This window comes from Nocardia sp. NPDC003726 (assembly GCF_053586955.1).
On the sequence record NZ_JBSFNF010000003.1, the window covers coordinates 283,225 to 339,683 of the forward strand.

At 70.3% G+C, this 56,459-nt stretch carries 56 protein-coding genes (2 of these 56 only partly in view); 31 read left to right on the plus strand and 25 right to left on the minus strand.

Features of this window, described 5'->3' with window-relative positions:
* Positions 1-535, plus strand: the 3' end of a protein-coding gene (locus tag ACWDMM_RS06095; protein ID WP_449936243.1) for a pyridoxal-phosphate dependent enzyme. 791 nt of this gene lie to the left of the window's left edge; the window shows 535 of its 1,326 coding nt (coding positions 792-1,326); the start codon falls outside the window, past its left edge; it ends in the stop codon at positions 533-535.
* A 115-nt stretch (positions 536-650) separates the two neighbouring features.
* Complete coding sequence (locus tag ACWDMM_RS06100) at positions 651-1,280, plus strand: TetR/AcrR family transcriptional regulator (protein ID WP_195079056.1); 630 nt, start codon at positions 651-653, stop codon at positions 1,278-1,280.
* On the opposite strand, the gene ACWDMM_RS06105 is transcribed toward ACWDMM_RS06100, so the two are convergent.
* Positions 1,268-4,330: a tetratricopeptide repeat protein gene (locus ACWDMM_RS06105; protein WP_449936246.1), complete on the minus strand. Its 3,063-nt coding sequence runs from the start codon at positions 4,328-4,330 to the stop codon at positions 1,268-1,270. The two genes, ACWDMM_RS06100 and ACWDMM_RS06105, sit on opposite strands and share 13 nt — an antisense overlap.
* Before the next feature lie 121 nt (positions 4,331-4,451).
* Here ACWDMM_RS06105 and ACWDMM_RS06110 point away from each other — a divergent pair, with 121 nt between their 5' ends.
* The 5 genes from ACWDMM_RS06110 to ligD all read left to right on the plus strand — a co-directional run bounded on the left by ACWDMM_RS06110 (position 4,452) and on the right by ligD (position 8,443).
* Positions 4,452-4,685, plus strand: coding sequence for a hypothetical protein (locus ACWDMM_RS06110; RefSeq protein ID WP_357208769.1), 234 nt, complete (start codon positions 4,452-4,454; stop codon positions 4,683-4,685).
* 19 nt (positions 4,686-4,704) lie between these two features.
* Positions 4,705-5,805, plus strand: coding sequence for an SPFH domain-containing protein (locus tag ACWDMM_RS06115; protein WP_357208771.1), 1,101 nt, complete (start codon positions 4,705-4,707; stop codon positions 5,803-5,805).
* A 32-nt stretch (positions 5,806-5,837) separates the two neighbouring features.
* Positions 5,838-6,239, plus strand: coding sequence for a cold-shock protein (locus tag ACWDMM_RS06120; protein WP_357208823.1), 402 nt, complete (start codon positions 5,838-5,840; stop codon positions 6,237-6,239).
* A gap of 120 nt (positions 6,240-6,359) precedes the next feature.
* On the plus strand, positions 6,360-7,445 hold the full coding sequence (locus tag ACWDMM_RS06125; RefSeq protein WP_195079053.1) for an ATP-dependent DNA ligase: 1,086 nt from the start codon (positions 6,360-6,362) through the stop codon (positions 7,443-7,445).
* A complete protein-coding gene (ligD, locus tag ACWDMM_RS06130) occupies positions 7,442-8,443 on the plus strand; it encodes a non-homologous end-joining DNA ligase (RefSeq protein ID WP_195079052.1) in 1,002 nt (333 codons plus the stop codon). The genes ACWDMM_RS06125 and ligD overlap by 4 nt, the downstream gene beginning before the upstream one ends.
* A 6-nt stretch (positions 8,444-8,449) precedes the next feature.
* On the opposite strand, the gene ACWDMM_RS06135 is transcribed toward ligD, so the two are convergent.
* The 3 genes from ACWDMM_RS06135 to ACWDMM_RS06145 form a co-directional block, all read right to left on the minus strand.
* Positions 8,450-9,202, minus strand: coding sequence for a DUF4190 domain-containing protein (locus tag ACWDMM_RS06135; protein ID WP_449936250.1), 753 nt, complete (start codon positions 9,200-9,202; stop codon positions 8,450-8,452).
* 463 nt (positions 9,203-9,665) lie between these two features.
* Positions 9,666-10,328 carry a TetR/AcrR family transcriptional regulator gene (locus tag ACWDMM_RS06140; RefSeq protein ID WP_195079050.1) on the minus strand — a complete coding sequence of 221 codons (663 nt, stop codon included), beginning with the start codon at positions 10,326-10,328 and terminating at the stop codon, positions 9,666-9,668.
* Entirely contained in the window at positions 10,312-11,457 is a 1,146-nt protein-coding gene (locus tag ACWDMM_RS06145) for an acyl-CoA dehydrogenase family protein (RefSeq protein WP_195079049.1), read from the minus strand. The genes ACWDMM_RS06140 and ACWDMM_RS06145 overlap by 17 nt, the downstream gene beginning before the upstream one ends.
* Before the next feature lie 338 nt (positions 11,458-11,795).
* Between ACWDMM_RS06145 and ACWDMM_RS06150 the strand changes: the two genes are divergently transcribed.
* The 3 genes from ACWDMM_RS06150 (at position 11,796) to ACWDMM_RS06160 (ending at position 14,690) form a co-directional block, all read left to right on the plus strand.
* Positions 11,796-12,728, plus strand: a complete 933-nt coding sequence (locus ACWDMM_RS06150) for an alpha/beta fold hydrolase (protein WP_449936252.1) — start codon at positions 11,796-11,798, stop codon at positions 12,726-12,728.
* A gap of 98 nt (positions 12,729-12,826) precedes the next feature.
* Positions 12,827-14,257: an SDR family NAD(P)-dependent oxidoreductase gene (locus tag ACWDMM_RS06155; RefSeq protein WP_357208773.1), complete on the plus strand. Its 1,431-nt coding sequence runs from the start codon at positions 12,827-12,829 to the stop codon at positions 14,255-14,257.
* A 46-nt stretch (positions 14,258-14,303) separates the two neighbouring features.
* Positions 14,304-14,690 carry a DUF2784 domain-containing protein gene (locus tag ACWDMM_RS06160; protein ID WP_195079046.1) on the plus strand — a complete coding sequence of 129 codons (387 nt, stop codon included), beginning with the start codon at positions 14,304-14,306 and terminating at the stop codon, positions 14,688-14,690.
* A gap of 10 nt (positions 14,691-14,700) precedes the next feature.
* On the opposite strand, the gene ACWDMM_RS06165 is transcribed toward ACWDMM_RS06160, so the two are convergent.
* Complete coding sequence (locus tag ACWDMM_RS06165) at positions 14,701-15,459, minus strand: thioesterase II family protein (protein ID WP_195079045.1); 759 nt, start codon at positions 15,457-15,459, stop codon at positions 14,701-14,703.
* 448 nt (positions 15,460-15,907) lie between these two features.
* Positions 15,908-16,450 carry a hypothetical protein gene (locus tag ACWDMM_RS06170; protein WP_195079044.1) on the minus strand — a complete coding sequence of 181 codons (543 nt, stop codon included), beginning with the start codon at positions 16,448-16,450 and terminating at the stop codon, positions 15,908-15,910.
* A gap of 566 nt (positions 16,451-17,016) precedes the next feature.
* Between ACWDMM_RS06170 and ACWDMM_RS06175 the strand changes: the two genes are divergently transcribed.
* Positions 17,017-18,357: a CoA transferase gene (locus ACWDMM_RS06175; protein WP_195079043.1), complete on the plus strand. Its 1,341-nt coding sequence runs from the start codon at positions 17,017-17,019 to the stop codon at positions 18,355-18,357.
* 46 nt (positions 18,358-18,403) lie between these two features.
* Here the strand turns inward: ACWDMM_RS06175 and ACWDMM_RS06180 are convergent, their stop codons facing one another.
* Positions 18,404-18,979 (minus strand): TetR/AcrR family transcriptional regulator, encoded by a 576-nt coding sequence (locus tag ACWDMM_RS06180; protein ID WP_195079042.1) that lies wholly within the window; start codon positions 18,977-18,979, stop codon positions 18,404-18,406.
* A gap of 117 nt (positions 18,980-19,096) precedes the next feature.
* Between ACWDMM_RS06180 and ACWDMM_RS06185 the strand changes: the two genes are divergently transcribed.
* From ACWDMM_RS06185 to ACWDMM_RS06195, 3 genes are all read left to right on the plus strand, one after another.
* Positions 19,097-20,149 (plus strand): nucleoside hydrolase, encoded by a 1,053-nt coding sequence (locus ACWDMM_RS06185; protein ID WP_449936257.1) that lies wholly within the window; start codon positions 19,097-19,099, stop codon positions 20,147-20,149.
* Positions 20,146-21,030 (plus strand): amidohydrolase family protein, encoded by an 885-nt coding sequence (locus ACWDMM_RS06190; protein WP_449936259.1) that lies wholly within the window; start codon positions 20,146-20,148, stop codon positions 21,028-21,030. Before ACWDMM_RS06185 ends, ACWDMM_RS06190 begins: the two co-directional genes overlap by 4 nt.
* A 153-nt stretch (positions 21,031-21,183) precedes the next feature.
* On the plus strand, positions 21,184-21,651 hold the full coding sequence (locus ACWDMM_RS06195) for a tetratricopeptide repeat protein (RefSeq protein WP_195079039.1): 468 nt from the start codon (positions 21,184-21,186) through the stop codon (positions 21,649-21,651).
* 140 nt (positions 21,652-21,791) lie between these two features.
* Here ACWDMM_RS06195 and meaB read toward each other — a convergent pair whose 3' ends face one another.
* From meaB to ACWDMM_RS06210, 3 genes are read right to left on the minus strand one after another with little or no spacing between them, the layout of a single operon-like run.
* Positions 21,792-22,835 (minus strand): methylmalonyl Co-A mutase-associated GTPase MeaB, encoded by a 1,044-nt coding sequence (gene meaB, locus ACWDMM_RS06200; protein WP_449936263.1) that lies wholly within the window; start codon positions 22,833-22,835, stop codon positions 21,792-21,794.
* Complete coding sequence (gene scpA, locus ACWDMM_RS06205; RefSeq protein ID WP_195079037.1) at positions 22,832-25,111, minus strand: methylmalonyl-CoA mutase; 2,280 nt, start codon at positions 25,109-25,111, stop codon at positions 22,832-22,834. The genes meaB and scpA overlap by 4 nt, the downstream gene beginning before the upstream one ends.
* Positions 25,111-26,967, minus strand: a complete 1,857-nt coding sequence (locus ACWDMM_RS06210) for a methylmalonyl-CoA mutase family protein (RefSeq protein WP_449936267.1) — start codon at positions 26,965-26,967, stop codon at positions 25,111-25,113. The genes scpA and ACWDMM_RS06210 overlap by 1 nt, the downstream gene beginning before the upstream one ends.
* Before the next feature lie 180 nt (positions 26,968-27,147).
* Here ACWDMM_RS06210 and ACWDMM_RS06215 point away from each other — a divergent pair, with 180 nt between their 5' ends.
* Positions 27,148-27,834, plus strand: coding sequence for a TVP38/TMEM64 family protein (locus ACWDMM_RS06215; RefSeq protein ID WP_195079035.1), 687 nt, complete (start codon positions 27,148-27,150; stop codon positions 27,832-27,834).
* 6 nt (positions 27,835-27,840) lie between these two features.
* Here the strand turns inward: ACWDMM_RS06215 and ACWDMM_RS06220 are convergent, their stop codons facing one another.
* The 4 genes from ACWDMM_RS06220 to ACWDMM_RS06235 form a co-directional block, all read right to left on the minus strand.
* Positions 27,841-28,743: a S1C family serine protease gene (locus ACWDMM_RS06220; RefSeq protein WP_195079419.1), complete on the minus strand. Its 903-nt coding sequence runs from the start codon at positions 28,741-28,743 to the stop codon at positions 27,841-27,843.
* Between the two features lie 342 nt (positions 28,744-29,085).
* The gene (locus ACWDMM_RS06225; protein ID WP_195079034.1) at positions 29,086-29,454 is read right to left on the minus strand and encodes a nuclear transport factor 2 family protein; all 369 of its coding nucleotides are present in this window, start codon (positions 29,452-29,454) and stop codon (positions 29,086-29,088) included.
* 141 nt (positions 29,455-29,595) lie between these two features.
* On the minus strand, positions 29,596-30,525 hold the full coding sequence (locus tag ACWDMM_RS06230; RefSeq protein WP_195079033.1) for a CorA family divalent cation transporter: 930 nt from the start codon (positions 30,523-30,525) through the stop codon (positions 29,596-29,598).
* A 702-nt stretch (positions 30,526-31,227) separates the two neighbouring features.
* Positions 31,228-32,253, minus strand: a complete 1,026-nt coding sequence (locus ACWDMM_RS06235) for a hypothetical protein (RefSeq protein WP_357103425.1) — start codon at positions 32,251-32,253, stop codon at positions 31,228-31,230.
* Between the two features lie 114 nt (positions 32,254-32,367).
* On the opposite strand from ACWDMM_RS06235, the gene ACWDMM_RS06240 reads away from it, so the two are divergent.
* The 5 genes from ACWDMM_RS06240 to ACWDMM_RS06260 all read left to right on the plus strand — a co-directional run bounded on the left by ACWDMM_RS06240 (position 32,368) and on the right by ACWDMM_RS06260 (position 38,041).
* Positions 32,368-32,985, plus strand: a complete 618-nt coding sequence (locus ACWDMM_RS06240; RefSeq protein ID WP_195079032.1) for a TetR/AcrR family transcriptional regulator — start codon at positions 32,368-32,370, stop codon at positions 32,983-32,985.
* Between the two features lie 359 nt (positions 32,986-33,344).
* On the plus strand, positions 33,345-34,646 hold the full coding sequence (locus ACWDMM_RS06245; RefSeq protein ID WP_195079031.1) for a condensation domain-containing protein: 1,302 nt from the start codon (positions 33,345-33,347) through the stop codon (positions 34,644-34,646).
* 48 nt (positions 34,647-34,694) lie between these two features.
* The gene (locus ACWDMM_RS06250) at positions 34,695-35,144 is read left to right on the plus strand and encodes a helix-turn-helix transcriptional regulator (RefSeq protein ID WP_195079030.1); all 450 of its coding nucleotides are present in this window, start codon (positions 34,695-34,697) and stop codon (positions 35,142-35,144) included.
* A gap of 5 nt (positions 35,145-35,149) precedes the next feature.
* Positions 35,150-35,560, plus strand: coding sequence for a VOC family protein (locus ACWDMM_RS06255; protein WP_195079029.1), 411 nt, complete (start codon positions 35,150-35,152; stop codon positions 35,558-35,560).
* Positions 35,561-35,647: 87 nt separating this feature from the next.
* Entirely contained in the window at positions 35,648-38,041 is a 2,394-nt protein-coding gene (locus ACWDMM_RS06260; protein WP_195079028.1) for an ATP-binding cassette domain-containing protein, read from the plus strand.
* 91 nt (positions 38,042-38,132) lie between these two features.
* On the opposite strand, the gene ACWDMM_RS06265 is transcribed toward ACWDMM_RS06260, so the two are convergent.
* The 3 genes from ACWDMM_RS06265 to ACWDMM_RS06275 are packed head-to-tail and all read right to left on the minus strand — an operon-like array spanning position 38,133 to position 39,379.
* Positions 38,133-38,576, minus strand: coding sequence for an SRPBCC family protein (locus ACWDMM_RS06265; protein ID WP_195079027.1), 444 nt, complete (start codon positions 38,574-38,576; stop codon positions 38,133-38,135).
* Positions 38,577-38,588: 12 nt separating this feature from the next.
* Positions 38,589-38,930, minus strand: coding sequence for an ArsR/SmtB family transcription factor (locus tag ACWDMM_RS06270; protein WP_067810800.1), 342 nt, complete (start codon positions 38,928-38,930; stop codon positions 38,589-38,591).
* On the minus strand, positions 38,927-39,379 hold the full coding sequence (locus ACWDMM_RS06275; protein WP_195079026.1) for an SRPBCC family protein: 453 nt from the start codon (positions 39,377-39,379) through the stop codon (positions 38,927-38,929). The genes ACWDMM_RS06270 and ACWDMM_RS06275 overlap by 4 nt, the downstream gene beginning before the upstream one ends.
* 169 nt (positions 39,380-39,548) lie before the next feature.
* On the opposite strand from ACWDMM_RS06275, the gene ACWDMM_RS06280 reads away from it, so the two are divergent.
* The 3 genes from ACWDMM_RS06280 (at position 39,549) to ACWDMM_RS06290 (ending at position 42,844) form a co-directional block, all read left to right on the plus strand.
* Positions 39,549-40,418, plus strand: coding sequence for an oxygenase MpaB family protein (locus ACWDMM_RS06280; RefSeq protein ID WP_195079025.1), 870 nt, complete (start codon positions 39,549-39,551; stop codon positions 40,416-40,418).
* Between the two features lie 4 nt (positions 40,419-40,422).
* Positions 40,423-41,043 carry a TetR/AcrR family transcriptional regulator gene (locus ACWDMM_RS06285; protein ID WP_195079024.1) on the plus strand — a complete coding sequence of 207 codons (621 nt, stop codon included), beginning with the start codon at positions 40,423-40,425 and terminating at the stop codon, positions 41,041-41,043.
* Positions 41,044-41,251: 208 nt separating this feature from the next.
* Positions 41,252-42,844, plus strand: a complete 1,593-nt coding sequence (locus tag ACWDMM_RS06290) for a bifunctional phosphatase PAP2/diacylglycerol kinase family protein (RefSeq protein WP_357208784.1) — start codon at positions 41,252-41,254, stop codon at positions 42,842-42,844.
* 11 nt (positions 42,845-42,855) lie between these two features.
* Here the strand turns inward: ACWDMM_RS06290 and ACWDMM_RS06295 are convergent, their stop codons facing one another.
* Positions 42,856-43,422 carry a hypothetical protein gene (locus tag ACWDMM_RS06295; protein WP_357208786.1) on the minus strand — a complete coding sequence of 189 codons (567 nt, stop codon included), beginning with the start codon at positions 43,420-43,422 and terminating at the stop codon, positions 42,856-42,858.
* Between the two features lie 133 nt (positions 43,423-43,555).
* Here ACWDMM_RS06295 and ACWDMM_RS06300 point away from each other — a divergent pair, with 133 nt between their 5' ends.
* Positions 43,556-44,098, plus strand: a complete 543-nt coding sequence (locus tag ACWDMM_RS06300; protein ID WP_449936281.1) for a YaeQ family protein — start codon at positions 43,556-43,558, stop codon at positions 44,096-44,098.
* A 39-nt stretch (positions 44,099-44,137) separates the two neighbouring features.
* On the opposite strand, the gene ACWDMM_RS06305 is transcribed toward ACWDMM_RS06300, so the two are convergent.
* The 7 genes from ACWDMM_RS06305 to ACWDMM_RS06335 all read right to left on the minus strand — a co-directional run bounded on the left by ACWDMM_RS06305 (position 44,138) and on the right by ACWDMM_RS06335 (position 49,576).
* Positions 44,138-44,521 (minus strand): hypothetical protein, encoded by a 384-nt coding sequence (locus ACWDMM_RS06305; RefSeq protein WP_357103444.1) that lies wholly within the window; start codon positions 44,519-44,521, stop codon positions 44,138-44,140.
* A gap of 197 nt (positions 44,522-44,718) precedes the next feature.
* Entirely contained in the window at positions 44,719-46,440 is a 1,722-nt protein-coding gene (locus ACWDMM_RS06310) for an urease subunit alpha (RefSeq protein WP_195079020.1), read from the minus strand.
* Positions 46,433-46,783, minus strand: coding sequence for an urease subunit beta (locus ACWDMM_RS06315; protein WP_195079019.1), 351 nt, complete (start codon positions 46,781-46,783; stop codon positions 46,433-46,435). The genes ACWDMM_RS06310 and ACWDMM_RS06315 overlap by 8 nt, the downstream gene beginning before the upstream one ends.
* 50 nt (positions 46,784-46,833) lie before the next feature.
* Positions 46,834-47,136 (minus strand): urease subunit gamma, encoded by a 303-nt coding sequence (locus ACWDMM_RS06320; RefSeq protein ID WP_195079018.1) that lies wholly within the window; start codon positions 47,134-47,136, stop codon positions 46,834-46,836.
* A 76-nt stretch (positions 47,137-47,212) separates the two neighbouring features.
* Positions 47,213-47,602 carry a PaaI family thioesterase gene (locus tag ACWDMM_RS06325; protein ID WP_323124109.1) on the minus strand — a complete coding sequence of 130 codons (390 nt, stop codon included), beginning with the start codon at positions 47,600-47,602 and terminating at the stop codon, positions 47,213-47,215.
* Positions 47,603-47,701: 99 nt separating this feature from the next.
* The gene (locus tag ACWDMM_RS06330; RefSeq protein ID WP_323124097.1) at positions 47,702-48,460 is read right to left on the minus strand and encodes a carbonic anhydrase; all 759 of its coding nucleotides are present in this window, start codon (positions 48,458-48,460) and stop codon (positions 47,702-47,704) included.
* Between the two features lie 408 nt (positions 48,461-48,868).
* Complete coding sequence (locus tag ACWDMM_RS06335; protein ID WP_195079016.1) at positions 48,869-49,576, minus strand: hypothetical protein; 708 nt, start codon at positions 49,574-49,576, stop codon at positions 48,869-48,871.
* A gap of 151 nt (positions 49,577-49,727) precedes the next feature.
* Between ACWDMM_RS06335 and ACWDMM_RS06340 the strand changes: the two genes are divergently transcribed.
* From ACWDMM_RS06340 to ACWDMM_RS06370, 7 genes are all read left to right on the plus strand, one after another.
* Complete coding sequence (locus ACWDMM_RS06340) at positions 49,728-50,756, plus strand: FecCD family ABC transporter permease (RefSeq protein WP_449936286.1); 1,029 nt, start codon at positions 49,728-49,730, stop codon at positions 50,754-50,756.
* Positions 50,753-51,844, plus strand: a complete 1,092-nt coding sequence (locus ACWDMM_RS06345; RefSeq protein ID WP_323124099.1) for a FecCD family ABC transporter permease — start codon at positions 50,753-50,755, stop codon at positions 51,842-51,844. Before ACWDMM_RS06340 ends, ACWDMM_RS06345 begins: the two co-directional genes overlap by 4 nt.
* A complete protein-coding gene (locus ACWDMM_RS06350; protein ID WP_357208791.1) occupies positions 51,841-52,737 on the plus strand; it encodes an ABC transporter ATP-binding protein in 897 nt (298 codons plus the stop codon). The genes ACWDMM_RS06345 and ACWDMM_RS06350 overlap by 4 nt, the downstream gene beginning before the upstream one ends.
* A 71-nt stretch (positions 52,738-52,808) precedes the next feature.
* A complete protein-coding gene (locus ACWDMM_RS06355) occupies positions 52,809-53,201 on the plus strand; it encodes a BlaI/MecI/CopY family transcriptional regulator (protein WP_039797864.1) in 393 nt (130 codons plus the stop codon).
* Between the two features lie 43 nt (positions 53,202-53,244).
* The gene (locus tag ACWDMM_RS06360; protein WP_039797863.1) at positions 53,245-54,183 is read left to right on the plus strand and encodes a M56 family metallopeptidase; all 939 of its coding nucleotides are present in this window, start codon (positions 53,245-53,247) and stop codon (positions 54,181-54,183) included.
* Between the two features lie 180 nt (positions 54,184-54,363).
* Complete coding sequence (locus ACWDMM_RS06365; protein ID WP_357103459.1) at positions 54,364-55,962, plus strand: DEAD/DEAH box helicase; 1,599 nt, start codon at positions 54,364-54,366, stop codon at positions 55,960-55,962.
* A 3-nt stretch (positions 55,963-55,965) separates the two neighbouring features.
* Positions 55,966-56,459, plus strand: the 5' portion of a protein-coding gene (locus tag ACWDMM_RS06370; RefSeq protein WP_195079012.1) for a DMT family transporter. 352 nt of this gene lie beyond the right edge of the window; 494 of the gene's 846 nt are visible here — the first part of the coding sequence; the start codon lies at positions 55,966-55,968; the stop codon falls past the right edge of the window.

Consider the following 56,459-nt stretch of genomic DNA (forward strand, 5'->3'; position numbering starts at 1 on the left):
CCTGGCCGGGCCGACCAGCGGCGCGAGCTACGCGGCCGCGCTGCGGACGCTCGGCGCGCTCGATCTGTCGGCGACCGATCCGGCGGATCCGGTCGTGGCGGTGTTCATCGTCTGCGATCGGCTCGAGCCGTACCTGTCGTACTTCAAGAAGCGCAGGCCGGAATGGTTCGGCCGCGCCGAACGGGAAGCGGAGCCCACCGCCGATGAGCTGGCGGCGGTGCCGCGCCTTTCGCCCGAGCAGCTGGCGGAGCTGGACCGGACCGAGCGCCCCACCATCGTGGACAGCCGCGGCGCCATGGCTTACCGGATCGGGCACGTGCCCGGCGCGTTGAACATCCGCGACGACCAGCTCGACGACATGTTCGGCCAGGGCATCCCGTTCCCGCGCTCACGCCCCGTCGTCTTCGTCTGCCCCGTCGGTGAGCTGTCGGTGCGGTTCGCCGCGCGCGCCCGGCGCGCGGGCTACGACGCCGCCAGCTTGGCCGGTGGCGTGGTCGGCTGGCGCGACGCGGGGTTGCCGCTGGAACGCGGCTGATCACCCACGGGCGCGCGGGCCCGCCGCGCGGCCGGAATCCGGTTCGGCGAGCCACGGGAGGGCGGGGCGGGTGAGCGCGGCGCCGGGGCACGCCGGCAGGCACTATCGTTGGGCCGTGCAGACAGGTCAGGACGCAGACGACGACGGGGGCCCACGGATCTGGGGTGGGACGACGCTCACCGAGCGCAGGGAGACGCGGCGGGCTGCGCTGTTGGAGGCGGCGCTCGATCTGATCGGCGAGTCCGGCGCCAGCGGGGTCACCATGCGGGCGGTGTGCCGCAAGGCCAATCTCACCGACCGCTATTTCTACGAGAGCTTCGCCAGCCGCGACGAGTTGCTGGACGTGCTCTACCGTCAGGTCGCCGAGGAATTCCTGGAACCGATGACGGCCTTCGCCGCCACCGACGACCCGTCCCGCGACCGCGCGCTGTCGGAGATCCTGGTGGACAAGGTGCTCGCCGACCCGCGCAAATCGCGGCTGTTCCTGGTCGAGCCGTATTCCAGCACCGGGCTCGGGCAGACCACCTTCGCGGTGATGCCGGTGTTCACCCGGATCATGCAGGACCATCTGTTCGCCCACATCGACGACCCGGTCAAGCGCAGGCTGGCGGCCGTGACCATGGCCAGCGGGAACGCGGGCATGTTCTCGGCGTGGCTGAACGGTTCGCTGCGCGCCACCAGGGAGCAGATCATCGAGCACTGCCTCGCGATGCTCACCGTCTACCGTTCGCTCTACCGTTGCTGACCGCACCGCATGGCGTCCGGACGGTCGGTCCCGGATCGGTTTCGCCAGTACGCCAGGGTGCTCTGCGTCCGGATGGTGGCGGCGTGATTGGGGCCGAGGGCACGCAGCTCCGCGACCAGCAGCACCTCCAGTTCCGCGACCGCGCGGGTCAGGTCGCCGTGCCGGGCGCGGCAGCCCGCGAGTTCGTTGCGGGTGTCGAAGGTGTCCGGATGATCCGGGCCGAGCACCCGCAGCCGGTCGCCGAGCAGTTTCTCCAGATCGGTGATCGCGCCGGCGAGGTCACCGCTGTCCGCGCGGTATGCGGCCAGTTTGCCGCGGGTGAGCAAGGTGTCGGGATGCTCGGGGCCGAGCACCCGTAGCCGATCGTCGAGCAGGCGGGTGAACTCGGCGCCCGCCCCGGCCAGATCACCGCTGCGCGCGCGGAACGCCGCGAGGTTGTTGCGCGCGCCGAGCGTGTTGGGATGGTCGGCGCCGAACACGCGCAGGTAGTCCGCCACCAGCTGCTCGAACTCCGCCCGCGCGCCCGCGAGATCGCCGCTGCCTGCCCGCCAGTACGCCAGGCTGTTGCGGGTGCGCAAGGTGTCCGGATGGTCGGCGCCGAGCACGCGGGCACGGTCGGCGCGCAACTGCTGGAACCGGGCGATCGCCCCGGCGAAATCGCCGACATCGCCGCGATTGGACGCAAGATTGTTCCTGGTGCGCAAGGTTTCGGGATGGTCGGGCCCCAGCAGGCGCAGCTGGTCGGTGAGCAGCTGCTCGAACTCCTCGCCCGCGCCGGCGTAGTCACCGCAGCGCGCGCGGTAGCTGGCCAGCCTGTCGCGGGTGTCCAGGGTGGCCGGGTCGTCGGGGCCGCACACACGCAGCCGGTCGGCGAGCAGCTGCTCGAAATCGGCGACGGCGCCGACCAGGTCGCCGCTCTCGGCGCGGTGATAGGCCCACCGTTCCCGCGTGGTGAAGGTGTCGGGATGGTCGGGCCCCAGCGACTCGGCGAAGTCGGGCGCCCAGGCGGCCCACAGATCGCGGTCGTCGGCCGATCTGCCGGTCTCCAGTTTCTCCAGGAAGTCGACGGCCAAGGCGGAATCGCCGTAGGCCAGGCAGTGCCGTACGGCCGCGCCGCGCGCGTAGTCGGCGGCCGGGTCGCTGTCGTCGGCCTGGATCGCCGCGACCAGGGCGCGGTGCGCGTCCGCGATGCGCACGCCGAGGCGACGGCATTCCGCCTGCAGCGCGGGCAGGAACGCACCGTGGGTCACGCCGAGCGACTCGCGAACGGTGCCGGGATGACTGCGGGTGACCAAGGTGCCGAGGTTCACGGCGATGTCGCGGACCCTGGCGGCGCTGAGGTCGACCCCGAGCGAGGACAGCGCCGCGTCCAGCAGTTCCAGCGGCAGCACCGGACCCACCCCCGCCGCGACGAGCACACCGAGCAAAGTCGCTGTGTCACTGGTGGTTTCCGGATCGAGCCCGCGTAACGCCGTCTCCACCCGCAGCGCGATGACCCGGTCGAGGCCGATCCCGGAGGCGACCGCGCCGTCGGTCAGCCCCGAAGCGACCTCCAGCAGCATGCGCGCGACCAGCCAGCCCCCTGCCACCACCCGCGAACCGCTCGCGTCCGTGGGAGTCTCCGCCAGCAAGCGCTGAATCCAGCCGATCCAGTCCACCGGGCCCAGCGGCGCCGTGCCGCGCGCGGAGTCCACCACGGCCGCGATGTCGTCGGCCGCCGGTTCGGCGACGTCGATCCGGTACATGTGCGCCAGCCCCGGATCGTCCTCGACGCCGGTGCCGGGCCGGATGCCGACGATCACGCGCACGTGCCGGAGATCTTCGCGGCGGGTCAGATCGGCGATCGCGGCCACCAGCAACCGCCTGGTTCCCTCCTGCGGCTGATTCAGCCCGTCGAACACCAGGGTGACCCGGCGCCCCGCCGTGGACAGGCGGGCCAACGGGCGGCGGACCAGGATGTCGAAGATGTCGAACTCGTCCCTGGGCCGGTGCGCCCTGGCCGCGCGCGCCGCCTCCCGGAAGCCGGGCAGGCGCGCGTCGAGTTGCGCGGCCAGCTCCGCCGCCACGGATTCCACCGAACTGTTCACCGTCAGGAACACCGCGGCGGTGATGTAGTCGGGGGTGACGGCGAGCCCGTCGACGAGGCTGGGCCGGATCAGCATCGCCAGCAGCGTGGACTTGCCCACGCCCGCCGGGCCGAGCACCGCGCGCAGGCGGTGGCTGCCCGCGTCGACGATCGCGTCGAGACGCTCGCGCACATCGAGCGTCAGCAGCAGGCGCCGGGTGAGCTGATCGACGAACCCGGCGGCGGAGCGCCCGCTCACCGCGTCGCGGTGGCGCGCGGTGTTGGGCACCAGCCACAGTCCGGGGTCGACGCCCTGCGTCGTGGACACCGCACCGGAGCTGAACGACAGATGCTGCGGCTGTTGGTGGATGCACTGCACGGCGATCGGATCGACCAGGTCCGAGGGCAGCAGGTTCTCCCCGCGCAGCGGCAGGCCCAGGTCGAAGGTGGCGAGCATGGTCCTGGTGAAGCAGCCGGAGTACGCGGGCCCGTCGCCGGAGGCGACCAGCAGTTCCATCCGGCCGCCCGACTGCGCCAGCAGATCGGTCCACCGGCGCGCGGCGCCTTGCACACCCTGACCCGCCTCGCAGGCGTCCACGAGCAGCACCAGCCCGTCCAGCGCGGCCCGGTCCAGCCGCTCACGGATCTCCTGGGTCAGGTGGAAGGCGTTGTGCGAGTTGGGATCACCGGGCGAATCGTGACCGAGCAGGTAGAAGTCCTCCGCGCTCGTCGCCACACCGTGCCCGATGAAGCCGAGCAGCAGGGTCGCCTGCCGCTGCGCCGCCGCCGTGAAGGCCGCGTCGACGGCCTCGAACAGTTGCGCGGCAGTGGGATTGAGCACCGGGCCGTCCAGATCGATCGCAGGCCGCCATCCGCCCGCTTCGGTCAGACTGCCGTACAGGCCGTTGGCGAGTTCCTCGGTGAATCCCAGTTCGCCCAGCGCCGCGCATTCCGACCCCACCACCAGCGCCAGCCGACCTCCCATGCAAGAAACATACCCGCGCCGCCGCGGCCGTTACGCCGCGCCGTCGCGCCGGTCCGGTACCGAAAGACGCTGCGGGAGACGTAGGGTGACGGTCCGGTGACCGGAAGAAGGAGATCACGCGATGACCGACCCGGTGGTGGGTTTGACGGGTACGCTCACATCGCCGATCCGAGGTGCCGGGACGCTGGGCGAGGTCCTGGTCGCGATTCGCGGGGGAACCGAGCTGTACATCGCACAGTCCGCCGAGCCGATTCCGGCCGGTGCGGCCGTGCTGGTCATCGCGGTCCACCCGGGGCGCGTCGTCGACGTCGTCCCGTGGATTCCGCTCACCCCGGACCCGGCGGCAGAAACCTGAGAGAGCAAGGGAGACAGACGTGCTGGGTTACCACGTGCCGGACCCGGACGAGGCGATGCTGGTCAGCGGCGGCAAGAGCCGCGACAACGCGCCGTTCAAAGTAGTCATCGGACGCGGCGCCTGGGTCGTTCCGCTGTTCCGCAAGGTCCGCTATCTGTCGCTGGCGATGTTCGAAGCCGAGATCAAAGAGCGCTGCGTCACCAAGCAGGCGATCCAGCTCGACGTCCGCGCGGTGATCGCGTTCAAGGTCGCCAACGACACCCAGTCCATCGTGAACGCCGCGCAACGGTTCCTCTCCGAGCAGGAGCGGGAGATGTCGGTGCTGACCGGGCGCATCTTCTCCGGGCACCTGCGTTCGATCGTCGGCTCGATGACGGTCGAGGAGATCATCCGGGAGCGCCAGAAACTGGCCGACGAAGTGCTCGTCGCGTCGAAGGTCGAGATGAGCAATATCGGCCTGTGGGTGGATTCCTTCCAGATCCAGTCCATCGACGACGGCAACCTCGGCTATATCGCCGCGCTCGCCGCGCCGCACAATGCCGCCGTCCAGCGCGACGCGCAGATCGCGCAGTCGCAGGCCGCGCAGGCGGCGGCGCAGGCCGAGCAGGAATCCCAGCGCAGGCAGGCGGAATATCAGCGCGAGACCGCGATCCTGCGCGCGCAATACCAGCGCGACATCGACAAGGCCAACGCGGAGGCGGCGCAGGCGGGCCCGCTCGCCGAGGCGATGGCGCTGCAGGAGGTGCTCACCGCCCAGGCCGAGCAGGCGCGCAAGGAGGCCGAACTGCGCGAGCAGCAGTTGCAGGCCGAGGTCGTCAAACCGGCTCAGGCGGAAGCGGATCGGGTGCGCATCCTGGCCGAGGCGGAGGCCGACCGCACCCGCATCCAGGCCGAGGCGGCGGCCTCGAACAACCGGATCGCGCTGGATCAGTTGTTGATCGAACAACTTCCGGAAATCGTGCGGCAGGCCTCGAACGGGTTGGCGAACGCGAATCTCACCGTGCTGAACGGACCGGACGGAGTGAGCGAACTGGTGAACGGAATGGTCGGTCAAGGACTCACCGTATTCAACTCGTTGCAAAAGGCGCTTTCCTCCGACGACGGCGAAAAGGCGCGTTAAAGTTGCCCAGTAGCGACGGCGACGAGGAGCGGGTGTTGGTGTCCATCGGGAAATTGGTGTCGTTCGACAGCTCTCGGGGATTCGGATTCATTCGGCCGGAGGACGGTGGACCCGACGTATTCGTCCACGTCAACGACATCGGCCTGGACGAGGACGAGTTGCGGCAGGGGCGGGTGTTCGAGTTCGAGGTGACCGAGGGCGACCGCGGACCCAAGGCGGTGAATCTGAGTGTGGTCGGTGGGTCGTCGGCGCCTCCCGCGCGGCACAAGGGCAAGGACAAGCCGGGTTCGGGCCAGCTCACCGTCGCCGAGCACAAACGCCTGATCACCGAGCTGCTGCTGGACGCCAGCCCCGCGCTCACCGCGGGGGAGATCCTCACCATCCGCGACCGGCTCACCGCGTTCGCCGACCAGCACGGCTGGCTGGAGAACTGACCGGCGAAGTCCACGAACCTGTCGGGACCGCCGCCTACGATCGAGTCGAGGCCGCAGACCGATGAGTTCGGTCCGTGCGCTCCGTCGGTATGGGTGAGGATCGACCCCGAGGAGGATCGCGTGGATCTACCGGTGCTGCCACCAGTGCGGCCGATGCTGGCCAAATCCGTGTCCGCGGTGCCCCGCGAGCCCGGTCTGAGCTACGAACCCAAATGGGACGGCTTCCGTTGCATCGTGTTCCGCGACGGCAGCGAAGTGGAGCTCGGCTCGCGCAACGACCGGCCGCTGACCAGGTATTTTCCCGAGGTCGCCGAGTTGCTGAAGCAGGCGCTGCCCGACCGCTGCGTGGTGGACGGCGAGATCGTGGTGGTCACCGAGCAGGGGCTGGATTTCGACACTTTGCAGAATCGCCTGCATCCGGCCGCCTCCAGGGTCGCCAAGCTGGCCGCGGAGACGCCGGCCAGTTTCGTGGCCTTCGATCTGCTCGCCCTCGGCGACAAGGATCTGACCGGGGAGCCGTTCGTCGAACGCAGGCGGTTGCTGGAGACGATCCTGGACACCGCGCTCGCGCGCGTGCACCTGACTCCGCTCACCCACGATCCCGACGTGGCCGAGGACTGGTTCACCCGTTTCGAGGGCGCGGGGTTCGACGGGGTGATGGTCAAATCCGACGACCTGGCCTATCTCCAGGACAAGCGGGTCATGCTGAAGGTCAAGCACGAGCGCACCGCCGACTGCGTGGTGGCGGGTTTCCGCTGGCACAAGGACGGGGCCGGGGTCGGCTCGCTGCTGCTCGGACTCTTCGACGACGAGGGCCGCCTGCACCACGTCGGCGTGGCCAGCAGTTTCACCGCGGCCCGGCGCAAGGAGCTGGTCGAGGAGCTGGCGCCGCTGCGGGAGAACGCGCTCGCCGACCATCCCTGGCGGGATTGGGCCGATGCCGCGGCGCAAGCGGCGGCGGAGGGCAAGATGCCCGGGGGCGTCAGCCGCTGGACCGGTGGCAAGGACCTGTCCTGGGAGGCGCTGCGCCCGGAGCTGGTCGCGGAAGTGCGCTACGAGCACGTGCAGTCGGGACGGCTGCGCCACGGCGGCAGGCTGGTGCGCTTCCGCAACGACCGGACGCCGCAGTCGTGCACCTACGCGCAGTTGGACGAGGTCGCGCCCGCGGAATTGAGCACGCTGTTCGGCGAAAGCGCCGCGCGATGACCGAGTCCGTCGACATCGAGACCGACGGCCGCACCGTCACGATCAGCAATCCGGGCAAGGTCTATTTCACCGAGCGCGGCGAGACGAAACTCGATCTGGTGCGCTATTACCAGGCCGTCGCCGAACCGTTCCTGAACGTGGTGGGCGGACGGCCACTGCTGCTGGAGCGGTATCCGGACGGGGCGTCGGGCAAATCCTGGTTCCAGAAACGGGTGCCGAAATCCGCGCCGGACTGGCTGCGCACCGTGGAGGTGTCCACACCCAACGGCACCACCAGCGACGCGCTCGTCGCCCACGATCTCGCCCACATCCTGTGGGCGGTGAACCAGGGGTGCCTCGGGTTCCACGTCTGGCCCAACCGCGCCGACAATCTGGAGATCTCCGACGAACTGCGCATCGACCTCGATCCTTCGCCCGGGATCACCTTCGCCGATCTGCGGCACGCCGCGATCCGCACCAGGGATCTACTCGCCGAACTCGGCATCGAATCCTGGATCAAGACCTCGGGGTCGCGCGGCTTGCATCTGTATTCGGCGCTGGAACCGAAATGGGACGGTTATCAGGTGCGGGCCGCCGCGGTGGCGCTGGCGCGCGAATTGGAGCGCCGGTATCCGGAGGACATCACCGCGCAGTGGTGGAAGGAAGAACGCGGCAACCGGGTCTTCATCGATTTCAATCAGAACGCGCCGCACAAAACGGTTTTCGGCGCCTGGTGCGTGCGGCCGAAGGTCGGCGGGCAGGTCTCGACGCCGATCAGCTGGGCGGATCTGGATTCGGTTGTGCCCGACGAGCTGACCATCGCGACCGTCCCGCCCCGCTACGCCGAATCGGGCGACCCGTGGGCCGACCGCGCGCCCCAGTCGATCGCGCCGCTGCTGGAGATGTCCGAACGGGATATGGCGGCCGGTCTCATGGACGCGCCGTGGCCCCCGCAATACCCGAAGATGCCCAACGAGCCGCCCAGGGTGCAGCCGAGCCGCGCCAGGAAGGCCGAATAGCGAGCGTTACTCGGTCCACAGCACCCAGGTGCCGCTGCGGCCGCTCACCTCGCACACCAGGGCTCGGCCGTCGGCGGTGCGCCCGGTCTTCGCGCCCGAGGCGTCGCACTTCGAACCAGCCTGCTGCACGGCGGTCGCGACGACGTGCGGGCCCGCCCACTGGTAGCCCCCGGAGGTGCTGAGACAGATCATGGTGCCGCCGTCGGCGGCGCTGCCGATCTGACCCAGCTGCGCCTCGGTGCACGACGAACCTTTCGTGACCGGTCCCTGGGGCGTCGCGGGAGTGGTCACGGCAGGGCTCGGCGCTGCCGCCGTCGTCGTCGCCACCGGCCGCTCGACGGTCGTGGGAATCGACGCGACAGGCGTCGGCGCGACCACGGCTCGGCGGTTCATCACGTCCGGCAGCCAGTTGCCGCTGAACAGCACGAACCCGGCCACCGCGGTGATCTCGGCGACGCCGAGCAGCAACGCGAACATCGCCATGACCCGGCCGCGCGGATGGCTGAAGGCGATGAAGCCGAACACGATGGCGACCGGGAACAGTCCCAGCAGCGCCGCCACCAGCGCGACGATCGCGTACGGATTGACGATCGGCGGGATCTCCACCCGTAGTCGCCCGGTCCTGCGGCGGCTCGGCGGCTGCTCGGGCCAGCGCTCGTCCTCGTCGTCCCAGCCGCCGTCGGGCTCGGGCTCCGACCAGCGATCCGCAGGCTGCGCCTGCGGCCAGCGATCAGTATCACGCCGTTCTGCCCGTGTCATTCAGGTCCCTCTCCACACCAACACACCGCGCAGGAACCTCGGACTGCCCGGACCCGCCCCGATATACCGACACAGAATAGGGCGCGCACGGCGAAAAGTTGATTCGAAGTGTCCAATTCTTGTGATCGGGCCGTGATAACCATGGTGCCGCAACTCGCGCGAATGTATTAGCCGGGGACCATGCTGGTCGACAGGCCACCGTCCTGACCGCAGCCTTCCGAGGAAGATTCGTGGCGGATAAGACGACGTCGACCGGGCGGGCTACTCCGCGGTGGCGCGTTGGGGCCGAAGATTTGCTCGAAGACAAACGCCGGTCCCTCCCGCGCCGAGTAGGGCTCCCCAAGGTTCTGCGTCGCCGGGACAGGTGAGCGCGGCGCCGCGAATCACCGGCGACGGCCCCGGTTCGCCGGACATCACCTCGTACCGCGCGCCCTGCGCCCGATTCGCCACCGACGGCGCGAGCTCACTGCCTGCGGTCGACCTTGGGCAGCGATTCGGTGACCAGCGTCAGCAACATGTCGCACAGCAGTTCGTGCACCTGCGCGCGGGTGAGCGTGCCGCGGGTGATCCATTCCCGGCCCGCGACCTTGACCAGCCCGCCGTAGGCGCGCACCATCGCGCGCAGTTCGGCGTCGTGCGCGGAATCGGCGAGGCCGACCATCAGCAGCAGACGCTCGGCCGCCGCGTCGTCGGCGGCGTCGAGGATCTGCTGCACTTCGGGATCGTCGCCGACGCCCTCGTGGCTGGTCACCTTCACCCAGGTGCTGCCGTGCTCGGCGATGGTGTCCAGCAGCCAGCGCACACTGGCGTCGACCCGCTCCCGCCAGCTGCCGGTGGGCACCACCATGGTGTCGAGCTTGGGCAACGTCACCATGCGCCGCACCACCGCGAGGTAGAGATCGCGCTTGTTGCCGAAATAGTGGTTGATCAGACCGCGCGCCACACCGGCGCGCTGCGCCAGCTCGGCGGTGGAGACGGCCGCGTAGGGGCGCTCGCCGAACATCTCGATCGCACAGGCGAGGATCTGCGCGCGCCGCTCGTCGGGTTCGAGCCTGCGGCGGCGCGGTAGCGCCGGGTCGGCGCCACCGTCCGCGGCCGCGCTCCTGGTGTCAGAGAGACCGGGCAATGAGATCCTTCATCACCTCGTTGCTGCCCGCGAGGATGCGCAGGACGCGGGCGCCGGTGTAGAGCTGGGAAATCGGATACTCCGTCATGTAGCCGTAGCCGCCGAACAGTTGCAGGCAGCGGTCAACCACGATACCGAGCTGATCGGTCAGCCAGTACTTCGACATGGCAGCGCTGGGAATATCGAGTTCGCCGCGCAGGTGTTTGCCGATGCAGTCGTCGAGGAAGGTGCGCGAGACCTTGGCGATGGTCGCGCACTCGGCGAGTTCGAACTTGGTGTTCTGCATCGCGAACAGCGGTTTGCCGAACGCTTCGCGGCCCTTGGTGTAGTCGACGGTGAGCTGCACCGCCTTCTCCATCATGGCGACCGCGATGATCGCCGTGACCAGGCGTTCCTGCGCGAGCATCTGCATCATCTGGTAGAAGCCCTGGCCCTCGGCGGCGCCGAGCAGGTTGGACGCGGGCACCCGCAGGCCGTCGAAGAACAACTCGGCGGTGTCCTGGGCCTTGCCGCCGATCTTGTTGAGGATGCGCCCGCGCTTGAAGCCGGGGGTGTCGTCGCCGACTTCGGCGAAGATCAGCGAGACACCGGCCGCTCCCTTGGCCGGGTCGGTCTTGGCGGCGATGATGATGCCGTCGCAGAGCCAGCCGTTGGTGATGAAGATCTTCGAGCCGGTGATGACGTACTCGTCGCCCTCGCGTACCGCGCGGGTCTTGATGTTCTGCAGGTCCGATCCGGTGCCCGGCTCGGTCATGCCGATGGACAGCACGATCTCGCCGCTGGCGGCCTTGGGCAGCACCCGCCGCTTGAGCTCTTCGGAGCCGAACTCGTACAGGTACGGCGCGATGATCGAGCTGTGCACGGGGATGCCCATCGATCCGTCCCCGGCGCGCGCCTGCTCCTCGATGATCGCGGCCTCGTGCGCGAAGGTGCCGCCGCCGCCACCGTATTCGGCGGGAATCGCCGGACACAGCAGGCCGAGTTCACCCGCCCGGTTGTACAGCGCGCGATCAGGGTGCCCCTGGGCGACGAATTTCTCCTCATGGGGCACGACCTCCTTCTCGAAGAAGGTCTTCGCCAGGTCTCGTACCGCCTCGACCTCGTCGTCACTCCACGCCGCGCGCGCCATCGCTCGATCCTTTGCTAGCTCCGGTCCGGCCCCGTGCCGGTTTCCGCCCCAGATTCCCGAACTATTGGCGAGTTGTCAACAAGTGGCGTGCGGTCGCCGCCGCCGTTCGCCCCTCCGGGTGACCAGGCCCGGCCGGAAGCGGAGGCGGGCGGTGCGACGGCCGGCCGGGAAGACCGCCGCCCGTGCCGCGTCACCGGTGGTGAGCTGCGCCATATTCGGGCGTTTCACCTTTCCCTCCATGGGTCAATCCTTCGTAGTGTCCGTATCGGAATTACTGACGTTGGGCACGACGGCGACGTGTCATCGGATCGGTAGCCGGCAGCGAATGAGGTAAGGACATGACCGAACTGCTCGACACCACCGAAACGCCCCGGCCGGACCGCGCCTGGACGGTCGACCGCGACGGGGCCGAACTCGCCGTCTTCGAATGGGGTGATGCCGTCGGGGAGCCCTTGGTGCTGGTGCACGGACTGACCGATACCCATCGCGTGTGGTCGACGGTCGCCGCCCTGCTGACCGACGGCTTCCGGGTCATCACCTACGACGTGCGCGGCCATGGCGAATCGGCCGTTCCGGCAGCACTGGCGCAGTATCGCCTCGGCACGCTGGCCGAGGACTTCTTCGCGGTGCTCGACGCCGCCAGCCCGCACCGGCCGGTGCACGCGTGCGGCCACGGCTGGGGCGCGGTGCAACTGTGGGAAGCGGTCTGCGACGAGCGGGCCAAGACCCGCATCGCCTCCTTCACCGCCATCGCGGGCCCGAATCTCGATCATCTCGGCCTGTGGCTGCGCGCGCTGGCGCCCCACGCGGCCCGCGAACTCCGCGACCCGGGCTGGTGGTTGCACGGCGCGCGCTGGGCGCTGAGGCCCGGTCCGATGGCCCGCAGGCTCACCCCGCCCCGGGTGCGCGCCCTGCTCGTGGACAGGCTCGGCGCAGTCGCGCCGCTGCCCGCGCGGATCGCGCCCACCTGGCGCGGCGATCTGCTCGCCGGCGCGCGCATCGCGCAGGCGAATCTGCTGCATCACCTGGGCACGCCGCGGGTACGGCGGACCGCGGTGCCGGTTCAGCTGCTGGTCGACACCACCGATCCGTTCGTCCCTGCGGCCGTCTACGACGCCTCCGCGCGCTGGGTCGACAAGCTGTGGCGCCGCGCCGTCCCGGCGGATCACTGGCTGCCGATCACCGAGCCCTTGCTGGTCGCGGAGGCGATCGCCAACTTCGTCGACGATCTGCGCGCCGACCGCGCGGCGATCACCCCGCGCAGCAACTGAGCGGGGCCTACCGGCCGGGGCGTGGCTGACCGGGTGGGCGGGTTTGCGACAATGGGCCGGTCGTCTGCCCAGCTCGATGAAGGATGTCCGCACCCCCGATGGCCGAGAGCATGATTGATCCCGAGGACCTCGCGACCTGTCTTCGGGTCCTGGAGCAGGCCGGAGCGCTGGAGAAGGATCACCCCGACTCGGTGGCGGTGCAGCGAGCGGTCGGGCACATGTTCAAGAAGCTCAAGCAGCGGCGCCGCTCCGATGCGCGCGCGGCGGTGTCGGCGGCCGATCGCGCGGTGGTCGCCGCGACCGCGACCGGCTCACCGAACCGGATCGACGACGAGACGGCGGGCATCCCGATCAGTTCGAGCACGAACGGAGCCAGCGCTGGCACCTTGATCCGCCCGCGCCCCTGCTACATCTGCAAGCAGCGCTACACCCGGGTCGACGCCTTCTACCACCAGCTGTGCCCGGAGTGCGCGGCGCGCAGCCACGCCAAACGCGACGCCCGCACCGATCTGACCGGGCGGCGGGCCCTGCTCACCGGCGGCCGCGCCAAGATCGGGATGTACATCGCGCTGCGATTGCTGCGCGACGGCGCGCACACCACCATCACCACTCGCTTCCCCAACGACGCCATCCGCCGTTTCGCCGCGATGGACGACAGCGCCGACTGGTTGCACCGGTTGCGCATCGTCGGCATCGATCTGCGCGATCCGGCCCAGGTGGTCGCCTTGGCCGACGACGTCGCCGCCCAGGGCCCGCTGGACATCCTGATCAACAACGCCGCGCAGACGGTGCGCCGCTCCCCCGGCGCCTACAGCGCCCTGGTCGAGGCCGAATCGGGACCGCTGCCCGCGGGCGCGCTGCCGGAAGTGGTCAGCTTCGGCAAGACCATGCAGGCGCACCCCACCGCGCTGACCGCCTCGCTCACCCCGGCGCTGACCGCCGCCGACGTCGCCGAACTGGCCTTGGTCGCCGGGTCGGCGACGCCGGATCGGATCGCGCGCGGCGTGGCGATCGACGCGGGCGGCCTGGTGCCCGACCTCGCGCACACCAACAGCTGGGTGCAGACCGTCGCGGAAGTGGATCCGACCGAACTGCTGGAAGTGCAGCTGTGCAATTCGGTCGCGCCGTTCATCCTGGTCTCCCGTCTGCGCCCGGCGATGGCCGCCGCCGCGGCGCGCCGGAAGTACGTCGTGAACGTCTCCGCCATGGAAGGGCAGTTCTCCCGCGCGTACAAGGGCCCTGGACACCCGCACACCAATATGGCCAAGGCGGCGCTGAACATGCTGACCCGCACCAGCGCCAGGGAGATGTTCGAGCAGGACGGCATCCTGATGACCGCGGTCGACACCGGCTGGATCACCGACGAGCGCCCGCACTACACCAAGCTCCGCCTCGCCGAGGAGGGTTTCCACGCGCCGCTGGACCTGGTCGACGGTGCGGCGCGGGTCTACGACCCCATCGTGCAGGGTGAGAACGGCACCGATCTGTTCGGCTGCTTCCTCAAGGACTACCAGCCCTCCCCGTGGTAGCCGCCGAGACGGGCTCCGCCGCGCCGGGGAAGGCTACGCTGGAGGCGTGCTGTACCGGCTGTTGGCCGACGCCACCGCCGTCACGCATTTCGCTTTCGTGGCCTACGTGGTGGTCGGCGGATTCCTCGCGTGGCGCTTCGGGCGCACGATCTGGCTGCACCTGCTCGCGGTCTGCTGGGGCTTCAGCACGATCGTGTTCGGCTTCGACTGTCCCCTCACGCATCTGGAGAACTGGGCCCGCGAGCGCGCCGGGGAGCAGCGGCTGCCGTCGAGCGGGTTCATCGACCACTATCTCACCGGCGTGATCTACCCCGAGAGCGCCCTCGGACTGGTGCGGGCGACGGTAGCGGCGCTGGTGGTGGCGTCCTGGCTCGGCTACGTCTCGGCGCTGCGCCGACGGGCCGCCCCGGCCGGTGCGCACGCACCGCGCTGACCACGGGTGCTCAGGCGCCGAGGTGACGGCCCACGAATTCGGCCACCTGCGCCCCGTGCTCGTCCAGATAGAAATGCCCGCCGGGGAACGTCGCGCGGTCGAATCCGCCGCTGGTGTGCGCTCGCCATTCGTCGGCCTGTTCGGGCCGCATCGTCGGGTCCTCGGTGCTGACCAGCGCCGCGATATCGGCGCGCAGCGGCTCTCCCGGCTGATAGCGATAGGTCTCGACCGCCTGGTAATCCGCGCGCACGGCGGGCAGCACGAGTTCGGCGAGGCCCGGCTCGGCGCGCAGCATCTCCAGCGGAGCCGGATCGGAGGCCAGCAGCACCAGGTCGTCGATGAGGGCGTCGTCGGAGGCCAGGTGCAGCCGCTTCGTCTCCTCGAATGCCGGTGCGGGGCGGCCGGATACGAACAGGTGGTGCACCGGCCGGCCGGCGCGCTCCAGTTCGCGCGCGGTCTCGAAGGCCACGGTCGCGCCCATGCTGTGCCCGAACAACGACAGCGGCTCCTTGCGGTCCTGCGCGAGCACCGCATGAGCGATCCGATCCGCCAGCGTGATCAGGTCGGTGATCAGGTTGTCACCCAACCGGTCCTGCCGCCCGGGGTACTGGACCGCGGAGACCTCGACGCCGGCACCGAACCGCTGGGCCAGATCCCGGTATGCCGTGGCCGAGCCCCCGCCCGGCGGGAAGCACAGCAGGTGATGCCGCGCGTTCGCGGCGGAGCGCAGGGTCCGCAACCACTCCGAGCCGGTGTCGCCGCCTGCCACGTTCGATCTCCCTTCGGTCGCCGGTCCCGCCGCGCGGCCGGACCAGACCACGGTAGTCGCCCCGGCCGCCGGACCGGGTCGAAGCCGCCACGAACCCGAGGTCACCGCGGCCGGGTATGACCGCGATCGGCGCGCCGCGATCACAATCCGACCCAGCGGTGCCGAAGTCGTGATCCCCGGGTTCGGTCGGAGGGGGAACGCGTCCGCGTCACCGGTCAGGACGACCGCCGCGACGAAGGCGCTGGCGGCGGATCGATCGACGCATGCCCGCCGGGGCCGATCGGGCCGAGCACACAACCGCACTGGCGGCGCTGCGGCATCCGGCTCGATGGGATCCGCGGCATGATCCGTGCCGCCGAGGCCGCTCAGGCACGAAGGCCAGCGGATCTCTGTACCGACGCGGGCACTGTTCGCGGAGGCTGCTACGGCGCCAGGCGTGCCGAACGGCTCAGACCTCGCCGGGGCCGGTTTGGGAGAGCCGCTGTTCGAGTTCGATGATCCGCTGCCGACAGTCGGCCAATTCCGCTGAGCGAGAATCCATTTCGTCGGTGAGCTGCGCGATCCGGCCGAGGTAGCGGTGTGCGGGGTGGTCGGCCCAGTAGGCGCCGGCGCGGCCGTACTCCCGCGCGCGATCGACGTCGTCCGCGGCGACTCCCGCCGCGATCGCGTCCGTCGCCGCCGCGGCGAGCGCCGCCTCGAGCTGGCGCACGCGCAATCGCGTCGCCTGGTCGTGACCGGCGGTCCCGAGCGCCGCGCGCTCGGCGGCGAGGTCCTGGATCTCCCGGAGGTATCCGGCGTTCTGCGCGTCCTGCACGGCCATCAGCTCGTAGTCGAGGGTGATGGGCGCGGTGCGAACCCGGTCGGGCAGCAGAGCCGCGCGCGGCCGCAGGTCGATACCGAAGACCGGAACCCGCTCCCGCGCGGCAGAACCCGGCTTCTTCCTGATCGCCGGGACCGTGTATTCCGCGCTTCCGGCGTAGACGTTCGTCATCGTCGACCTCACCTACGGCCGCCGCGCCGCGATGCGGCACGACCGGCCGTGTTCTGCCCCTCTGCCCGCACGTGACGGGCGAGTCGTCGGATCGGCGCGGCGTCACCGCGCCGGGTGCTGCGGTGCAGCATGGGGACATCTTGGCCGAAGCCTCCGGTTCCGCGCCCGCCACTATCCTCACTGGCGAGAAAAGCGCTCGCACAGACTGTTTCGCACGAGCAGTGTCGAATTCCGGTCCAGCGCGGGGAACCAGGAAGCATCCGCGCGGACGCCCGCGCTCGTCAGCATTCCACCCGCTACCTCGGCGGCGTTCATGGGCGAATCGGTGGTCGCCGTCCGAGCGACCCGGCGGGCCAGACCCGGACGAGCGCGCCATCCTGGCGGCGACCGCACCGCCGGATCGAGTCGCCTCGCGCCCGCGCGCGAGGCCCGCTGGGCTCCGACACGAATCACCGCAGGTGACGCCACAGAACGACGCCGCGGCACGGCGACCGAGGTCCACACCGGCCGTGGTCGCGGTGACCACGGCGCCCGAGTTCGCCGCGACGGCAACTAGGCTGAAGCGAGTGAACACGCACGCACGGCTCGTCCAGGACTACGAGGCCGGTATCGGTGTCACCGCCTCGCGCATCTCCCCCGCGCCGGATCCGGGTAGCAATCTCGCCGCGACATTGCCGGTGTGGGCGCTCGCCGCCGGTTCGGTCGCGGCGCTCACCGCCGCGGCCAACCGCATGCGCGCCGCACGCGGTCTGGAGCACGTGGCGCATCGCATCGATCCGGAGCGCATCACCGCGGCCTTCTCCAGCGAGCGGCTGTTGCGCATCGGCGACCGCGTGCCGACACCGTTCGCCGAGCTCTCCGGCTTCTTCCCGACCTTCGACGGATGGGTCCGCACGCACGCCAACTATCCCCATCACCGGGCTCGGCTGTTCGCCGCGCTCGGCCTGCCCGACTCGGCACCCGTCGACCTGGCCGTCGCCCAGATGGCCATGATCCGGGCTTCCGACCTGGAGAACCTGGCCGCCGCGCAGGGCGCGATCGCCGTCCGGGTCCGCACCGAGCAGGAGTGGACCGCGAGCCCGGAGGGACAGGCAGCGGCGGCGGGCCCGTTGGTCGCGATCGACCCGCGCGCCGACCGCGGGGAGGCCGGGCTACCCGCGGGCGCGACACCGTTGCAGCCGCTGCGTGGATTGCGTGTGCTCGATCTGACCAGGGTGATCGCGGGCCCGGTCGCCACGCGGGCGCTGGCCTTGCTCGGCGCGGAGGTGTTGCGGATCGACCCGCCGCAGATGCCGGAGATCCCCTGGCAGTTCGCCGACACCTGTCAGGGCAAGCGCTCGACATTGGTCGATCTGCGCACCGACGGCATCGATGACCTGATCGCCGCCGCCGATGTGCTGATCACCGGATACCGGCCGGGCGCGCTGGAACGCGCCGGGGTACGGGCAGCCGCCCGCGCCGGGTTGATCCACGGGCGGGTGTCCGCGTGGGGTGAATCCGGTCCGTGGGGTGAGCGGCGTGGCTTCGACAGCATCGTGCAGGCCGCGTCCGGCATCTCGATCCTGGAGGGCGCGCCCTCCGTACCCGGCGCGCTGCCCGCGCAGGCGCTCGACCACGCGTCGGGTTATCTGCTCGCCGCCGGTGTGATCGACGCCTTGGTCGCCCGTAGCCAGGACGGTGCCGGGCGGGACGTGCGCGTGGCCCTGGCCCGCACCGCGTCCTGGCTGCTCGGCGCGCCGGACCGCACACCGCGTCACCCCGGGGCCGCGCAGCCGAACGCGGCGCTGGGGGTACGGCACGGGCAGGTCCTCACCGCGCCGCCCGTGCTCGCCGAATACTCCGACTACGCCTGGCCCGCGCCCGCCTACGGCGGGGACCGTCCGGCCTGGCCACTGCCCGCGCACTGAGCCGTCCGGCCGGGGCGCCGCGGGGATTCCGTCGTCGAACGGGCCGCTAGCCCTCGCCCCCGGTCAGTGCGGCGACCGCCTGTGCCAGGCGGTCGCCGTCCGGGAGGTTCGCTTCCGGCGCGATGGTCCGCAGCACGCCGAGCCCTTGGACGAGCACGAAATACAGCTCGGCGATCGCCTCGGCCTGGTCCTCGCTCAGCCGCGGGTGCGCCTGCCTGAGCGCGTCCGCGATGTCCCGGTAGGCCCCCGGCAGGCTCTGCGCGAAGAACTTCTGCAACTGCGGCGAGCGGGCGACGCGGACCAGGTTCTCCATGCTCGCCAGCATGCTGTCGTGGTTCTCGGCGAACACCGCGGGCATGCCGTTCCACAGCGCGGCGAACGCCGCCAGCGGCGCGGCGCCGCCGCCCTCGCGAATCTTCCGCTCCATGCTGTCACCGATCGCGGTGCCGAGCGAGTCGGTCAGCGCCTCGGTGATCAACTGGTCCTTGGAGCCGAAGTGGTAGCCGATCGCCGCCAGGCTCACCCCGGCCGCCGAGGCGATGTCGCGGGCGGTCGCCTTGGCGACGCCCCGCTCGATGATGACTTTCCGTGCTCCCGCCAGCAGATCCTCGCGATTTCCCATGTACCGAGGCTACAACGTCTTAGACATACGTACTAGACGTATGTCCTATCACCTGCGATCACCGAGCTATCGACACCTCGGCGTCACACCGGCGCCCCCGCTCGCTAGTCTCGTGCCGTGCGGCAGAAGATCCTCCTGGACGTCGACACCGGCATCGACGACTCGCTCGCGCTGCTGTACCTGCTCGGCTCCCCCGAGGCCGAGATCACCGGGATCGCCGCCACCGCGGGCAACGTCGCGGCGGCGCAGGTGGCGGCGAACAATCTGGCCTGGCTGGACGTCTGTCACGCGCCGGACATCGAGGTCGCGCTCGGCGCGGCCGAACCGCTCGCGATCCCGCTGCGCACCACCGAGGACACGCACGGACCCCAGGGCATCGGCTACGCCGAACTTCCCCCGTCGCCTCGCCGCCTTTCGCCGCGATCGGCCGCGCGGATGTGGGCGGATCTGGTGCGCGCGCATCCCGGCGAGATCGTCGGCCTGTGCACCGGGCCGCTGACCAACCTCGCGCTCGCCTTGCGGATCGAACCCGAGCTGCCGCTGTTGCTGAACCGCCTGGTGATCATGGGCGGCGCGTTCAACCACCCGGGCAACACGACACCGACCAACGAGTGGAACGTGCACGTCGACCCGGAGGCCGCCAAGGAGGTCTTCGACGCCTTCGCCGCGGCCCCCGCCCAACGTCGGCCGATCGTGTGCGCGCTCGACATCACCGAGACCATCGAGATGCGGCCCGAGCATCTGGTCCGCCTCGCCGAACGCGCGAAGAGCTACCCGGTGGAGGTCGTCTCCCCTGCCGATCCGCCCGAGGCCCGTTCATCGGCGAGCAATCCGATCGTCCGGTACGTCACCGATGCCGTGCGGTTCTACTTCGACTTCCACCACGGCTACGACTTGGGCTACCTGGCCCATATGCACGATCCGTTCGCGGCCGCGGTGGCGCTGGACCCGGCGCTGGCCCGCACCCGCCCGGCGACGGTGGACGTCGAACTGGCGGGCACCATCACTCGCGCGACCACGGTCGCCGACTGGACGGGCATGTGGGGCCGGGAGCCCAACGCCGATATCGTGATCGGCACCGACCAGGAGCTGTTCTTCGAGCGACTGATCGCGCGGGTCGGCGACCTCGCGTGCACGGTGCATCCGCCCGCGACGCAGGAGGTCCGATGAGCGACGCCGACGAGACGACGTACCTGTCCGGATTCCGCGACCGGCTCGGGCTGCCCGGGATCATCGATGTCCATACGCATTTCATGCCGGACCAGGTCCTGCGGAAGGTGTGGGCGTACTTCGACTCGGCGGGCCCGCTGATCGGCCGCACCTGGCCGATCACCTATCGCGCCGACGAGCAGGTTCGCTTGAAGACGCTGCGGGACTTCGGGGTTCGCGCGTTCACCGCTCTCGTGTATCCCCACAAGCCGGACATGGCCGCGTGGTTGAACGAATGGACCGCCGATTTCGCGGCGCGCACCCCCGATTGCCTGCACACCGCCACGTTCTTTCCCGAACCGCGGGCGGCGAGCTACGTACGGGAGGCCGTCGAGCGCGGCGCCCGCGTCTTCAAAGCACACGTCCAAGTCGGCGGCTACCATCCGGGCGATCCGCTGCTGGACCCGGTGTGGGGCCTGCTGGAGGACGCGCGCGTCCCGATCGTCATCCATTGCGGTTCCGGCCCCGCACCGGGAACGCACACCGGGCCGGAACCGATCGCCGGCGTGCTGCGGCGTTTTCCGCGCCTGCGCCTGATCGTCGCGCACATGGGCACGCCGGAGTACTCCGAATTCCTCGATCTGGCCGAGACGTACGCCGACGTGCGGCTGGACACCACGATGGTGTGGACCGATTTCTCCGAGGCCGATTCTCCGTTCCCGGTGCACGAGCACGCCAGGCTGCGCGCCTTCGCCGACCGCATCCTGTTCGGTAGCGACTTCCCCAACATCCCGCATTCCTATGGTCATTCGATCGAGGCGCTCGAACGGCTCGATCTGGGTGACGACTGGTTGCGGCGGGTCTGTCACCACAACGGGGCGGCGCTGTTCGGCCTCGCATAGCCGGTTTCGACCGGCTCGGGTTGCCACACCTGGGTAGCCGAAATCGGATCATCGCTGCTAGGTTGACCGTATTTACTTGGAGGCCAACGCTATCCGGCCGCAAAGCTGCGATACGGCCGCTGTCGCAAGATGGTGCAGGGAAGGAAGCCTCGAATGATCACGGATCCGACGCTCATCCGGATCGGTCAGGCCGTGCAGCTCAGCCACAGCGGCGAGCGGGAGGCCGCTCGTCGCCAGTTCGCCGAGATCTGGGACGAGATCGGCGGCGAGGAAGGGGACCCCCTGCAGCGTTGCACGCTCGCGCACGCGATGGCCGACGTGCAAGACGACGTGCACGAGGAGCTGATCTGGGACCAGCGAGCGCTGGCGGCCGCCGACCTCATCACCGATGCGCGGGTCGCACAAGCGGGGGTGTCGCTTCCGGTGGCCGGCCTGCGTCCCTCGCTTCACCTCAATCTGAGTGAGTGCTATCGCAAGTTGGGCGATCTCGATCGTGCTCGTGAGCACCTCCAGCGTGCGCGGGAGACGATCGGCGCGCTCGGCGACGACGAGTACGGACAGCTGATCAGGGACGGACTGGAGCAGGTGGCCGAACAGCTGCGCCGAGCCGGCATCGGATGACCGCAGAGGCGAACACCACGACCGCGGGAATGTGTGTTCGAATATCGGCGTGATTCGAAGTCGATCCTGGTCGTCGTCCAGCTACTGGCCTGCCGGCCGCTGACCGTCGTCGCGGCGCGCCGGATCGGCGTCCTGGCGGGTCAGCGGCCGTCGAAGGCGTTCAGCAGTTCCTCGGCCGCGAGCGCGGCGGTGAGGGTGCCGTCGCGGACCTGCTTTTCCACTTGCGCGCGAATGGCTTTCACCTGCGGGTTGTCCGCGAGCCTTCGCAGCAGCTGGTCGTGCACCATGGTCCAGGTCCAGTCCACTTGCTGGCGGCGACGCTTCTCGTCGAACTCCCCGGCGTCGGTGAGCACGCGGCGATGTTCCAGCACCGTGTCCCAGAACCGGTCCAGGCCGATGCCTTCCAATCCGCTCATGGTGAGCACCGGAGGCCGCCACAGCGCGTCGTGCGGGTGGATCAGGCGCAGCGCGCCCGCCAGTTCCCGGGCCGCGGATCTGGCCTCGACCTCGTGCTTGCCGTCGGCCTTGTTCACCGCGACCAGGTCGGCGAGTTCGAGCACGCCCTTCTTGATGCCTTGCAGCTGATCGCCGGTCCTGGCCAGGGTCAGGAAGCAGAACACGTCGACCATGTTCGCGACGGTGACCTCCGACTGGCCCACCCCGACGGTCTCCACCAGGATCACGTCGTAACCCGCCGCCTCGAGCAGCACGATGGTCTCGCGCGTCGCCTTCGCGACGCCGCCCAGCGTGCCGGCCGTCGGGGAAGGCCGGATGTAGGCGTCGCGCTGCACCGACAGCCGCGCCATCCTGGTCTTGTCACCGAGGATGGAGCCGCCGGTCCTGGTCGAGGACGGATCGACCGCGAGCACCGCGACCCGGTGCCCCCGCTCGATCAGGTACATGCCGAGCGCGTCGATGAAGGTCGACTTGCCGACGCCGGGAACGCCGGTGATGCCGACGCGGTTGGACGGCGCGCCGCCCGCGCCCGCCTCGGGCGAAACCTTCAGCAGCAGCTGCTGCGCCAGCGCCCGGTGATCGGCCCTGGTGGATTCCACCAAGGTGATCGCCCGCGCCAAGGCGGCCCGCTCGTTGGCGCGGACCGCGGCGGCGAGGGCGTCGACGTCGATCGCCCGGCGCGCGGGCCCGGTCGGGGTGTCGCGCGCCGGGGAACCCGCTTCGCTCATTCCGTCGCGGCGGAATCCGCGGCGCCGCTGCCGAGTTCGTGACCGAGTTCGGCGCCGAGCTTCTTCAGCAGGTCGATCGCCGCGTCCGCGATCACCGTGCCGGGCGGGAAGATCGCCGCCGCGCCCGCCTGGTAGAGCTCGTCGAAGTCACCGGGCGGGATGACGCCGCCGACGATGACCATGATGTCGGGGCGCCCGACATCGGCCAGCGCCTGCCGCAGGGCGGGCACCAGCGTGAGGTGGCCGGCCGCCAGCGACGACACACCGACGACGTGCACGTCGTTGTCGGCCGCCTGCTGCGCCACCTCTTCCGGGGTCTGGAACAGCGGGCCCACGTCGACGTCGAAGCCGAGGTCGGCGAAGGCCGTGGCGATCACCTTCTGGCCTCGGTCGTGGCCGTCCTGCCCCATCTTCGCGACGAGGATGCGCGGCCTGCGGCCCTCGGCCTCGGCGAATTCCTCGACCAGCTCGCTCGCCTTGGTGATGTTGGTGACCTTCCCTGCCTCGTCGCGGTACACCCCGGAAAGCGTACGGATTTCGGCCTGGTGGCGGCCGTACACCTGCTCCAGCGCATCGGAGATCTCCCCGACGGTGGCCTTGGCCCGCGCGGCGTCGATGGCCAGCGCGAGCAGGTTGTTGGCCATGCCGCCCTCGGAAGAGGCCGCGGCGCGGGTCAATTCGGCCAGCGCCCGCCGCACCGCGTCGGGATCGCGCTCGGCGCGCAGGCGCCGCAGCTTCTCGATCTGCTCGGCGCGCACCCGCGAGTTCTCGACCTTGAGGACCTCGACCTGCTGGTCCTCTTCGACCTGGTACTTGTTGACGCCGATCACCGGCTGCTGGCCGGTGTCGATGCGCGCCTGGGTACGCGCGGCGGCTTCCTCGATGCGCAGCTTCGGGATGCCCTCGCCGATCGCCTGCGCCATGCCGCCGTGCGCCTCGACCTCCGCGATGTGCGCGCGGGCGCGGTTGGCCAGCTGGTGGGTCAGCCACTCGACGTAGTACGAGCCGCCCCACGGGTCGATCGGGCGGGTGGTGTTGGACTCCTGCTGGATCAGCAGCTGGGTGTTGCGGGCGATGCGGGCGGAGAAGTCCGTGGGCAGCGCCAGCGCCTCGTCGAGCGCGTTGGTGTGCAGCGACTGGGTGTGGCCCTGGGTGGCGGCCATCGCCTCGATGCAGGTGCGCGCGACGTTGTTGTAGGCGTCCTGCGCGGTGAGCGACCAGCCGGAGGTCTGCGAATGGGTGCGCAGCGACAGCGATTTCGTGTTCTTCGGGTCGAACTTCGCCACCAGCTCGCTCCACAGCAGGCGCCCGGCGCGCAGCTTCGCGACCTCCATGAAGAAGTTCATGCCGATGGCCCAGAAGAACGACAGCCGCGGCGCGAACTTGTCGACCTCCATGCCCGCGTCGATGCCCGCCCGGATGTACTCGACGCCGTCGGCGAGGGTGTAGGCCAGCTCCAGGTCGGCGGTCGCGCCGGCCTCTTGGATGTGGTAGCCGGAGATGGAGATCGAGTTGAACTTCGGCATCTTCGCGCTGGTGTAGGCGAAGATGTCGGAGATGATCCGCATCGATGGCTTCGGCGGGTAGATGTAGGTGTTGCGGACCATGAACTCCTTCAGAATGTCGTTCTGAATGGTTCCGGCCAGCTGCTCGGGCGCGACGCCCTGCTCCTCGGCGGCCACGACGTACAGCGCGAGGATCGGCAGCACCGCGCCGTTCATCGTCATCGAGACGCTGACCTGGTCCAGCGGGATGTGGTCGAACAGCTGGCGCATGTCCAGGATCGAGTCGATGGCGACGCCCGCCATGCCGACGTCACCTTGCACCCGCGGATGATCGGAGTCGTAGCCGCGGTGCGTGGCCAGGTCGAACGCGACCGACAGACCCTTCTGGCCCGCCTGCAGGTTGCGCCGGTAGAAGGCGTTGGAGTCCGCGGCGGTGGAGAAACCCGCGTACTGGCGGATGGTCCACGGCTGGTTGACGTACATGGTGGGGTACGGCCCGCGCACGAACGGCGCGACGCCGGGCACGCTGTCGAGCGGATACCCCTCGGCCGCGATCGCGTCCCGGTCGGCCTTGGTGAACACCGGCGGCACGTCGATGCCTTCGGGGGTCGACCACACCAGTTGCTCGGGGGCGTACCGGTTGGCCGCGGCGGCGGCGCGCACGTACTCCGTCACCTGCGCGGCGTCGACCGCGGCGGGCTCCGGTGCGCCCTCGGCCAGCGGCACGTCGGCGAAACTGCCGATCACGTGCTTGATCTCACGAGTAGTCATCAGGCTCCCACCTTCTCCAGCAGGCCGGACAGCGCGGCGACGGCGTCGATGCGCGCGGCGAGGAATCCGTCCGGGCGCTGCGCGTCGTCCAGGCCTGCGACGGCCTTCGCCGCACCGGCCAGCAGCACGGTGGGCACGCCGGCGGCACGCAGTTGCTCCACCGCCGCACCGGCTTCGGATTCGTAGCGCTTGTCCGAGCCGCACAGCACCGCGATCGGCGCTCCCGCTTCGGTGGCCGCCGCGGCGATCGCCTCCACCGTGAGCGGCCCTGGATTGATCGACTCGATGCCGCCCGAAGCCAGCAGATTCGCGATGAAGGTGACCCGCACGTTGTGCTCGGCCACCGAACCGAGCGGCACCAGCAGCGCTTTCGGCCGCGCGCCGTGTTCGGCGAGGTAGGCGTCGGAACGGTTGCGCAACTGCTCGAACGCCGCGCCGTAGCGAGCGACCCGGCCGGCCTGCCGCGCCGCCTCCGACAGCGGCTGCTCGGCCAGATTCGGGAACTCGTTCACACCGGTGACAGCGGTCTTGCGGTGCGCGACGTCGGTGTCGCGCGCGGCCTTCGTCTCGGCGACGCGCTCGGCGAGCAGACCGGAATCCAGCGCGGCGAGGTAGCCGCCCGCCGCCTCGATCTCCTGGAGGAACCCCCATGCCTTCGCCGCCAGCGCGGCGGTGAGGTCTTCGACGTACCAGGATCCCGCGCCGGGGTCGGCCACGTGGCCGAGGTGCGATTCCTCGAGCAGCAGCAGCTGGGTGTTGCGGGCCATGCGGTCGGCGAACGCCTGCGAGACGCCGAGCTCACCGGGCGGCAACGCGACGTCGAACGGCAGCACGGTCACCGTGTCGGCGCCGCCGATGCCGGCTCCGAACGCGGCGAGGGTGGTGCGCAGCATGTTCACCCACGGATCGCGCTGACTCATCATGGCGGCCGAGGTGACCGCGTGCTGCGGTGCGCCGCCGAAATCCGGTGCGCCGCAGACCTGGGCGACCCGCGCCCAGAGTTGCCTCGCGGCGCGGAACTTCGCGATGGTGGCGAACTGGTCGTCGGTGGCCGCGAACCGGAACTCGAGTTGTCCCAGCGCGTCGGCGATGTCCAGGCTCTCCGTCATCGACCGCAGGTAGGCCAGGCCCGCGGCGACGGCCGCGCCGAGCTCCTGCGCGTCGGAGGCGCCCGCGTCGTGGAAGACGGTGCCGTCCACGGTGATCGCGCGTACCGTTTCCTTGCGCCGGGCCGCTTGTCCGGCCAGCGTGGCGGCCTCGGCGAGACCGATGTCGGCGAGACCGGCGAAGCGGCTGGTCAGCGGCGCGGCGCCGAGCGAGACCCGGATGTCCTCGCGCGCGGGCGCGGTGTAGCCGTCCAGCGCGGTGAACACCTGCGCCGCCGCGGCGGCGACCTCGTCGCCCGCGTCCAGTGTCAGCGGGGCGAGTTCGAAGAGCAGGCCGCGCAACGCGGTCGGCAGATCCGCCACCGGCACGCCGCGCTCGCCCGCGCCGAGCCAGATCGCGCTGATCCCGTTCTCCAGTCCGGCCAGGATCTCGCGGTTGGCCGCCGCGGCGTCGCGCTGGGCGAACCGCGCGCTGACGAACCAGCCCCGGTGCACGTCGCGGGTGGCGTCCCGGCCGCGGACGAAGGGGAAGGCGCCCGGCAGGGGCAGCTCCGGCAGTTCATCCCGCCGGGTGTAGAGCGGCGCGACGGTGAGCCCGTCGTAGGTCGTCTCGTCGAGCAGTCGCTCGGGCTCCTCGGGAAGTTCGCTCACCTCGACACGGCGAGCCTTCGCCAGCACCCCGGCAACGCCCTTGCGCCATGCGCCGTATTCGGGCACCGGGTCGGCCCCGGCATCAGAAGCAATCGGCATAGCTTGCTGTTCCTCTTCCTCACCACGGGCGCACCGCCAGTGCGCGCCCGAACCCTCACATTCGCCCAGCTCAGCGACTACTTCGGTTAACGGGCATTCGTCCCGCTTCCACTGATGCTAGCGGCAGTGTTCCCGGCCGGTTGATCCTGCCCGCCACTACCAACCGGTAACCTGTCGGCCGTGACGAGGCTGATCCGTGACCCGCGTATCGTCGCGCTGATCACCGGCGCGGTGGCGCTGTTCGGCGCCGCGCTGCTGGTCCCCCTGCCGTCGCCGCGTCAGGTGCAGGACTGGGCGACGTCCGTCGGGCCGGTCTTCCCGTTGCTGTTCTTCCTGGTCCACGCGCTGGTGACGGTGGCGCCGATCCCGCGCACCGTGTTCACCGTCAGCGCGGGACTGCTGTTCGGGCCGCTGCTGGGCATCGCGCTGGCGGTGGGCGCGACGACCGTCAGCGCGGCCCTGGCGATCCTGCTCATTCGCGCGCTCGACCGCAATCAGGTCGCGGCCCGGCTCACCCATCCCGCGGTGCGCGCGATCGATGAACGTCTCGCCCGGCGGGGGTGGCTGGCGGTCGGCTCGCTGCGGCTCATCGCGGCCGTGCCGTTCTCGGTGATCAACTACTGCTGCGGCTTGTCCTCGATCCGCTTCTGGCCGTATCTGATCGCCACGGTGCTGGGTGTGCTGCCCGGCACGATCGGCACCGTCATCCTCGGCGACGCGCTCACCGGAAGCACCCATCCGGCGATGCTCGCACTGTCCGGCGTCTGCCTCGCGGTGGGGCTGGTGGGCTTGCTCGTCGACGCGCGCTGGAAGCCGCAGGCCCCCGCCGCGGTCGACACCGCCGCGCCCGTCCCCGCTGCCGATTAGGTCCGCTCAGTCCGCCACCAATTCCACCGGGACGGCGATCACGTCCACCATGGCCCCGTTGCGCAGCACGGTGACGGGCAGTTGCACACCGATCGCCTCGGCGAACAGCTGCCGCTGAATGCCCTGGGCGTCGCGCACCTGCGACCGGGCCACGCTCAGCACCAGATCACCGCGGCGCAGCCCGGCTTCCTCGGCGGGGCCGCCACGGACCACCTCCATGATGCGCACCCCGGCGGCCTGCCCGGTGCGCTCGGCGACCGGCTCCGGCAGCGGCGCGGGCACGCCGACCAGACCGAGGTACGCGCGCCGGACCCGCCCCTCGGTGTGCAGTGTGCGGATGATCCGGCGGGTCGTCGCGTTGATCGGGATGGCAAGGCCGAGCCCGATGCCCGCGACCGCCGTGTTGACGCCGACCACCCGGCCGGCCGAATCCGACAGCGCGCCACCGGAGTTACCGGGGTTGAGCGCGGCGTCGGTCTGGATCACGTCCTCGATCACCCGCCCGGCACGGCGCGATGCCACCGGAACCGCGCGTCCGAGCGCGCTCACCACGCCCGCGGTCACCGAGCCCGCCAGGCCGAGCGGATTCCCGACCGCCACCACCAGCTGGCCGACCACCAACCGGTCGGCATCCCCCAGGGGCACCGCGCCGGGCGCGCCGCCGCGGGCGCGCAGCACCGCCAGATCCGACAGCGGATCGATCCCGACGACGTGGAACCGGGACTCCACCCCGTCGGCGAAGACCACCTCTCCCTCGCGGGCCGCGCCGACGACGTGCGCGTTCGTCAACAGGAATCCGTCGTCGGTGAAGACCACCGCCGACCCGCTCCCCCGCCTGGTCCGCACGCTGGCCACGTGCGGCGTCACCGAGGCCGCCACGGCGATCACCGTGCGGGAGTAGGCATCCATCGCGGCGTTGTCCACGCCGACCACCACCCTGTATGCCGGAATTGCACTACCGGGTCCAGGATGCCCCCGGGCGGCGGACGACGCACCGTGTTCGCCACAGGCGCAACCGGACCACGGGTGAGCCGGGCGTGTCACTGGGCGGCGGATCGCAGGCGGCGATTCGCGAATTCCGGGCTTCGCGCCGAACCCGCCGGAACCGGTCTCGGGACACGTATCCGCCGGGACGGCGGGCGCGAACCTGCCACCGGCGAGCCGCTGCACACCGCATGCCGATCCGGTGTGCCGAGTTTCCGCAGCCCCGCGGACTCGAAGGGAACCGCCGCCAGGCGCGGGTCTGCGCGCCTACGCCGTCGGCACCCGGTCGAGAAAACCGTGCACGCTCGTGATCCGGCCGTCGGCTCCCAGGGTGATCACGTCCGAGCCTGCGACCGGGGCGCTGCCGTCGGCCGCGGAGACCAGTTCCCAGGAGAAACGGGCGATGTCGTGGTGGCCGTCGACCGCGCCGAGGCGGCGGAACTCGAAGCCGGGGAACTGCGCTTGCACGCCACCGATGGCCGCCGCCAACTGGGCGTGCCCGCTGACCTCCGCGAGGGGATCGGTGTAGCTTCCGTCCTCGGCCCAGGCCGCCGCCACCGCCGCGGCCCTGGCGTCCTCGTCGGTGGCGTTCCACGCGGCGAAGTACCGATCGACCGCTTCCTCGTAGCGTGTCATGATGAATCCTCCTGTGCGGTAAAGGTTTTCCTCAGGCGTACCGGTCTTCCGATCGGCTGTCTCCAACCTTGCCTCGCTAGGAGCGCAGAGTCGATTACGCGCGAGGTAATGATCGACGGACACCCGCGATCGCCTGGCGACTCAGCGCAGCAAGCCCTTTCGGTTCAGGTAGGCCAGGGGAATCAGCGCGGCCACCAGGGTCAGCAGCGTGGTGAGCAGAAGTCCGGTCTGCCAGGACAACTCGGCGATCAGATCCACGCCATAGCAGGTGGCGATCAGCGCGGGCGGCAGGAAGACCGCGGCGACGGCGAACCTCTTGACGATCTCGTTCTGTTGGGCATCCAGCCAGGCCAGCGCCGATTGCTGCTGATAGCGGGCCTTGTCGTACTCGATGCTCGCCTGCTGCCCCACCCCGTCGATGTCCGCGAGCAGAACGCCGATGGCATCGTTCAGCTCGCCGCGGCCGGACGGACCGTCCGCCCGCAGGTGGCGCGCGGCGCGAGCCAGTTGCAGCTGCGTAAGCCGAGTGCGCGCGACGATGCGCTCGGTGGCGTTCATCCGCGCCAGCGTGCCGCGCACGTCGGTGATCGCGAGATCGCTGCGGTTGTGGCCGGAGATCGCCCGCTCGATCTCGGCGTGCGTCGCCTCCAGCGCGGCGCCGGCATGGTGGAGCACCCGCTCGGACGCCTCGTTCAGCGCCCACAGCAGCGCGTACATCACGCCGTGCGCGGAGCCGGCGAGTTCCGGGTTGCGGCGCATCTTCGCCACCGCCTTGTCGAAGGGGACGAAATGCTCCGACGGCTGCAGCGTCACCAGGAACTCCCCGCCGAGGGCGAAGACGATCGTGGCCCGTTCGACGGCCTCGCCGCGCTGGTAGTCGGCGACCACGGGGAGATAGAGGAAGTTGTCGGTCTCCCACACTTGGTCGCGGGCGGCGGTGAAGTCTATGCCGAGCCGTTCCCGGAGCACAGCCGCCGTGTCGGCGTCGTCGGCGGCCAGCGGAATCCAATGCTGCTGGAGCACTTCGGTATCGAAGTGATCGGCGGTCACAGCGCTGAGAAAGGTCGTCATCGCCTACCGCTGCCCGGAAGAGGATCGGATCGGCCAGTAGCCGGTCGGCTCGCGGTCCGGCCCTGGTGGGCGAGGCGATGATTCGGCTTTCTCTGGCAATGTGGCCATAGCGGGGGCTCCAATACATACTGTCGTGCGGGGCTGGCGCACCCTTCCGGGGCAGAGGGCGCGCGCACAGGGGGCGAGCAGCGTCGAAATGAACGTCGCGCCGCGGCGAAGGACTACGTGTGTCGGCCGAACCCGGACCTGCCGTCCGTACGCGTCGTAACACAAGGGTGGCGTTCGCGCCGCATCGGCCGACCGGGGCACCGTTGCCCGCTCGCCGATCGCGGACACGGATCAACGACGCGGCGGCGCGACCCGTTTCTCGAGGGCGGCGCGGTTGTCGATGTCGATACTGTCATCCGGCATCTGCCGCTCACCTCGCTTCGTCGATCGACCGGCGCACGAATTGCGCCATCCATCATTAGAAACCCGCCGATCGGGGTACGTCAATCGATGGCGCAAGTGTTCGACAGCGCGCCATCCGGCGGAAATCTCGGGGCACGAAAACGCCGGACGACAGCGCGCGACAGCAATTTTCGGAACCGATGCGGGCGAAGGAGCGGGCCGCATCCATACCGCCATCCGATCAGCGGTGGCAACCCGCGACGGCGAGCAGGCCGAGTGGCGGCGCGGAAGGGGCCGCCACTCGCCGGGCTCTCAGTGACTCCGGTAGTAGTCGGCGAGTGCGCCGAACGCGGCCTTGGGCTCCCAGGGAACGCCGGGGTAGGTCTCGCCGTCACGGTCTTCGAGCACTTTGACCACGCCGTAGCCGGCCAGGTCCAGGTCGTCGCGCGGGTCGCCGTCGGGGCGGTGGACATGGTCGTAGAGCGCGAGGACGAACACGAACGCGCTGTCGACGCCCTCGGCGTCGAAGATCTCCAGTAGCTCGCGCAGATACCGCCCCTGCCCGTCCTCGTCGCGGGCGTAGTCGCCGTTCAACCGGACCGGCCCACGGATGTCGTCGTACTCGACGATCTCCAGCCCCCGCGCTCCGAGATCACCGGCGCCCGCGAAGGTCGCCGCGCCGAACTCGGTGATCGCCAGCGGCTTTCCCTGCGCGACGAGTGCGCGAACGCCTTCGCCGAACCGGCCTGCGGTCTCGGCCGTCCGGTACAGGTCCACCGACACGATGTCGAACGGCGTCCAGTCGACGCGTTCGAGCGGGATGGACGCGTAGGTGATCGGGCCGCCGAAGCGTGCGCGAACGACCGACACGGCCTCGCCCAGGAAGTCGTTCACCCGCGCACCGACTGCGGCGACCAGCTCGCCGAGATCATCGGGCTCGGCGGTCAGCAGCCGGACGCGCTCTTCGACGGTGTCGCCCGGGAAGAACCCCTTGTGCATCAAGCTCAGTTCGGCGCCGGTCACGAACACGACCTCGGCGCCACGCGCGCGGATCCGCTCCGCCCGCTCGGCGCAGTCGGCGAACAGGGTAAGCATGTCGGCCACGCTCGACTCGAGAGGGTACGGCGAGAACCATACTTCGAGACCGAGATCGGCGGCGCACGCGGCAGCGATCTCCAGTCGTTCGGGATCGCCGCCGATGATCCTGACCGCGTTGCAGTGCAGCTCGTCGCGAATCAACCGCAGCTCGCGTGCCACGATCTCGCGGTCGAATCGGACGCGGGAGGACCGTCCGTCGCGGACGAAACCGGTCTCATAGCTGATGCCCTTGGCGCGCATGGCAGCCGTCCTTTCCTCAAAGTAGGGTACGAACCGTACCCTAAATCGCGCGGGGCATCCCGGCGAGCCCGCAGTCGGCAAGTACGATCGGCACCTATTGCGAAAGGGGTCACGGTGGAGGATGCGGCGCGGCGGCCTGGCGCCGGACAGACGCGCAGGCGCGGACCAGCCCTCGAAGAGGCGATCCTGCGGGCCGCGGCGGACGAACTGCTGGAATCCGGGTACGCCGCGCTGACCATGGACAAGGTCGCGGCACGAGCCGGAACCAACAAGAACGCCATCTACCGGCGCTGGCCCAACCGCCTGACGCTCGGCATCGCCGCCTACGGGCAGCTGGCCACGGCGATGCGGCCGCCCGACACCGGAAACCTGCGCGAGGACGCGCTCGAGCTGCTGCGCCGCGTCAACCGCCATTGGAGCTCGCCGTCGGGCGCGATCCTGCGCGAACTCATCGCGGCGGCCGGCGGCGCCGCGGAGCTGCTGGCACAGCTTCCCGGCCAGTCCGGCGACGCGACCGCGGCCCCTTGGCTCACTATCCTCGGCCGCGCGATCGCACGCGGCGAAGCCGCTCCGGAAGCACTGCATCCGAGGGTGGCGACCGTGGCTCTCGTCCTGCTCCGCAACGAGTTCGTCGTCCGCGGCGCGCCCACCGCTCCCGACGACGTCCTCGTGGAAATCGTGGACGAGGTCTACCTGCCGCTCGTGCGCCGTCGCGGCCCGGACGCGGGCTGACCACCACCCGGGCCGCCCACCCGTTGCCGAAGTGGTCGCCCGTTCAGCTCAAGTGGAGGCGATTCGTCCGGTTCGCTGCGCCGGACACCGCCGCCGCCGCTCGCGCACAGCTCGGGGCCGGATTCTCATTCGCGCAGGTAACGAACCGGCGGGTACCGTTCGCGGCGCATCACACGACCGCGCGCACCGAACCCGCCAGTAGGGTTGACCACGGCGTTGCCAGCCCGGATGCTCGTGGTTGGCCGAAACAGCTCGAAACCGGATATTCGAACGATCTTCATCGTCGTAGCGCCGAGTTGTGGCGGCGACGACACCGATGCGGACCCGCACCGGTGTCCGGTACTCGAGGGGAGATTCGCGTGACCCACCGCCTGACCGATATCGATTGCGTGAGTGCCCGTGGGCACTCCGCGCTAGGGGGAACCCTGGCGATACAGGCGGTCTGGCGTTACGACCGTCCCGTCGATCTCGCGGCGCTGGAACATTTCCACGAGGCATTGCGGCACGGCAGACTGGGCCGAGCGGTCGCGCCCGCGACGATCCCCGCCGCCGGGGACCGGTGGACCACCCGAGTCGAATTCAGCCCGCTCGAGGTCGCGGACGAGCCCATTGCCGCAGGCGATCTGGAGGCCTGGATCGCCGAACAGGGGCACGCGGAGTTGCGCACGTTCGGCGGCCCCGCGTGGCGTTTGGCGGCGACCCGCATCGACAATGGGGAAAGCGCGGTGTCGCTGCTGGTTTCGCACACGCTTGCGGACGGCTCCGCATTCTGCGCGGCGGTGACCGACGCCGTCGCGGACAAACGGCTCGACCTGTCCTACCGCACCGACGAGTTCGGCCGGATGCGCCTGCTGGCCGCCGACCTTCGCGACGCCGCGCGGCGGGCCCGCTCGTTCCCGTCGGCAGCCGGTCTGGCGCTGCGGTTGGCCGTCACCGGCCGCGGCGGGGCCGGGCCCTCCGAGGACGAGGCGCGCTTCCGGCTTCCCACCGTCACCGCGACGGTCCCGGCGCAGCTCTGGCACGCGGCGGCACGGGCAAGAGGCGGAACCGGCACCACCTTGGCGGTGGCGATGATGACCGCCATCGCCACGCGGCTCGGCCGCACCGACGAGGCGGGCCGGGTTCGCATGATGATGCCGGTCAGCACCCGCACCGCCGACGACCTCAGGGCGAACGCGCTGACCTCGATCGCCTTCGAAGTGGACGTGCGCGACGGCGCACCGGCCGACCTCGCCGCACTGCGCGCGGTGATGAAGGAAAAGCTCACCGCGGCCGCCGCCGGCGGACAGGACGTGCCGCCGCTGGTTCCGGTCGCGGTGGCGCTGCCGCGCGGACGCTACGCCCACCTGGCGCGGCAGGCCGCCACCGACCCCATCTCCACGGTGTGCTCCAGCCTCGGCAAGCTCGACCCCGAGATTCTGCGCATCGACGGCCGCCCGGCCTCGGCGATGATGCTCGGCTTGGTCAATCAGAGCCTGAACTCGCCCCGCGTCGTGACCGAGCGCGGCGGCAACCTGTACGTCGCGCTGGTCGAGGCCGCCGACCAGATCGCGCTGCGCGTCATGGGGTACCACCCGCCCGCCTTGCTCGACGCCGGGCAGCTCAGCGAACTGGTGCGGACCGCGCTCGCCGAGCACGAGCTCACGGCGACCTTCTGGTAGCACCCCGATGCGGCCCGCTTGTCACCGCCATGTGGCACGATCGCGTTCGTGACCAGCAGACCCGCCGCCACACAGCACCTGCGGGACCTCGCGCGGCTGCGCCGCGTCCGCGACCGCATCGATCGGGAGTACGCGCGGCCGCTGGACGTGGAGGCGCTCGCGCGCGACGCGCACATGTCGGCCGGGCACCTCAGCCGCCAGTTCCGGCTCGCCTACGGCGAGTCGCCGTACTCCTACCTGATGACCCGCCGCATCGAACGCGCGATGTCGCTGCTGCGCCGTGGCGACCTCAGCGTCACCGAGGTGTGCTTCGCGGTCGGCTGCTCGTCGCTGGGCACCTTCAGCACCCGTTTCACCGAGCTGGTCGGCGTGCCGCCGAGCGTCTACCGGCGCGAGGCGGGGCGCGCCACCGCGGGCATACCGTCCTGCGTGGCGAAACAGGTGACCAGACCGATCAGGAATCGAGAAGCGCCGGTTACCGAGCCGCAATTAGCCTGACTGCCATGGACATCACCATTCACGCGAGCTTCCTGCCGCACGACGACGCGGAGGCGGCCCTCGCCTTCTACCGCGACATTCTGGGTTTCGAGGTCCGCAACGACGTCGGATACGAAGGTATGCGGTGGCTCACCGTGGGCCCCGTCGGTCAGCCCGAGACGTCCATCGTTCTGCACCCGCCGGGCGCCGATCCCGGCATCACCGAGGACGAGCGTCGCACCATCACCGAGATGATGGCCAAGGGCACCTACGGCGGCATCCTGCTGGCAACCAAGGATCTGGACGGCGCCTTCGAACGGCTGGCGGCCAGTGACGCGGAGATCGTCCAGGAGCCGACCGAGCAGCCCTACGGCGTGCGCGACTGCGCCGTGCGTGATCCGGCCGGCAACCTGATCCGCATCCAGCAACTGCGCTGACCCGCCCGAAGCGAACTGGTTGAATCGAGCCCGGCGACGCCGAGGGAGACCGCCGCGGCGGCCCCCGCCAGAACAGATGGAGACACGATGAGCACGGCCACGACGACGGACACGCAGGCGCCCGCGCCGCACGCCGCCGACAGCCACGATCTGATCCGCGTGCACGGTGCGCGCGAGAACAACCTCAAGGATGTCAGCATCGAGATCCCGAAGCGAAGGCTGACGGTGTTCACCGGCGTCTCCGGCTCGGGCAAGAGCTCGCTGGTGTTCAGCACGATCGCCGCGGAGTCGCAGCGGCTGATCAACGAAACCTACAGCGCGTTCGTCCAGGGCTTCATGCCGACGCTGGCCCGGCCCGACGTCGACGTGCTCGAGGGACTGACCACCGCGATCATCGTCGATCAGCAACGTATGGGTTCCGACCCGCGCTCCACGGTCGGCACCGCCACCGACGCCAACGCCATGCTGCGCATCCTGTTCAGCAGGCTCGGGAAGCCGCACATCGGCTCGCCGCAGGCGTTCTCCTTCAACGTCGCCTCGATCAGCGGTGCGGGCGCGGTCACCACCGAGCGCGCCGGAAGGACCGTGAAGGAGCGTCGCAGCTTCAGCGTCACCGGCGGGATGTGCCCGCGCTGCGAGGGCAGGGGTTCGGTGTCCGACATCGACCTCACCCAGCTCTACGACGATTCCAAGTCGCTGGCCGAAGGCGCGTTCACCATCCCGGGCTGGAAGTCCGACAGCTTCTGGACGGTGCGGGTGTACGCGGAGTCGGGGTTCATCGACCCGAACAAGCCGATCCGCAAGTACACCAAGAAGGAGATGCAGGACTTCCTCTACAAAGAGCCCACCAAGGTGAAGGTCGAGGGCGTCAACCTCACCTACGAGGGCTTGATCCCCAAGATCCAGAAGTCCTTCCTGTCCAAGGACCGGGAGGCGATGCAACCGCACATCCGGGCGTTCGTGGACCGGGCGGTCACCTTCGCCACCTGTCCCGAGTGCGACGGCACCCGGCTCACCGAGGCGGCTCGCTCGTCGAAGATCGACGGGATCAGCATCGCCGACGCCTGCGCGATGCAGATCAGCGACTTGGCCGAATGGGTCGGCGGGCTGAACGAGCCGTCGGTGGCGCCGCTGCTGGCCGCGCTGCGCCACACGCTCGACTCGTTCGTCGAGATCGGGCTCGGTTACCTTTCGCTGGACCGGCCCTCCGGCACCCTCTCGGGCGGAGAGGCCCAGCGCACCAAGATGATTCGTCATCTCGGCTCCTCGCTCACCGACGTCACCTACGTCTTCGACGAGCCGACCATCGGCCTGCACCCCCATGACATCCAGCGGATGAACGACCTGCTGCTGCGGCTTCGGGACAAAGGCAACACCGTGCTCGTCGTGGAGCACAAACCCGAGGCGATCGTGATCGCCGACCATGTCGTCGACCTCGGTCCAGGGGCTGGCACGGCGGGCGGCACCGTCTGCTTCGAGGGCAGCGTCGATGGCCTGCGCGCGAGCGGCACCGTCACCGGCCGCCATTTCGACGACCGGGCCACGCTCAAGGCCACCGTACGGGAGCCCAAGGGCAAGCTGGAGATCCGCGGCGCGACAGCGAACAATCTGCGCGACGTCGATGTGGACATTCCGCTGGGTGTGCTCGTCGCCATCACCGGCGTTGCGGGCTCGGGCAAGAGCTCGCTGGTGCACGGATCCATCCCCGCGAGCGAAGGCGTGGTTGCGGTGGACCAGACGCCCATCCGCGGCTCGCGGCGCAGCAATCCGGCGACCTACACCGGGCTGCTCGAGCCGATCCGCAAGGCGTTCGCGAAGGCCAACGGCGTCAAGCCCGCGCTGTTCAGCGCGAATTCCGAAGGCGCGTGCCCCACCTGCAACGGCGCGGGCGTCGTCTACACCGACCTGGGCATGATGGCGGGCGTCGCCACCACCTGTGAGGAGTGCGAGGGCAAGCGGTACCAGGCGTCGGTGCTGGAATACCACCTCGGTGGCCGTGACATCAGCGAAGTGCTCGCGATGTCGGTGCTCGAGGCCGAGGAGTTCTTCGACACCGAGGCGGCGCGCACCCCGGCCGCACACGCCATCCTGCGCAGGCTCGCCGACGTCGGGCTGGGCTACCTCAGCCTCGGCCAGCCGCTCACAACGCTGTCCGGCGGCGAGCGGCAACGGCTCAAGCTGGCCACGCACATGGCCGACAAGGGCGGGGTCTACGTCCTCGACGAGCCGACCACCGGCCTGCACCTCGCCGATGTCGAGCAGTTGCTGGGCCTGCTCGACCGGCTCGTCGACTCCGGCAAGTCGGTCATCGTCATCGAGCACCACCAAGCGGTCATGGCGCACGCGGACTGGATCATCGACCTCGGGCCCGGGGCCGGACACGACGGCGGCCGGGTCGTCTTCGAGGGCACTCCCGCCGATCTCGTCGCCGCCCGCTCCACCCTCACCGGCGAACATCTCGCGGCCTACGTCGGCGCCTGAACGGCGCGCGGGAGCGGGTGGCCTGCGCGCCGGAACGCGGGACCTTTCCTCCGGCCGCGCGTCCGAGAACGAGCGGCCGGAGGGCAGCGGGTCAATTCCAGCTGTCGATCTTGACGTCGTCGGGATCCGGCGCGCCTTTGCCGGTTTCGATCAGCGACTTCAGGCTCAGCAGGAAGACCGCCCATTTGGTGCTGCAGTGGTGCATGAAGTCCACCGGTTCCCGCCAGCCTCGGTGCGTGAAGAGGACGGAGGTGTAATCGCCCTCCTGATCGAGACTCCAGTCCACCTGGGTGCCGATCCATTCCTCGGGTCCGCCGACCACCTCCCACAGCACGCGCTTCGCCGGGTCGAGTTCACGCACCCGCATGTCGAATCCACCCGCCGCGAAGCGGAATTCGAGCAGGCCGCCGACATCGCCGCCGTTTCCCTCGGTATCGGTCGTCCACCACCCGGACAGTCCCTCGGTGGTGGTCAAGGCGGCGTAGACCTCGTCCACCGGCGCCTCGATGCCGACTTTGTGCAGGATGTCCACCATGTTCGATTCCTTTCACTGTTGATCTTGTTTGCGCTGAATCGCCTCCGCGATGCGCTTGATCCGCCGGAGCCTGGCGTCCCACGCCGCCCCCACCGAGGACAGCTGGGCCACGGCGCGAGCGAGTTGGGCCTCGTCCACCCGGTACCGCCGCTCGCGCCCGGCGGGCGTCGCGTGCACCAAGCCGACCCGGTCGAGCACGCCGAGATGTTTCGCGACCGCCTGCCGGGTCACCGGCAGGCGCTCGCTGAGGCTGGTCGCCGTGCCATCCCCCTCCGCGAGCAGCAGGTCGAGCATCCGCCTGCGCGTCGGATCCCCGATGGCCGACCACAGGTCGTCGTCGACGGCGGCGGTCACGGCGTCGACACCAGCCGCGCGATGTACTCCCCGAGCCGGGGCACGAAGGTGTCCCACCCGGTGGTGTGGTCGCGGTAGAGCTCCTCGAGCTTCGCGGCTTCCCAGCCCATCTCCCGGAAACCGGTCTCGGTGAGCCGAATCCTGGTACCAGCACCGGACGGCGTGAGCTCGAACGTCACCAGCAGCGAACCGGCGGGGTCGTCGACCACTCCGCCCGGATGGCACCAGCGGAACGAGAACACCCGGGGCGGCTCGGCGCGCTCCACTTTGATCGGCGCGACCTGGGCCCGGTCACCCCAGACGAGTTCGCCGACGGCGCCGGGAGCCGCGCTGAACTCGGCGTCGTCGCTCCACCACTGCGAGATGTGCTCCGGGCTGCTGACCACCTCGAAGACCACCTCGGGCGAGGCGTCGACGTGTATCTCCCGTTCGATGCTGCCGTACTCCATCATCGCGACCTCCAATATGCAACGTTTGGTTGCATATGACGCTAGTCGACGGCCAGTCATCACGCAACTATTGGTTGCATATCCTCGCGAGCTCCAACCAAGTCCTCCTTGTCTGCGACACATGCGACATTTATAGTTTTTTCGTCGCACCACGAAAGAGGGGTCGAGGATGACCGCACATCTTGAAGCCGTGCCGGACGAGGCCACGCAGGAGGACCCGCGGCTCGGACCGGGCACGCTGCTCTGGCGCTACCTCGGTGACCTGCGACTGTTCCTGGTCGCCGCGCCGTACGGCATGTTGGAGCTGATGCATCCCGCGGTGGGAGCCGGCGTCACCGAACACTCCGACTTCTTCGGCGATCCCTGGGACCGGGTCCTGCGCTCGATACCCGAGATCATCGGCACCGTCTACGACCCCGTCGAACGCGGCACCGGTGCCCGGGTCCGCGACTACCACCGCGACATCCGCGGCACCGATGCGCACGGGGACCGGTACCACGCCCTCAATCCCGAGACCTACTACTGGACCCACGCCACGATGGTGCAGGCGGTCATCGACATCGCCGACGTGTTCGGCGACGGACTGACCGGCGCCGAACGCGAGCAGCTGTACCAGCAGAGCAAAACCTGGTTCCGGCGATACGGCGTCAGCGACCGGCCGATGCCCCCCGATTACGCCGGCTTCCAGCGGTACTTCGACGACATCTGCCGTGACGTGCTGGAAGCCACCGAGTCGGCGCGCTGGCTGACCGATCGGCTCCGGTTCACCAGCGACATGCGGCTGCCGTATCTGCCGCAACCGGTCGAACGGCTGCTGCGGCCGGTGATCATGTCCGAGTACCGGGTGATCACCGCCGCCATGCTGCCCGAGCCGGCCCGCGACAAACTCGGCCTGCGCTACAACCGGGCCGATCAGGCCCACTTCCGCGCCGTCGCGACGCTGATCCGCAACGCATGGCCTTTGATTCCGGAACCCCTGCGCTACCACCCCCGGGCGCGCGCGGGCATGCGGCACGCCCGGGCGGTCGGGCAGGATTAGGTCCATGCGCAGTGCCCGGCAGACGAACGCCGCCTTCGATGTCGACCGGCTCGCGGCAGGCATCGAAGGCGACCCGCAGGCCACCCGGATCATCGACGCGGCCCTGGCGGAGTTCCGCGACCACGGCATCGACCGGGTCCGCATGGAGCACATCGCCCGCCGCGCCTGCCTGCACCGCGCCACCGTCTACCGGGCCTTTCCCAGCAAGGACCTGCTCGTCACCACGGCCTTGACCGTGTGGCTGCGGCGCGTCCTGTCCGGGATCACCACGGCCGTAGCCGACCACACCGACGTACGCGACCGCGCGGCAGAGGGCTTCGCGATCGCACTGCGCACGCTGCGCACGGATCCGCTCACCAACCGCATCCTGCTCGCCGACGAAGGCGGCCAGCCCTTCGTCATCACCTACGGCGCGACGCTCCTCGCCGCCGCGCGCGCGTTCTTCGCCGAACAACTCCGCCGCGCCGACGACATCGGCGACATCGATCCCGACGCGTCCGCCGAGATCGCCGCGCGCCTGTCCCTCACCCTCCTGCTCATTCCGGACAGCTACTTCTCGCTCGATACCGACGAAGAAGCCCGCGCCTTCGCCCGTCACCACCTCATCCCCACCGCCATTCGCTAGCGGCGACCGCGTCCGTACCGGCCTCGACCGCTTCCGACTTCCCGGCAGGTGGCATTCGGATCACGAGAGCACCGTTAGAACACGGGCTTTCGGGGCAAGTCTCCACCTTGTGACCGTCCTGCCGCGCCAGAGCCTTGCCGTCCCCGCCGGAACGCACCGCGCCTTCGTGTTTCGAGACGCCGGGGTGGTGATCGGTAATGTCGGACACGTGAGTAGCTGGGTGCGCCGGAAGTTCCACGGCATCGGACGAATCGATCGAGCGATCGGCGGAGCGGTCGCCGAACTGCCCGCCTCGGCGGTCGACCACGGTTTGCTGCGGCTCACCAGCAGTGCGAATTTCAGCGGACTGTGGCTGACCATGGCGACATTGCTCGCCACACGCCAAGGCGCGCCGCGGCGGGCCGCGCTGCGCGGTGTCGTCTCCGTCGCCGGAGCGAGTCTCGTCGTGAACGTCGGCCTCAAGTCGCTGATCGCGCGGCGCAGGCCCGCCGCCGAACTCTTGCCGGTGCACCGGCGACTCGTCCCGACCCCGAGGTCCTCCTCGTTCCCCTCGGGCCACAGCGCCTGCGCCGCGGCATTCGCCACCGCCGTCGCACTCGAAAGCCCGCGTACCGCACTGGTTGTCGCCCCGTTGGCCGCCACCGTCGCCTACTCGCGGGTGCACACCGGCGTGCACTGGAGCTCCGACGTGCTCGTCGGTGCGGCCGTGGGTTCCGGTGTCGCCCTGGCCACGCGTCGCTGGTGGCCCGTGCGCGAATCCGATGAGGCGCAGGCCCGTCCGGTCCGCGAAGTGCCCGTGCTGGTGGAGGGCAAAGGCCTTGTGGTCATGGTGAATCCGATGTCCGGCGACCCGAATTACGATCCGACCGACGACGTCGTCGACGCCCTGCCCGCCGCCACCGTGCTGCGCACGCGACCCGATCTGGACTGCGCGCAGCAACTCGAGCAGGCCATCGCCGAGCACGGTGAACCGGTGCTCGCGGTCGGCGTCGCCGGTGGTGACGGCACGGTGGCCGCGGTGGCCGCGGTCGCGTTGCGCCACGAGCTGCCGCTGGTCGTGATCCCCACCGGCACGCTCAACCACTTCGCCCGGGATCTGGGCGTCTACGACCTGCGCGAGGTGATCGATGCGACCGGCGCGGGCGAGGCGGTGGCGGTGGACATCGCCGCCGTCGAATGCGAGGACGACACCGGCTCCCGCACCCGGCACCTGATCAACACCGCCAGCCTCGGCGCCTATCCGGACCTGGTGCAGCTGCGCGAGAAGTGGCAGTCGCGCTGGGGCAAGTGGCCCGCCTTCGCCGCCGCGCTCGTGGTCACCCTGCGCCGGGCCGAGCCGATCGAGATCTGCCTGGACGGGCAGTGGCGGCGAGTCTGGTTCCTGTTCGTCGGCAACGGTCCCTACCACCCGCACGGCGCGGTGCCCGCCTTCCGCGACCGGCTCGACGCCGGGCTGCTCGACATCCGCTGGCTGCGCGCCGACCTGCGCTGGTCGCGCACCCGCGCCGTGCTGGCGCTGCTGCTGGCGGCGATCGGCCACAGCAAGGTCTACGGTGAACGCCAGTTGCCGGAACTGCTGGTGCAGGTACCCACGCCGCAAGCGCTGGCGACCGATGGTGAGGTGGTCGGCACAGCCACCCGGCTGCACTTCGCCATCGCCGGACAGCTCGCGGCCTACCGCCGGGACGAATCCAATCCGCTCTGGGCCGACCGCAGCCGTCCGCACCACCGCCGGGCGCCCTGGCTGCGCGACGTCTTCCGAACCGGGCGGCCGTTCCAGCGGCGAGCGGGCGAGGACTGAGCGAACGCGCGTTACTTCATCGAGCGCAGCAACCCGAGGTCCGGCTCCAGCGCGCCGTCCTGCCCCAGCGCCAGGAAGTCCGCCTCGACCGCATCGCGCGCCAGCGCCCCGGACCGCACCGCGTGGTAACGCACGACCGACCAGAGGAAGACATCCAGGTCGTCGAAGCGGGTGCCACCCTCGACCACTTCCTCCTCGTGGAACCAGAGCGCGACCTGCCCGTTGGTGAGCACGACGTACAGGTTGCCGCCGCCGTCCGCGCCGATCGAGTAGACGTCGTCGTCGGTGAGCTCGGTTTCGTAGTCGGAATCCCTTATACCGCAATCATTTCCGGCGAAGTCGAAACCATAGGACCAATCGTGGATGTCCAGGAACTGCGGCATCCGCCCGGACCGCACCCTGCGGTCGAACGCAGCCAGCGCCGCCGCGGACGCGGGCGCCAGGCGCTGGAGAAAGGGCGCCACCGGCCGGGTCTGCTCCGGCACGACGACCGGCGGGCGATCGGCGAACCATCTCGCCAGCTCGGCGTCCAAGTCACGTTCGACGTATCCGGCCAGGTCGGCACGAGTAAGTGTCATCGCCGGATCCTACGGCCCCGCAATGGCATTCGCTGAACGCCGAGAACCAGCCCGTTGCGTGCGCCGGACCACCCGGCACCGAAGGAAGCTCGACCCCGGCCGACGCCTCCGTCGGCACTAAGCTCCTGCAGCTATGGCACTCAGCGCGACACTGCATACCTTCGCCGTCCAGTTGGCCGACGTCGATCGAGGCGTCTACCAGGAGCTGGAGTTGCGGGTGGCGCGGCATCCGTCCGAATCCGCGGAGTTCATGCTGACCCGGGTGCTCGCCTACTGCCTCGAATACGAGGAGGGCATCGCCTTCAGCGACGGTGGCGTCTCCGCGACCGACGAGCCCGCCGTGCTGGTGCGCGACCTCACCGGACGCCTGACCGCCTGGATCGAGATCGGCGCACCCGACGCGGAGCGGGTGCACCGAGGCAGCAAACTCGCCGACCGCGTCGCCGTCTATACCCACCGCGACCCGGCCAAGGTACTGGCGCAACTCACCGGCAAGCGCGTGCACCGCGCCGAAGCGATACCGCTGTACAGCTTCGATCGTGAATTCATCGATGCCGCCGTCGCCGCGACCGAACGCCGCAACGCCGTGACCGTATCCGTCACCGAGCGTCTGCTGTACCTCGACCTCAACGGCACCGCGCTGAGCGCACCGATCCACGAGCACCGGCTCACGTAGGTTTCGATCCGTTCGTTGGCGAAGGACGGATCCGACCGGTCATCGGATCCGGCTTTCGCACTCTTCGAATTCGGCTCCCGTCGCGAAGCAGTCGTACAGCCCGCTCTGCACGTCGCCGCTGGTGGGAGGCTCGCCGCACAGGAGACCGCAGCGCTGATAGTTCGGAACGGCGCTGCCGTCGGGCCGGTGGCAGGTATCGCTGTCACAGGTGTAGTCGCGGGTGTGGGGATCGCGAGGGATCGGGCCTCGGCTGTAAGACCACACGAACGCGTCGGTGTTCTGCACCTGTGTGCAGTAAACCGTCCGGCCGTCGGCGAGGTGGCCCACCGCGCCGTGCTCCTGGCAGTAGTCGTTCAATGCGACCGTCGAGCTCGCCGACCCGCTCCCGGGCGACAACGGTGCGGCAGCCGATGTCGCGAACATCGCGGCCAGAAGCGTCCCCGCCCCCACACAACCCACCAGAACACGGCGCCCCACCCCCCGCTCGCCTGACCGAGGCATCCTTCCCTCCCTTCCTCCGAGTCCAGCGGACTATACGCTCCGCGCCGGTTCCCCACGAGTGGCACACCATCGAGACTTCTTCTCGCATTTCTCCGCAGCCATGTGCCACTCACGGGGTGTCAGAAGAGGAAGTAGCGCTGGGCCATGGGGAGGGAGGGGGCGGGGTCTTCGTGCCAGACCTCGCCGTCGATGCGGACGGTGAAGGTGTCGGGGTCGACCTCGATGCGCGGCATGGCGTCGTTGTGCGGCAGGTCCGTCTTCCGCACGCCACGGACGTCGCGGACCGGCACGAGTCTGCGCCGGACCCGCAACCGGTCGGCGAGGCCGTCCTCGATCGCCTGCTCGGACACGAAATGCAGCGAGGTCGCGGCGGCGGCCGCCGGGGCGGCGCCGAACATGGGGCGCGGCAGCACGGGCTGCGGCGTGGGAATGGAGGCGTTGGCGTCGCCCATCGCGGCCCAGGCGATCGCGCCGCCCTTGAGCACGGCGTGCGGGCGCACGCCGAAGAACGCGGGCTCCCACAGCACCAGATCGGCGAGCTTGCCCACTTCGACCGACCCGATCTCGTGGTCGAGGCCGTGCGCGACGGCCGGGCAGATGGTGTATTTCGCGATGTAGCGTTGGACGCGCGCGTTGTCGGCGGCGCCGTCGCCCGGCAGCGCGCCGCGGCGGCGCTTCATCACGTGCGCGGTCTGCCAGGTGCGCAACACGACCTCCCCGATGCGGCCCATGGCCTGCGAGTCGCTGCCGATCATCGAGATGGCGCCCAGATCGTGCAGCAGGTCCTCGGCCGCGATGGTGGAGGGGCGGATCCGGCTCTCGGCGAAGGCCAGATCCTCCGGGATCGACGCGCTCAGGTGGTGACACACCATGAGCATGTCCAGGTGCTCGTCGAGGGTGTTGATCGTGTGCGGGCGGGTCGGGTTGGTGGAACTGGGCAGCACGTTCGGATGGGCGGCGACGGTGATGATGTCGGGCGCGTGCCCGCCGCCGGCGCCCTCGGTGTGATAGGCGTGGATGCCGCGGCCCGCGATCGCCGCGAGGGTGTCCTCGACGAAACCGGCCTCGTTCAACGTGTCCGAGTGCAGCGCCACCTGCACCCCCGCCGCGTCGGCCACGGTGAGGCAGGCATCGATCGCGGCGGGGGTCGAGCCCCAGTCCTCGTGCAGCTTGAAGCCCGACGCCCCGGCCCGCAATTGCTCCCACATCGCCTCGGCGCTGACGGTGTTGCCCTTGCCGAGCAGCACGATGTTCACCGGCCAGCCGTCGGTGGCCTCCAGCATGCGCGCCAGATGCCACGCGCCGGGCGTCACGGTGGTCGCCTTGCTGCCCTCCGCCGGACCGGTGCCACCGCCGATGAGGGTGGTGATGCCGCCGCCGAGCGCCTCCTCCAGCAGCTGCGGGCAGATGAAATGCACGTGACAGTCGATCGCGCCCGCGGTGAGGATGCGGCCGTTGCCGGAGATGATCTCGGTGGACGGCCCCACGACCAGGTCGGGATGCACCCCGGACATGGTGTCGGGGTTGCCCGCCTTGCCGATCGCGCTGATCCGCCCGTCCCTGATGCCGACGTCCGCCTTGACGATTCCCCAGTGATCGATGATCACCACGCCCGTGATCACGGTGTCGGGAGCGCCCTCGGCGCGCGTCGCGCGGGATTGGCCCATGGATTCCCGCAGGACCTTGCCGCCGCCGAACACTGCCTCGTCGCCCGCGCGGCCGGGTCCCCCGCTGCGGTCCTCGGTGATCTCGATCAGCAGATCGGTGTCGGCCAAACGGATCCGGTCGCCGGTCGTCGGTCCGAACAATTCGGCGTATCGCGCCCGGCTCAGCTCACTCATCGCGTCCTACCTCCCCGCACCGAGTCCCGCGCCGGTCATCGAGACGGCCCGGCGGTGTCCGGCTGATCCCGTGCACCTCGCGGGCGCCGCCCAGCGGCACCAGCCGCACCCGTTGCGCGAGACCGGGTTCGAAGCGCACCGCGGTACCGGCCGGGATGTCGAGGCGGTGACCGTGCGCGGCCGTTCGATCGAACTCCAGGGCCGCGTTCGCCTGCGGGAAGTGCACATGACTGCCGACCTGCACGGGGCGGTCGCCGGTATTGATCACGTCGAGTTCGATGCGCGCGGCGCCGGCGTTCAGTTCGACGACGCCCTCGGCGCAGAAGTATTCGCCGGGGATCACACCGCGCCTCGATCCGTCCCGGGGGCGCTCGCGAACCGCATCCCGCCCGCCTAACCGATCGGGTGGTGCACGGTGACGAGCTTGGTGCCGTCCGGGAAAGTCGCTTCGACCTGGACCTCGGGGATCATCTCCGGCACCCCTTCCATCACGTCGGCGCGGGTGAGGACCGTCCGCCCGGAGGACATCAGCTCCGCGACGGTGCGGCCGTCGCGCGCGCCTTCCAGCACGTGGTCGGTGATCAGCGCGACCGCCTCGGGATGGTTCAACGCGAGTCCGCGCGCCCGCCTGCGCCGGGCAAGCTCGGCGGCGTAGCTGAGCAACAGGCGCTCCTGCTCGTGCGGTGACAGTCGCATCCTGGCTCCTCACCGGTTCACCGTGACGGGTGAGGCACATTCTGGCACGCCCGTTCCGCCGCCGCCGGTCGAGCGGTCAGGACCGATGCGGCAGATTCTGCAATCGCACCTGCCCGCGGGCCACGGTGCGGCCCTGCTCATCGGTGATGACGACCTGCCACAGTTGCTGCAGCCTGCCCCGGTGCAGCGGCGTCGCCTCCCCCGTCAGAGTGCCTTCGCGCACCGCCCGCAGGAAATCGGTGTTGTTGTTGACCCCGACGACCGTGCCTCGGTCGCCGAACCAGATGCCGCCGGCGATGCTGGCGAGCGTCTCGATGACGGTGCAGTACACGCCGCCGTTCTGGATACCGGCGGGCTGGTAGAGATGCGGTTTCACGACCCACTCGCCGCGCACGCGCTCCGGGCTCAGCTCGGTGTAACGCAGGCCGATCAGATCGGCGAAGGTGCCTTCGCTGTAGGCGTTCATCTGCTCGGGTGTGACATCCGCCAGCGAGCCGAACTGACGGGTTTCCTGCTGTGTCATGTACTCACTGTCGCACAGCGCCCGGACCAGGCCGTCGCGGCCTCACCCGCCCGCCAGCGTGACCGTCCGGCCGTTCAGCGGCTGGGTCGGCCGGTTGCTGTGCGCGAACAACGTCCGGTACCGGTCGGCGTCGGCCGGGGCCACCGCGACGGGATTGCCCAGCACCGTCCACGAAACGCCCTCGCTGCACGGCGGGGTGGTGAGCGAACCCTGATAGCGGTATTGGTCGGTCGCACCTGGCAGCATCGCGCGCAGATCGATCGGGCCCGGCACGACGGTCTCGGCGTCGACGGCCCGCGGCGCGACCGAGAGGATCGGCGCGAAGGCCGACGGTCCCGGCGCGGCGCGCAGCAGCACACCGAGCACGGCCACCGCGCCCGCCGCGCTCTTGTGCACGAAGTGCGCTTCCATCGTCGTGCCCACGCCGTCCACGGTGTGCTCGCTGGGCAGGTGGAAGTGGAATTGCACGAGTTCGTACGGAACACCGTCGACGACGATGCGATTTCCATTTCCCGCTGGAAGATTCGCCTGCACCGTGTGCCCGTTGTTCCGCAGCGTCACAGCCGGGGCCGCGTGATAGTCGATGGTGATGTGCTCGGACGGCTCGAGTTTCGCGTGACCTGGCAGGTCGACGGGCGACTGCTGGTGGCCGCTCTTGCAGGTCAGGTAGTCACGATCCAAGTCGGCCCAGTGATCGGGGCCTTCGGCGTCGTAATCCCAGTGCGGCGCAGGGGTGCTTCGCGCCCGCTGCTCACCGAATCCGCAAGCGGGCACGGCGAGCAATGCGACAGCGGTGAGCACGGCAGCGATCGAACGGCGGCGGGACGATCTGCGGGTGGACAAGCTGACAGCCTCGAATTCCGTTGAGCCGTCGTGCGTCCGGTCCGCGACGGCGGGCATCGGCGCGGCCTCGGAGGTGGCGCGCCGATGGGCGCGACACGGCACCGGGCCGGGTTCCCCGGTGCGGCGGTGGCCGGGCGAGGACGGCCGGACGACGAATACCCCTGCTGTACAGGGGGTTCGCGATCGTGTCGGCGTCAGCGTAGAACCAGGGCCGGACGGCGCGCCAGAGTCGGCGACGCACTTCACAGACGGACAGAGCGGCGGGCCCCACCGGAGGTGGAGCCCGCCGCGGCAAGGGATCGGGGGTCACCGCAGCCCTCGGGACGCTCACGCGATCCGTACGCCGGATCCGAGTATAGGTCAGGCTTACCTAACTAAGCAACCGCCCGACCGCCGCACGGGCAGCCCGCGCTCGGCCATCGCCGCCAGCAGGGCCTGGCCGCGGCGCGCACCGGCGACGGAATCGGTCCGCGCCAGATCGGGCACGTAAGCCGAAGCGCCCGCGACGGATTCACCCACCAGGGACCAGAACCGCCGTGCGCTCAATCCGGAGCAGCGCGTCAGGTTCCGCTGGACGACGGTCAACGCGGACTCGCAGCGATGCGCGAGCCAGACGGACATCGCCTCCGGGCACGGCAAGGCGACCACACCGGGTCCACCCGCCAGCGGATCGCCGTCGACCACGCGAATCGTGGTGTCGGACAAACCCGCCCAGTCGATGCCGCCGTCGTTGTCCGTGTGGATCCAGAGATTCTCCAACCCGGGGTCCCATGCCCGACCCTCCGCGACGAGCAGCGCCACCACCCGTCCGGCGATCGCATGGATCAGCGCCGTGGCAACCACTTCCGCCGCGATGTCGGCGCTGATCATCTCCGCGGCATGCCTGCGGTACATGAGTTCGACGCGACCTTCGCGCACTCCGTCCGCCAGTTGCCACCAGCGGCGCTTACCCTGCTCGGCGATCGCGGCGACGGCATAGACCCGTGGATGCTCCGGCTGCAGCGCGCGCAGCCGGGCACAGGCGCGTCCGAACGCCGTCGTCGAGCGATGTGGCGTGGTGATGAGCTCGGTCATCGAACCTCCTCGGGGATCGGCTCCGTCGCGCGGCGCGGCGGACATTCGGCCGTGCCCGTCCGTACAGCGAAAGATAGGTTAGGCTTACCAGACCTAGCAACCGTATCGATGATTTCAGGAGCAGTTCGTCGCCGTGACCTCTCTTGCCACCGTGAGGCGGCGACGTCTTTGCGGACTCCTCGTCTCGACCGTCCTACTGCTGCTAGCCGTGCTCGCCGGTGTCGCGGTGGGCGCGCGCTCGCTCGCACCGGGGACGGTGTTCGACGCTGTGCAGCACGCGCTCGCCTGCCCGAGCGGACCCTTCACCTGCGCGGCCGGTTCCACCGAGGAAGAGATCGTGCGCGGACTGCGCCTGCCGCGCACCGCGTTGGCGCTGGTCTGCGGCGCGGCGCTGGGAACAGCGGGCGCGCTGGTACAGGGGAACACCCGCAATCCGCTCGCCGACGCCGGGTTGCTCGGACTGAACGCGGGCGCGGCGTTCCTCGCCGCGCTGAGCGTGTACCTGTTCGCCTTCAGCGCACCGGAGCAATACATCTGGTTCGCGCTCACCGGCGCGCTGATCGCCGGGGTGGCGGTGTTCGCGACCTCTTCGGTGGGCGGCGGCAAGGCGAGCCCGCTGACCCTCGTGCTCGCCGGCGCGGCGGTCACCGCCTTCCTGCAGGCCATGACGAACGCCGTCGTGCTGTTCGACGCCGCCACGCTGGACACCTACCGATTCTGGGTGATCGGCACCGTCGCGGGCCGCGACGCCGCGGTGTTCTGGCAGGTGCTGCCGTTCCTGGCCGCAGGGATGCTGCTGGCGGTGCTGGCGGCGCCGGGATTGAATCTGATCGGCCTCGGCGACGACGTGGCGCGCGGGCTCGGCGTGCATGTCGGCCGCAGTCGCGCGCTCGGACTCGCGGCCGTCGTGCTGCTGGCGGGCGCGGCGACGGCGGCGGCCGGGCCGATCGCCTTCCTCGGCCTGGTCGTTCCGCATCTCGCGCGGGCGATCACCGGACCGGATCATCGCTGGCTGATTCCCTATTCCGGGCTCCTCGGCGCGTTGCTGCTGTTGATCGCCGATGTGGCGGGCCGGGTGGCGGCTCGCCCCGGTGAGCTGGAGGTCGGCGTGGTGGTCGCCGTGCTCGGCGTTCCGTTCTTCCTCGCGTTCGTGCGCAGACGAAAGCTGGTGAACCTGTGACGATCTCGCTGCGCACCACGGGTGCGCGACCCGCGCTGCGCGTCGGGCCGGTGTCGACGGTGCTGCGACCGCGGATGATCCTGATCATCGCCATCCTGATCGCGCTGGCGCTCGCGCTGTTCTGCCTGGACATCGCGGTGGGCGAGTCCCACATGCCGCTCGGACGCGTGCTGGAGGTCCTGACCGGCGGCGGTACCAGAGCGCAGCGGTTCATCGTGCTGGAATCCCGGCTGCCGCGCGCGCTCACCGCGCTCGTGGTCGGCCTCGCGCTCGGGCTGGCCGGCGCGATCACCCAGTCCATCCTGCACAACCCGCTGGCCGCACCGGACATGCTCGGCATCACCTCGGGCGCGAGTTTGGGCGCGGTCGCCGTGCTGGTCGGCACCGGCGGCGCGAGCACCGGGCTGGCCGCCTCGGTCGGCGCGCCGGTGGCGGCGCTGGCGGGCGGCCTGCTCACCGCGGTCGCCATCTACCTGCTCGCCTGGGGACGCACCGCCACCGGCGGGTACGGCGCGACCGGGCTGCGGCTGGTGCTGATCGGCGTCGGCGTGAACGCCCTGCTGACCGCGGCGATCAGCTGGCTGCTGACCCGCGCCAGCCTGGCCGATGCCCAGCGAGTGCAGTTGTGGCTCAACGGATCGCTCAACTCGGCCGACACCGCGCACCTGACTCCCGCGGCGATCGCCGCGGGGATCGCCGCGCTCGTCGCGCTCGCCGCCGCCCGCACGCTCGCCGCGCTGCGCCTCGGCTCCGACACCACGCGGGCGCTCGGCGTGCGCGTCCAGACCCAGCAGGCCATCCTGATCGCGGCTGCCGTGGTGGCCGCCTCGGTGGCCACCGCCGCCGTCGGGCCGGTCGGCTTCGTCGCCCTCGCCGCGCCGCAGATCGCCCGCCGCCTGCTGCGCACGCCGGGCGAGCCGCTGGTCGGCTCCGCGGTGGCCGGGGCCATCCTGGTGGTCGGCGCGGATGTCGCGTCCCGCACGGTGTTCCCGGTCGACCTGCCCCTCGGCGTGGTGACGGCGGCGTTCGGCGGGCCGTTCCTGCTGTACCTGCTCGTGCGTATGAACCGGAAGGCGACGCTGTCATGACGATCGCAGACCTCACCCCTGCCGCCACCGAGCGGGCGAGCGCTCCCGGTCACCGGCTCGGCGCCGAGGAGGTCACCCTCGGCTACGGCGATCAGGTGATCGTGAACGGGCTGAGTTTGACCATCACTCCGGGTGTGATCACCACGGTCATCGGGCCAAACGGTTGCGGAAAGTCCACCCTGTTGCGCTCGCTCGGCCGCCTGCTGCGCCCCCGGGAAGGCCGGGTGATGTTGGACGGCAGAGCCATTTCGACGATGAAGACCAAGGACGTCGCCCGCATCGTCGGCATGCTGCCGCAGTCGCCGGTTGCCCCGGAAGGGCTCACCGTCGCCGATCTGGTCGCCCGCGGACGTCATCCGCACCAGTCCTGGTTCCGGCAGTGGTCGGGCGCCGACGAATCCGAGGTGACGACGGCGCTGGAACAAACCGGGATCGCCGACCTCGCCGACCGCCCGCTCGACGAGCTGTCCGGCGGCCAGCGTCAGCGGGCCTGGATCTCGATGGCGCTGGCGCAGGGCACCGACATCCTGCTGCTCGACGAGCCGACCACCTACCTGGATCTGGCGCACTCCATCGAGGTGCTCGACCTGGTGGACCGATTGCACGCCGATCTCGGGCGCACCGTCGTCATGGTGCTGCACGATCTCAATCTCGCGATCCGCTACAGCGACCAACTGGTCGTCATGCACGCCGGGCGCGTCGTCGCCGCGGGCGCGCCGGGCGAGGTGGTGTCGGCCGAGCTGCTGCGTGAGGTCTTCGACCTGGACGCCAGGGTGCTCGAGGACCCGGTGTCGGGGCGGCCGATGATCGTCCCGATCGGCACGCGGCACGTGCGTGGAAAAGTGGGCGGACCGGCTGCCACACCGCCCGAGACCGCGCCGTATGAGAAATGACACACCAGCTACTCCATAGTTACGACACCCCGTAGTACGCATCCTCGTCGTTGAGTCCCTAAAATTAGGGAATGGCAGGTCTTGGTGAACTCGAGAAAGCGGTCATGGATCAGTTGTGGTCGGCCGACGAACCACAAACGGTCCGGCAGGTGCACGAGGCGCTCGCCGCACGCCGTGAGCTCGCGTACACCACGGTGATGACCGTGCTGCAACGCCTCGCGAAGAAGAACCTCGTGGTGCAGCGGCGCGACGACCGCGCCCACCGTTACGCGCCGGTGCACACGCGCGACGAACTGGTGGCGAGTTTGATGGTCGACGCGCTGCAACAGGCCGACGCGGCGGGCAGCCGCGCCGCGGCACTGGTGCACTTCGTCGAACAGGTCGGCAAGGACGAGGCTGCCGCTCTCCGCGAAGCACTCGCTAAGCTCGAAGCAACCGAGGACTCGGCGCCGCCGCCGCAGTAGACTCCTCGGGCGCCCTGGCCCCACAACGCAGTGAGCTGAGTCGATGAACGCAACCGCGCCGGTATTCGCCGGACTGGCATTGCTTCTCGCGGGGCCTGCCCCGGCCTTGCTCAGCCGGGCGACCTGGACCTATCGGACGCCTCGGGCAGCGCTGGTGCTCTGGCAGGCCATCGCGCTCGCCGCCGTGCTCAGCGCGTTCGGTTCCGGGCTGGCCATCGCGGCCGAACTGCTGGTCCCCGGCCCCGACGGCCGCCCGACCACCGCGCCGACCAGGGAGATCGACGCGCTGGGGTTGCCCTTGTGGCTGGCGTACGTGTTCGTGTTCGCGCTCACGCTGCTGATCGGCGCCCGGTTGATCTACGCGATCATCCGGGTCGGCGTGCACACCCGCAGGCGGCGGGCGCGGCACCGCATGCTCGTCGATCTGCTCGACCAGAGCGGTCCGCACCGACGCGCGGCCGACATCAGGGTGCTGGCCGCCACCGAGCCGATCGCCTACTGCCTGCCCGGCCTGCGCCAGCGCGTCGTGCTCAGCGAGGGCACCCTGACCAATCTGGCCGACGCCGAGGTCACCGCCATCGTCAGCCACGAGCGTTCGCATCTGCGGGCCAGGCACGATCTGGTGCTGGAGGCGTTCACGGCCGTGCACGAGGCGTTCCCCAGGGTGGTGCGCAGCAAGGCCGCGCTCGGCTCGGTGAAACTGCTCATCGAGCTGCTCGCCGACGACTCGGCGGTCAAGGTCACCGGGCCGAAACCGCTGGCCCGCGCTCTGGTCGCCTGTGCGAAGTCCACCGCGCCGCAAGGCGCGCTCGCCGCGGGCGGTCCCACCACGCTCATCCGCATCCAGCGGCTCAGCGGCCGGATCGGCGACATCCGCATCGCCACGGCCGCCTATCTGGGATCGGCCGCCATCCTGGTGGTGCCGACGCAGGCGGTGGCCGTACCCTGGCTGGTGGAACTGAGCCGGCTGTTCCACGGCTGACTTCCCGGCGCGTATCCTGGAGCTTCGGCCCGTCTCCGGTCGGCCATCCTCTTCGCTCCACCCGGCGCGCGTCATCCTCGCGCCACCGCGCGGTGAAACCGCATCGCGCGCCGCTCTCCATCCCACCGAACAGCGCGTTCCGCGTGGAACCCGCCGTGCGACGAAAGGCACATCCTCCTCGTGACCCCCTCGACCACCGTCGCCGCGGCGCCCCCCGCGACCTTCGCGGATCTGGGCCTGCCCGCCGTGCTCGTGCAGGCACTGCGACGCGACGGCATCGAGATGCCGTTTCCCATCCAGGCCGCGACGACGCCCGACGTCCTGGCGGGCAAGGACGTACTCGGCCGCGGACCGACCGGTTCCGGCAAGACCTTGGCCTTCGGCCTCCCGATGCTCACCCGGCTGGCGGGCCGGCCGGCCAAGCCGGGCCGCCCGCGCGGCCTGGTCCTGGTGCCGACCCGTGAGCTGGCCGCGCAGATCGAGCGGGCGCTGGACGAACCGGCGCTCGCGCTGGGCCTGCGCGTCGCCTCGGTGGTGGGCGGCGCCCCGATCAAACGCCAAGCCGACCGGCTCGCCCGCGGCGTCGACCTGCTGATCGCCACACCGGGACGGCTCGCCGACCTGCTCGCCCAGAAATCCGCCGATCTGTCCGACGTGACGATCACCGCGCTCGACGAGGCCGACCACATGGCCGACATGGGCTTCCTGCCGCAGGTGACCAAGCTGCTCGACCGCACGCCGCGCGACGGTCAGCGCCTGCTGTTCTCGGCCACGCTGGACGGCGAGGTCGACAAGCTGGTCAAGCGTTACCTGCGCTCCCCCGTCACGCATTCCACCGCGCCGCCGTCGGCCTCGGTCGCCACGATGTCGCATCACCTGCTCTACGTCGGCGACAAGGTGACCAAGCGCGCGGTCGCCACCGAGATCGCCGCCCGCGAGGGGCTGACCATCATGTTCGTCCGCACCAAGCACGGCGCCGACCGGCTCGCCAAACAGCTGCGGGCGGCAGGCATCCCAACGGGCGCGCTGCACGGCGGCAAGGCGCAGAACAACCGCACCCGCACGCTCGCCGCGTTCGCCGACGGCTCGGTGCCGGTGCTGGTCACCACCGATGTCGCCGCCCGCGGCATCCACGTCGACGGGATCTCCCTCGTCGTGCACGTCGACCCGCCGCCGGAGCCGAAGGCGTATCTGCACCGGGCCGGGCGCACCGCCCGCGCGGGCGAGGACGGCGTGGTCGTCACGCTGGTCATGGACGAAGAGCGCCGCGAGGTGGAGGCGATGGCCCGGAAGGCGGGTGTCGAGGTCGACGGGGTCGCGGTCCGTCCCGGCGACCGCGCGCTGGTGGAGATCACCGGCGCCCGCCGTCCGTCCGGTGTCCCCGTGGTCCCGGCTTCCGCCGCGCCCGTGGCCGCCCAGGCGCCCGAACCCGCACGCCGCCGAGCGAACCGGCGCTCGGAGACAGCTCCGGCCGGTGGTCGCGGCGCCGGTGCCGTGAAGCAGTCCCGATCGGGCTCGGTCTCGGGCCGTGGTGAATCGGTCACCGCGCCGGGACGCCGGCGCGGCCACGCGAAAGTCGCCGGGAAGCCCGCCGCGGGCAACACCGCCGGATACGGTGCGAGTTCGGGCGAGGGCGCGTCCACCCGCCGTTCCGGCGCGGCGGGCGGATTCTCCGGACGCGCCGCGGCTTCCGGCTCCGGCGACACGCCGGGCCGGCCACGGCGACGCGCCGTGCGAGCCCAGCAGTCGCCACAGCGGGGCAATCGCGGAGCAAACTAGAAGGTGTCGACCCACGCGGCAGCGGCCGTCCTCTGCGCATTGCTCGCGGCGCTGCTGTTCGCGGTCGCCGCGGTCGCACAACAGCACGCTGCTGCCGCGGTGCCGGAGGACGCGTCGCTGATCCGCTCGCTGCTGCGTACCCCGCGCTGGTGGGCTGGGGTCGTCGGCGACGCGGGCGGATACGGCATGCAGGTCCTCGCGCTCGCGTTGGGGGCGGTGCTGCTGGTGCAGCCGCTCCTGGTGAGCGCGCTGGTGTTCGCGCTGCCGCTGTCGGCCCGGCTCAACGACCGCCGCGTCGCGCCGCGCACCTGGGCGACCGCGCTCGTGCTGGCAGCCGCGCTGGCCTGCTTCCTGCTGGTCGGCAATCCGACCGAGGGCGATACCAACGCGCCCCTGCGCGAATGGCTCGTGCCGCTGGGCATCCTGCTCGGATTGATCGTCGCGGCAGCGGTCGGTGGGATCGCCGCGCGTGATCCGGCGTGGCGCGCTCTGCTGAT

Coding starts and splice junctions, on each gene's coding strand:
- ACWDMM_RS06105 (WP_449936246.1), bottom strand. CDS start 4,330: ATGGGAGGTCGGCTGGCGCTGGTGGTGGGGTCGGAATGCGCGGCGCTG.
- ACWDMM_RS06110 (WP_357208769.1), top strand. CDS start 4,452: ATGACCGACCCGGTGGTGGGTTTGACGGGTACGCTCACATCGCCGATC.
- ligD (WP_195079052.1), top strand. CDS start 7,442: ATGACCGAGTCCGTCGACATCGAGACCGACGGCCGCACCGTCACGATC.
- ACWDMM_RS06135 (WP_449936250.1), bottom strand. CDS start 9,202: ATGACACGGGCAGAACGGCGTGATACTGATCGCTGGCCGCAGGCGCAG.
- ACWDMM_RS06145 (WP_195079049.1), bottom strand. CDS start 11,457: ATGGCGCGCGCGGCGTGGAGTGACGACGAGGTCGAGGCGGTACGAGAC.
- ACWDMM_RS06150 (WP_449936252.1), top strand. CDS start 11,796: ATGACCGAACTGCTCGACACCACCGAAACGCCCCGGCCGGACCGCGCC.
- ACWDMM_RS06155 (WP_357208773.1), top strand. CDS start 12,827: ATGGCCGAGAGCATGATTGATCCCGAGGACCTCGCGACCTGTCTTCGG.
- ACWDMM_RS06170 (WP_195079044.1), bottom strand. CDS start 16,450: ATGACGAACGTCTACGCCGGAAGCGCGGAATACACGGTCCCGGCGATC.
- ACWDMM_RS06180 (WP_195079042.1), bottom strand. CDS start 18,979: ATGGGAAATCGCGAGGATCTGCTGGCGGGAGCACGGAAAGTCATCATC.
- ACWDMM_RS06190 (WP_449936259.1), top strand. CDS start 20,146: ATGAGCGACGCCGACGAGACGACGTACCTGTCCGGATTCCGCGACCGG.
- ACWDMM_RS06195 (WP_195079039.1), top strand. CDS start 21,184: ATGATCACGGATCCGACGCTCATCCGGATCGGTCAGGCCGTGCAGCTC.
- meaB (WP_449936263.1), bottom strand. CDS start 22,835: ATGAGCGAAGCGGGTTCCCCGGCGCGCGACACCCCGACCGGGCCCGCG.
- scpA (WP_195079037.1), bottom strand. CDS start 25,111: ATGACTACTCGTGAGATCAAGCACGTGATCGGCAGTTTCGCCGACGTG.
- ACWDMM_RS06210 (WP_449936267.1), bottom strand. CDS start 26,967: ATGCCGATTGCTTCTGATGCCGGGGCCGACCCGGTGCCCGAATACGGC.
- ACWDMM_RS06220 (WP_195079419.1), bottom strand. CDS start 28,743: ATGGATGCCTACTCCCGCACGGTGATCGCCGTGGCGGCCTCGGTGACG.
- ACWDMM_RS06225 (WP_195079034.1), bottom strand. CDS start 29,454: ATGACACGCTACGAGGAAGCGGTCGATCGGTACTTCGCCGCGTGGAAC.
- ACWDMM_RS06230 (WP_195079033.1), bottom strand. CDS start 30,525: ATGACGACCTTTCTCAGCGCTGTGACCGCCGATCACTTCGATACCGAA.
- ACWDMM_RS06235 (WP_357103425.1), bottom strand. CDS start 32,253: ATGCGCGCCAAGGGCATCAGCTATGAGACCGGTTTCGTCCGCGACGGA.
- ACWDMM_RS06255 (WP_195079029.1), top strand. CDS start 35,150: ATGGACATCACCATTCACGCGAGCTTCCTGCCGCACGACGACGCGGAG.
- ACWDMM_RS06260 (WP_195079028.1), top strand. CDS start 35,648: ATGAGCACGGCCACGACGACGGACACGCAGGCGCCCGCGCCGCACGCC.
- ACWDMM_RS06265 (WP_195079027.1), bottom strand. CDS start 38,576: ATGGTGGACATCCTGCACAAAGTCGGCATCGAGGCGCCGGTGGACGAG.
- ACWDMM_RS06275 (WP_195079026.1), bottom strand. CDS start 39,379: ATGGAGTACGGCAGCATCGAACGGGAGATACACGTCGACGCCTCGCCC.
- ACWDMM_RS06280 (WP_195079025.1), top strand. CDS start 39,549: ATGACCGCACATCTTGAAGCCGTGCCGGACGAGGCCACGCAGGAGGAC.
- ACWDMM_RS06285 (WP_195079024.1), top strand. CDS start 40,423: ATGCGCAGTGCCCGGCAGACGAACGCCGCCTTCGATGTCGACCGGCTC.
- ACWDMM_RS06295 (WP_357208786.1), bottom strand. CDS start 43,422: ATGACACTTACTCGTGCCGACCTGGCCGGATACGTCGAACGTGACTTG.
- ACWDMM_RS06300 (WP_449936281.1), top strand. CDS start 43,556: ATGGCACTCAGCGCGACACTGCATACCTTCGCCGTCCAGTTGGCCGAC.
- ACWDMM_RS06305 (WP_357103444.1), bottom strand. CDS start 44,521: ATGTTCGCGACATCGGCTGCCGCACCGTTGTCGCCCGGGAGCGGGTCG.
- ACWDMM_RS06310 (WP_195079020.1), bottom strand. CDS start 46,440: ATGAGTGAGCTGAGCCGGGCGCGATACGCCGAATTGTTCGGACCGACG.
- ACWDMM_RS06320 (WP_195079018.1), bottom strand. CDS start 47,136: ATGCGACTGTCACCGCACGAGCAGGAGCGCCTGTTGCTCAGCTACGCC.
- ACWDMM_RS06325 (WP_323124109.1), bottom strand. CDS start 47,602: ATGAACGCCTACAGCGAAGGCACCTTCGCCGATCTGATCGGCCTGCGT.
- ACWDMM_RS06335 (WP_195079016.1), bottom strand. CDS start 49,576: ATGACCGAGCTCATCACCACGCCACATCGCTCGACGACGGCGTTCGGA.
- ACWDMM_RS06350 (WP_357208791.1), top strand. CDS start 51,841: ATGACGATCGCAGACCTCACCCCTGCCGCCACCGAGCGGGCGAGCGCT.
- ACWDMM_RS06355 (WP_039797864.1), top strand. CDS start 52,809: ATGGCAGGTCTTGGTGAACTCGAGAAAGCGGTCATGGATCAGTTGTGG.
- ACWDMM_RS06360 (WP_039797863.1), top strand. CDS start 53,245: ATGAACGCAACCGCGCCGGTATTCGCCGGACTGGCATTGCTTCTCGCG.